The organism is Nostoc sp. C057, assembly GCF_013393925.1.
In the GTDB taxonomy this organism is placed as follows: domain Bacteria; phylum Cyanobacteriota; class Cyanobacteriia; order Cyanobacteriales; family Nostocaceae; genus Nostoc; species Nostoc muscorum_A.
Map to the genome: position 1 here is coordinate 7,309,631 of NZ_CP040281.1, position 57,671 is coordinate 7,367,301.

The 57,671-nt window shown below is 39.6% G+C and carries 36 protein-coding genes and 1 pseudogene (2 of these 37 running past the window's edge); 29 read left to right on the forward strand and 8 right to left on the reverse strand.

Going from position 1 to position 57,671, the window contains the following annotated elements:
- Positions 1-322 carry the 3' portion of a TrkA family potassium uptake protein gene (locus FD724_RS30875; protein WP_179075253.1) on the forward strand. Its footprint begins 1,742 nt before the window's first position, so 322 of the gene's 2,064 nt are visible here — the last part of the coding sequence; the start codon falls outside the window, past its left edge; it ends in the stop codon at positions 320-322.
- Positions 323-433: 111 nt separating this feature from the next.
- On the opposite strand, the gene FD724_RS42180 is transcribed toward FD724_RS30875, so the two are convergent.
- From FD724_RS42180 to FD724_RS30900, 5 genes are all read right to left on the reverse strand, one after another.
- Positions 434-1,162, reverse strand: a complete 729-nt coding sequence (locus tag FD724_RS42180; RefSeq protein WP_256874406.1) for a WGxxGxxG-CTERM domain-containing protein — start codon at positions 1,160-1,162, stop codon at positions 434-436.
- A gap of 1,019 nt (positions 1,163-2,181) precedes the next feature.
- On the reverse strand, positions 2,182-2,886 hold the full coding sequence (locus FD724_RS30885; protein WP_179075255.1) for a DevA family ABC transporter ATP-binding protein: 705 nt from the start codon (positions 2,884-2,886) through the stop codon (positions 2,182-2,184).
- A gap of 134 nt (positions 2,887-3,020) precedes the next feature.
- Positions 3,021-4,193, reverse strand: coding sequence for an ABC transporter permease DevC (gene devC / locus FD724_RS30890; protein ID WP_179075256.1), 1,173 nt, complete (start codon positions 4,191-4,193; stop codon positions 3,021-3,023).
- Positions 4,194-4,343: 150 nt separating this feature from the next.
- Positions 4,344-5,549 (reverse strand): ABC exporter membrane fusion protein, encoded by a 1,206-nt coding sequence (locus tag FD724_RS30895; protein ID WP_179075257.1) that lies wholly within the window; start codon positions 5,547-5,549, stop codon positions 4,344-4,346.
- A 293-nt stretch (positions 5,550-5,842) separates the two neighbouring features.
- A complete protein-coding gene (locus tag FD724_RS30900) occupies positions 5,843-6,166 on the reverse strand; it encodes a hypothetical protein (RefSeq protein WP_114080674.1) in 324 nt (107 codons plus the stop codon).
- An 841-nt stretch (positions 6,167-7,007) separates the two neighbouring features.
- On the opposite strand from FD724_RS30900, the gene FD724_RS30905 reads away from it, so the two are divergent.
- The 9 genes from FD724_RS30905 (at position 7,008) to FD724_RS30945 (ending at position 26,033) form a co-directional block, all read left to right on the forward strand.
- Positions 7,008-7,274: a hypothetical protein gene (locus FD724_RS30905; RefSeq protein ID WP_163929791.1), complete on the forward strand. Its 267-nt coding sequence runs from the start codon at positions 7,008-7,010 to the stop codon at positions 7,272-7,274.
- A 658-nt stretch (positions 7,275-7,932) separates the two neighbouring features.
- Positions 7,933-15,126 carry a type I polyketide synthase gene (locus FD724_RS30910; RefSeq protein WP_179075258.1) on the forward strand — a complete coding sequence of 2,398 codons (7,194 nt, stop codon included), beginning with the start codon at positions 7,933-7,935 and terminating at the stop codon, positions 15,124-15,126.
- Between the two features lie 163 nt (positions 15,127-15,289).
- Positions 15,290-18,592, forward strand: coding sequence for a type I polyketide synthase (locus tag FD724_RS30915; RefSeq protein ID WP_179075259.1), 3,303 nt, complete (start codon positions 15,290-15,292; stop codon positions 18,590-18,592).
- 188 nt (positions 18,593-18,780) lie between these two features.
- Positions 18,781-20,442, forward strand: coding sequence for a PfaD family polyunsaturated fatty acid/polyketide biosynthesis protein (locus FD724_RS30920; RefSeq protein WP_114080671.1), 1,662 nt, complete (start codon positions 18,781-18,783; stop codon positions 20,440-20,442).
- A 14-nt stretch (positions 20,443-20,456) separates the two neighbouring features.
- Positions 20,457-21,755 (forward strand): hypothetical protein, encoded by a 1,299-nt coding sequence (locus FD724_RS30925; protein ID WP_114080670.1) that lies wholly within the window; start codon positions 20,457-20,459, stop codon positions 21,753-21,755.
- A gap of 49 nt (positions 21,756-21,804) precedes the next feature.
- Entirely contained in the window at positions 21,805-22,092 is a 288-nt protein-coding gene (locus FD724_RS30930) for a 2Fe-2S iron-sulfur cluster-binding protein (protein WP_114080669.1), read from the forward strand.
- Between the two features lie 171 nt (positions 22,093-22,263).
- A complete protein-coding gene (locus FD724_RS30935; protein ID WP_114080668.1) occupies positions 22,264-22,569 on the forward strand; it encodes a phosphopantetheine-binding protein in 306 nt (101 codons plus the stop codon).
- 183 nt (positions 22,570-22,752) lie between these two features.
- Positions 22,753-24,087 carry a condensation domain-containing protein gene (locus FD724_RS30940; protein ID WP_179075260.1) on the forward strand — a complete coding sequence of 445 codons (1,335 nt, stop codon included), beginning with the start codon at positions 22,753-22,755 and terminating at the stop codon, positions 24,085-24,087.
- Between the two features lie 68 nt (positions 24,088-24,155).
- Positions 24,156-26,033, forward strand: coding sequence for a hypothetical protein (locus tag FD724_RS30945; RefSeq protein WP_179075261.1), 1,878 nt, complete (start codon positions 24,156-24,158; stop codon positions 26,031-26,033).
- Positions 26,034-26,099: 66 nt separating this feature from the next.
- Here the strand turns inward: FD724_RS30945 and FD724_RS41205 are convergent.
- Positions 26,100-26,863, reverse strand: a pseudogene (locus FD724_RS41205) (transposase); the annotation flags it as partial.
- A 676-nt stretch (positions 26,864-27,539) separates the two neighbouring features.
- On the opposite strand from FD724_RS41205, the gene FD724_RS30960 reads away from it, so the two are divergent.
- The 4 genes from FD724_RS30960 (at position 27,540) to FD724_RS30975 (ending at position 34,282) form a co-directional block, all read left to right on the forward strand.
- Positions 27,540-29,495 (forward strand): PAS domain S-box protein, encoded by a 1,956-nt coding sequence (locus FD724_RS30960; protein ID WP_179075263.1) that lies wholly within the window; start codon positions 27,540-27,542, stop codon positions 29,493-29,495.
- Between the two features lie 11 nt (positions 29,496-29,506).
- The gene (locus FD724_RS30965; protein ID WP_179075264.1) at positions 29,507-31,024 is read left to right on the forward strand and encodes a response regulator; all 1,518 of its coding nucleotides are present in this window, start codon (positions 29,507-29,509) and stop codon (positions 31,022-31,024) included.
- Between the two features lie 150 nt (positions 31,025-31,174).
- Complete coding sequence (gene argJ / locus FD724_RS30970) at positions 31,175-32,338, forward strand: bifunctional glutamate N-acetyltransferase/amino-acid acetyltransferase ArgJ (RefSeq protein WP_179075265.1); 1,164 nt, start codon at positions 31,175-31,177, stop codon at positions 32,336-32,338.
- A 741-nt stretch (positions 32,339-33,079) separates the two neighbouring features.
- Entirely contained in the window at positions 33,080-34,282 is a 1,203-nt protein-coding gene (locus tag FD724_RS30975; protein WP_114080661.1) for an AAA family ATPase, read from the forward strand.
- Between the two features lie 278 nt (positions 34,283-34,560).
- On the opposite strand, the gene FD724_RS30980 is transcribed toward FD724_RS30975, so the two are convergent.
- Complete coding sequence (locus FD724_RS30980) at positions 34,561-35,412, reverse strand: response regulator (RefSeq protein ID WP_179075266.1); 852 nt, start codon at positions 35,410-35,412, stop codon at positions 34,561-34,563.
- A 196-nt stretch (positions 35,413-35,608) separates the two neighbouring features.
- Positions 35,609-37,588 carry a scytonemin biosynthesis sensor histidine kinase gene (locus FD724_RS30985; RefSeq protein ID WP_179075267.1) on the reverse strand — a complete coding sequence of 660 codons (1,980 nt, stop codon included), beginning with the start codon at positions 37,586-37,588 and terminating at the stop codon, positions 35,609-35,611.
- Positions 37,589-39,485: 1,897 nt separating this feature from the next.
- Between FD724_RS30985 and FD724_RS40435 the strand changes: the two genes are divergently transcribed.
- The 15 genes from FD724_RS40435 to trpA form a co-directional block, all read left to right on the forward strand.
- Entirely contained in the window at positions 39,486-39,638 is a 153-nt protein-coding gene (locus tag FD724_RS40435; RefSeq protein ID WP_159402607.1) for a hypothetical protein, read from the forward strand.
- Between the two features lie 97 nt (positions 39,639-39,735).
- Positions 39,736-41,607, forward strand: coding sequence for a scytonemin biosynthesis protein ScyA (gene scyA, locus FD724_RS30990; RefSeq protein ID WP_179075268.1), 1,872 nt, complete (start codon positions 39,736-39,738; stop codon positions 41,605-41,607).
- Between the two features lie 349 nt (positions 41,608-41,956).
- On the forward strand, positions 41,957-43,018 hold the full coding sequence (gene scyB / locus FD724_RS30995; protein ID WP_179075269.1) for a tryptophan dehydrogenase ScyB: 1,062 nt from the start codon (positions 41,957-41,959) through the stop codon (positions 43,016-43,018).
- A 22-nt stretch (positions 43,019-43,040) separates the two neighbouring features.
- Positions 43,041-44,009, forward strand: a complete 969-nt coding sequence (gene scyC, locus FD724_RS31000; RefSeq protein ID WP_179075270.1) for a scytonemin biosynthesis cyclase/decarboxylase ScyC — start codon at positions 43,041-43,043, stop codon at positions 44,007-44,009.
- A gap of 101 nt (positions 44,010-44,110) precedes the next feature.
- Complete coding sequence (locus tag FD724_RS31005; RefSeq protein ID WP_179075271.1) at positions 44,111-45,397, forward strand: ScyD/ScyE family protein; 1,287 nt, start codon at positions 44,111-44,113, stop codon at positions 45,395-45,397.
- A 231-nt stretch (positions 45,398-45,628) separates the two neighbouring features.
- The gene (locus tag FD724_RS31010) at positions 45,629-46,927 is read left to right on the forward strand and encodes a ScyD/ScyE family protein (protein WP_179075272.1); all 1,299 of its coding nucleotides are present in this window, start codon (positions 45,629-45,631) and stop codon (positions 46,925-46,927) included.
- 156 nt (positions 46,928-47,083) lie between these two features.
- The gene (gene scyF, locus FD724_RS31015) at positions 47,084-48,280 is read left to right on the forward strand and encodes a scytonemin biosynthesis PEP-CTERM protein ScyF (protein WP_179075273.1); all 1,197 of its coding nucleotides are present in this window, start codon (positions 47,084-47,086) and stop codon (positions 48,278-48,280) included.
- Positions 48,281-48,533: 253 nt separating this feature from the next.
- On the forward strand, positions 48,534-49,823 hold the full coding sequence (locus tag FD724_RS31020; RefSeq protein WP_179075274.1) for a glycosyltransferase family 4 protein: 1,290 nt from the start codon (positions 48,534-48,536) through the stop codon (positions 49,821-49,823).
- 18 nt (positions 49,824-49,841) lie between these two features.
- Positions 49,842-50,930: a bifunctional chorismate mutase/prephenate dehydrogenase gene (tyrA, locus tag FD724_RS31025; RefSeq protein WP_179075275.1), complete on the forward strand. Its 1,089-nt coding sequence runs from the start codon at positions 49,842-49,844 to the stop codon at positions 50,928-50,930.
- 11 nt (positions 50,931-50,941) lie between these two features.
- Complete coding sequence (locus FD724_RS31030; protein WP_114080650.1) at positions 50,942-51,586, forward strand: DsbA family oxidoreductase; 645 nt, start codon at positions 50,942-50,944, stop codon at positions 51,584-51,586.
- Positions 51,583-52,767, forward strand: a complete 1,185-nt coding sequence (locus tag FD724_RS31035) for a 3-dehydroquinate synthase (protein ID WP_179075276.1) — start codon at positions 51,583-51,585, stop codon at positions 52,765-52,767. The genes FD724_RS31030 and FD724_RS31035 overlap by 4 nt, the downstream gene beginning before the upstream one ends.
- Before the next feature lie 477 nt (positions 52,768-53,244).
- Positions 53,245-55,455 carry an anthranilate synthase gene (locus tag FD724_RS31040; RefSeq protein ID WP_179075277.1) on the forward strand — a complete coding sequence of 737 codons (2,211 nt, stop codon included), beginning with the start codon at positions 53,245-53,247 and terminating at the stop codon, positions 55,453-55,455.
- Positions 55,456-55,574: 119 nt separating this feature from the next.
- Entirely contained in the window at positions 55,575-56,402 is an 828-nt protein-coding gene (trpC, locus tag FD724_RS31045) for an indole-3-glycerol phosphate synthase TrpC (protein ID WP_179075278.1), read from the forward strand.
- Between the two features lie 149 nt (positions 56,403-56,551).
- Positions 56,552-56,806, forward strand: coding sequence for a hypothetical protein (locus tag FD724_RS42185; RefSeq protein WP_372726536.1), 255 nt, complete (start codon positions 56,552-56,554; stop codon positions 56,804-56,806).
- Between the two features lie 48 nt (positions 56,807-56,854).
- Positions 56,855-57,671 carry the 5' portion of a tryptophan synthase subunit alpha gene (trpA, locus tag FD724_RS31055; protein WP_179075279.1) on the forward strand. It continues 11 nt past the right edge of the window, so 817 of the gene's 828 nt are visible here — the first part of the coding sequence; the start codon lies at positions 56,855-56,857; its stop codon lies beyond the right edge, outside the window.

The following is a 57,671-nucleotide window of genomic DNA, read 5'->3' on the forward strand; positions in this document are numbered from 1 at the left end:
GCTCTATGCTGGCGATCGCTTGATTGTTTTAGCCACAAGCAGTAGTTTGCAGCGAATCGAATGGGGTGAAATGCTGCCTCGCCTTTGGCAGGTGGAGATCGAGAAAGCTCTGACTACAAATGCTCTTATCTATGGTGCTGAAGAAATAGTTTTGATTACAGGATGTAGTTTGGCTACTGCTAGGCAATGGATGAATAATTTGCCTGGAGTATTGCCAATACCACTTTATAAACATCAAGCTCAACGTCTGGTGCGGGCGCTAACAAAAATACAAGTTTTGGCAAATGTAATCTTCATTGGGCAAGGCAGTAGTTCGACTTGAGTAAACTGGGATGTAATAAAAAGGGCGCAATATCAATATATTGTGCCCCTACTGACCTAACCTGAACTTGACAAAAATAACGGCTGTACGCTTCCTACAGTGTGGTGAATATTATCTAGAACGAGTACCCGTTACTTCATTAGGATCGCTATAAGCCCGGACTTTATCACGATTACGAGCCAGACCTGCTAAACCGACTAGACCAAGTAAACCTAGCCAACCCCAATCGAAACCGCGATCGCTAGTTCTTTCAGAAGTTGTAATACCTGCATTCCTATTAGTACCTGTAGTGTCAGTACCTGAGCTAGTACCCGTAGTTCCAGTACCTGTGGTATCAGTACCTGAGCTAGTACCCGTAGTTCCAGTACCTGTGGTATCAGTACCTGAGCCAGTACCCGTAGTTCCAGAACCTAAGCCATTACCCGTAGTTCCAGTACCTGAGCCAGTGCCTGTAGTTCCAGTATCTGAGCCAGTGCCTGTAGTTCCAGAACCTAAGCCAGTACCTGTAGTTCCAGTACCTGAGCCAGTGCCTGTAGTTCCAGTACCTGAGCCAGTGCCTGTAGTTCCAGTACCTAAACCAGTACCTGTAGTTCCAGTACCTGAGCCAGTGCCTGTAGTTCCAGTACCTAAACCAGTACCTGTAGTTCCAGTACCTGAGCCAGTGCCTGTAGTTCCAGTACCTGTAGTTCCAGTACCTGAACTACTGCCACTACTAGAACCTCCACTACCTGAGCCTCCGCTTTGGGCAAAAACAGAAGGAGGTAAGGATACAGAAGCGAAACTGATGGCAAAGACAGTAGCCAGAACAGTTTTAGATAAATCAAAAGGCTTCATGGTCATAGTTCCGTTTATATTTTAGATTTCTGTGGTTGGTTGATGTTCAAAACTGATATTTTCTACTTAATCCAGTGCTAAGTTAGATAACTTTTGACAAGCAAGATAGATTCAGAATTTTTTCACTTAGTTTGTGTTGGAAAAATTGAAAGCATTTGAAGCTCCCATAACACATAAATATTCGTCAGATTCAAACTAATTCATAATCAGTAATTACTTATTTATGATTAAGAAGCTATGGGCAAAGTCGCTTGCTCACAAAAAAGCAAGGAATAAAAATTAATCTTACTGATGTAAAAATATTTATATTCACTTGCGTTCTACTTTTTAATTACTTATTATGAATTGTTTTTTCATTCCTAATTAACATAACAGCTAGTTTTTTGTCGCACTTCTACCATAGGACTAAACCTACTTCTATCGCAGGCATTACTTTTACATTAATTAAATTTAGTCTGTGAACATGAAAATAACGAAACGTTTTGCAGCTTACAATCCGATAAGCACGACTCAAGATAATCACAATCTTCACACTGGATATATTGCCCTGGATTAGCACATCCACAGGCAGGGTTCACAAAACATTCAGAAGGATCTTGAGGTGTTCGAGATTTTTTGAATAGAAGGTATAAAGCTGCTTCTTTTAGACAAAAAATCAAATCTTTAAGCATAAACTTCCATACCAATCCTAATAAGTACAACGATTTTTGGATTTTTCGATGAGTTTATCTTTTTATTTGTTCTTTAGTTATTTTTAGATACATATTATAAACTTAAGCAGCTAAATAAATGCTCGTAAAAAAAGTCAATAGACTATATTTAAAAATACTCTACAATATTATTTCACCTGATAACTTATAACTTCATACTCTAGATGTGTCTTATTCTAGACTTAAGGAATATTGTTTCACTATAATAACTAATACAAATTCTTTACCCTGTACTTCTATGCTGGATAATTGTACCAAAATTAAACTAAATTAGTATTCCTAAAGGCATATTCAGATTTTACAGGTATTTAGTTATCATCCATTTGGTAGATGACAAACCTCTTTGACCAGATAACCATCTTCCATCTGAATTATGCGATCGGCAATATCTAAAATTCTGTTGTCGTGAGTGACCATTAAGATAGCACAATTCTGTTCTTTAGCTAATTTCTGCATTAGGGTGACAACATCTCTGCCTGTCTTACTGTCTAAAGCAGCTGTGGGCTCATCAGCTAAAACTAATTTTGGATGGCTTACTAAAGCACGAGCAATTGCTACCCGTTGTTTTTGTCCCCCTGAGAGATCAGATGGGTAATAATTAACTCTATTCTCTAATTTAACCGCATTTAGTATAGCTTCTGATTTACTGCGAGCTTCCCATTCAGAAATATTTTTGTGTAATTCTAGCGACATTTGAACATTTTGTCTGGCTGTTAAGAAATCTAATAAGTTATGAGCTTGGAAAATATATCCAATGTGGCGGCGTACTTTAACTAATTGCTCGTTACTAGCTCCAGAAAGCTCTTGACCTAAAAATTTAAGGCTTCCCTCTTGGACAGACCGTAACCCACCAATTAAAGTTAGTAAAGTTGTTTTTCCTGAACCTGATGGCCCAGTCATAATCACAATTTCTCCAAATTTGATATTAAAATTAATATCGAATAATATTTGACTTCGTACTTTTTTCTCGCCGAAGTAGTGATTCAGATCGCTAATATTCACAATAAACTTTGTTTTCATGATTTTCTCAGATATATATGACTCATATTTGATTTTTGCGAAGCTAGGTACAACTCAAAGAGCTTTATTGTCTATTAACTATCTATCGCACTTGCGCTGCACGAACAGAAATTAAAGCGGACTGCTATGTAAAATTAAAAAATATCGGCTGGATCTACATTTCGGAGTTTGTTTGTAGATAAGAATCCAGAAGTTAAGCACATTAATGTTGCTGAGATTAATACTAGAATGGCTTTATCTGTACTCATTATAACTGGTAATTTGGTAGCATTTTTTGAGACATCATATAAGGCTATAGATATAGCCAAACCTGGAATATAACCTAGAGATGCTAAGATTAAAGCTTGTTGAAAAACTACACTTAATAAGTATTTGTTTTTGAATCCCATTGCTTTTAAGGTTGCATATTCAGTTAAATGACTAGAAATATTACTATAAAGAATTTGATAAACAACGATCACACCAACAACAAACCCCATTAATACCATCAGATTAAACACGAATCCAATGGGTGTTCTAAGGGACCAATAAGTTTTTTCCAAAGCAATAAAATCTTTGCGAGTAATTACTTTTACGTCTTTGGGTAACTTGGCTGATAAATCTGCAAAAACTTTTTGTTGGTCGGTATTAGGTTTGAGTTTAATTAATCCTATATCTATCTTTTGTGCCGGACGGTCTTGAAATATTCTGAGGAAAGTTGAAGAACTAACGATTAAATTCCCATCAACACCAAAAGAAGGTCCGAGGCGAAATAAACCACCAATCTTAACTTTGTAACCAACTAATCCAGTGTAGCTGAATATTTCAACTTTTATAACTTTACCTTGTTCAAAATCTTTAGCGATCGCTCCAAATTCGGGACGAGAATCGCGGTCAAACAAAACGACATTAGGAATTCTAATTAAATCAAGTTTTTCTTCAATATTTGGAAATTTAAAAACTGATTTAACTGGGTCAAATCCCAGCACATATAATGGAAATTTTAAACCATTGTTGGGATTTTTAAATTTGGCAAATTGTACATATAAAGGGCTAACTGATTCTACACTATCGAAACCTAATACTTGATATAAATTCGAACGAAAAAAGCTCTGATTTGATGTTAAAGATTTATATTGGGCACTAATTAAAAATAAGTCTCCTTCTAGATTCTTATGCAACTGCGTAGCACTGTCATAAAGAGCAGCTTGGAAACCAATTTGCATAAACATGAGAACTGCAACAAAAGCAATCCCAGCTAAAGCTACAAGAAAGCGAATTTTTTGTCTGGCTAATTGTAACCAAGCTAAGGGGATATTGAGAATCATTTAGTAAACCTCAAAGATGAAAATTAGACTAAATTAAGAAAGAATGCTTTGTTTAAATCAAGGATTTTCTGTTAAAGCGTAGCCAATTACGAATTAGTATTAGGTAGGGTAGGGATGTTCAATGAGTTAACAAAGCTTTCTTGAGAAGTTCTAAATATCAATAATTACCTCTACCTGTAAATCAGTCAGACCAGCAACTTGCTGGTTATCTTGAAGATTATCAATACGAATTTTTACATCAACTATTTTGTTATCTGTGTCTGCTTGAGGGTTGTTATTAAAGATATTTTGTTTGCCAACTTGTAAACCAATATCTGTAACTTTTCCTCGTAATTTCCCTGGTAAAGCATCGCTAGTAATAATCGCCGACTGACCGATACGGACTTTTTTAATATCAGTTTCATAGACTTCTGCTACCACATACATCTGTTGTGTGCGACCTAAATCAGCTATTCCTGTAGTGCCGATAATTTCTCCAGGCCAAGTATTAATTTTCATGATTTGCCCGGTTATGGGCGATCGCACAATACTTAAATCCCACTCTGCCTTAGCCTGGTTAACTGAGGCTAATGCACTTTCAACATCAGCCTGTGCTGTTGCTATATCGGTAGGACGAACCTCAGCAATACTCTTGAGTCTGGCTTTGGCCTCGATTAACTGCTTTTGAAGAGTTTCTATAGTGCGCTTGAGAGAAGCTTTAGCTTCATTGAGTTGCTGTTGAACTGTATCGACTCGCAAACGTTTAGTATCTGCGTCGGAGGCTGAAATCGCACCATCTTTATATAACTGCTGATATCGCTGATTTTCGCTTTCAGCATTCCGCCAATCAGCCTGTAAGCGAGCGATCGTTGCTTCTTGAGCAGAAGTTTCTCCGCGCAACTCAGCTTCTAAACGAGCAATGGTTGCTTTTTGTGCAGATATATCTCCAGCTTTTGCGCCAGCTTTTACCTGGTTAAGACTAGCTTGAGCAACTAAGACTTGTTGTTGGGCTTTTTCTAAAGCTGCAAGACGAGGAAAGTAACTGTCAAGCATTGCAACTACTTGCCCCTGTCGTACTCTGTCTCCTTTGTTTACCATAAGTTTTGTTACCCTAACACCCCCTTGGGACTCTGGAGCCGATAGACGAATAACCTCTCCTTGAGGTTCTAAACGTCCTAATGCTGCAATAGTAGTCCTTTTAGGAGAACTACGTGGGGTAGCTATAGGCTGTACTTTCGAGGACAACTGAAATCGTGAAAAGGTATAGAAAGAGGCTGTACCAGTAGCTACAGTCATAGTAGTTGCTAATATAACTGGCCACCAAACTACAGGTTTAATGAATGGTTTGATGAATGAATGTTTGTGTTTTTGTACCATAATTACCTATTCCAAATTAGCGATGTCTGAGAACAAGGTCTTTCCAAATTATTCAGAAATAGCAGAGATGAAATTAGACCTTAATCATGCCAAGATGAACACTCTAATTCAGCTTGAAGCGGGTAAAAGTGACTATTTTGAATTAGTGAATTAAGCCCCCCTCTCGTGAAGGGGGGTTAGGAGCTTCCCAAGCTAGATATTACTAACATCAATCATATTGATCCATCAATCCGTTAGTAAATCAACTCTGGATGAAGCCGTTTGGTACTTTATGTATCTAGCCAGAGGTAGCTTTATTTGTTAAGAACTGCCTCTTTTTTACTTTTAACGATCGCCAGATATTCGTTGCGAGTTCCATCTATGCGATAGTGGTCGCAAATTTGGCAGAGTTTCAAGATATCCAATCGACTAAATACTTTTTGATGTTCAATGCCGTTGTCATTTCTCCACCGCCAGAAAGTTGTCCGATCAATGCGGCGATTACTTTCAGGCCATCTTCGTCGAGATAAAAAATCTACCAGTTCATCTTCATAAAATGAGTAGCCTTTTGGTAGCTTCAGGAGTTCTTCTCTTAACTCAATTAGCGGGATGAGTGGATCTAGCTCAGATAGTCTCATGCCAGCAAACCCTTATATTTTCGTGACAGTCTAATTATGCAGAAGGCTTCATACAATACGGATCATTGCATTAAATCACATTTCATACTGCGCGTTTATGAATGTATAGAGTGACCAGCAATCAGGTGAATTTATATTTAATTCTCCCTATTCATGTATCTCTCCATCTTCTTAAACAAACAGTATTGAATTACATTATTTAATCACTCACGATAAACTGATTGATACTCAATTGCAATCTATATGCAACATTTGTGAATAGAAACAGCTAGCAATATCATCGACAAAATTCATGAGAAATAATTGCGATCTTTGATCACTTTTTAACACTGTTATGTCCTCGCTCTTACTCAGCATATCAAAATAACTCTTTGCTTAATGATGGGTCTGTTGTCCGCTAGTGTTTTTCATTCTTTAGATATAGTTACTAGTGGTTATTGTTACATTGAAGACAGAATTACTTCTTTAAGAATAAAAATCCTTAAAAAATATCTTATTGATTAATACATAATCTTTAAAAAAAATAAATCGACTTTGGGATAGATGTAAAAACTATAGCATTGCCTCACGGTTACTTAGCTTATTTAATTGGGTATCATCTCTATTTTTCAATAAGTAAATAAATTAATAAGAGGCTAACGTTGTTGATATTTTAATACTTTTTCTCAGTATTTTTTCGAGTAAACTGTGATTGCTAAATTGAATATATATGCAATTTGTATGCAATTCGAGTAATGTATTTTTGTTATGTGACATACTAATTGAAAAGAGTTCTAATAGTTATGTGAGTAACAGCGATCGCCCCCCAAAGACCCTATACAAAATGAAACTACAGCGATTCATGCTCTCATTGCCAAGCTTTGATAACCAGCGACTGATTTTTCATGCAGCTCGCCAGACTCTTCGCAAAGCTGAGATGGCCCGCGTTGCCGTGCGTGAATGGCTCAATCAACATGATTGTGAGCTAGAAGAGTGGAAAACAAAAAAAGCTTCTGAGCTGGGAATTAGTATTAGTAGGCTTGAGCAAAAGATATTAGCTGCTGCTCAAAACCAGGCGATAAGTAATAAGACAGATGACAATTTTAATTCCGAGAATGATTCTGTATAAGTTTATATGTAGGTTCTGATCTATTTATCCAATTGCAATCAGAAAATGCACTTTTCTAAGCTATTTTTTAGGGTTTGCACTAATCGTTAAAGTGCTTAGAAAAGCCTAACTAGAAACTTATTTACCCAGCAAATGTAATGAGATTAACCACAGAGACGCAGAGAACACAGAGTCAGAGACAAAAAGAGTTCGGGTTGACAGATTACTAGTACCGTTATTGACATGGACTAATAAATTATGCCCAATAACATTTTACCTCTCAAGAGCGATACCGTTGTATATAAGTTGTATATCAATTGTAATGGAGAATTAAACAGCCTAATATTAACTACAATTGATAAGTTAAGATGTTAGCTGGATGAAAACATCCAATTTATATCTGATTAACAACTTATGTTGTAATGTTGAAGCCATTTCCAATTTAGAGCAATTCTTTAGCCCAAAAGAAATCTGAATTCTACATTTAGACTTCAGGATATCCTCACTAAAATCTCTTGAAGTTTTGTTTATGGCTTCTGAACCTCAAGTAAAGGCATATCGCTTACCATCAATAGCCCCTAGCCTTACCTAAAAAATAATTGCGTCTTTCTCTATTTGTAGAGATGGTAATTTTATTATCATCTTTACATCTCAAAAATCTAATAGTGAAGAAAAAGTCATGACTGCTTCTAGAATTGAAGCTGTTTTAGCGCAGTTGCAAGAAGAAGTTAGCAATTGTGAACAGGCTCTACTCAAGCTCATACAGGTGAAAAAAGTTATGGTTGAGAATGCACCGTTAACCAGCGAAATAAATAGACCTCAGCAAAAAACAGATATTGCAATTATTGGGATGGCTTCTATCTTTCCCCAATCAAAAAATTTACAGGAATATTGGGAAAAAATAATTCATAAAGTTGATTGTATTACTGATGTTCCCCCTTCGCGTTGGAGTGTAGAGGATTATTATGATCCTAACCCCAGAACACCAGATAAAACATATTGTAAAAGAGGCGGATTTATCCCGGATGTCAATTTCAATCCGATGGAATTTGGACTGCCACCCAACAGCCTAGAAGTTACAGATATATCGCAATTGCTAGGTTTGATTGTTGCGAAAGCAGCGATGGAAGATGCAGGTTACGGCGAATCTCGACAGTTTAGTTGCGATATCTACGATCGCCTTCGCCAACGTACTGGTGTAATCTTAGGTGTGGCACTAGGTAGGCAGTTGGCGGTTCCTCTGACTGCGAGAATGCAGTACCCAATCTGGGAAAAAGTTCTCAAAGGCAGTGGCTTATCTGATGAAGATGCACAAAAAATCATTGAGAAAATCAAAAGTGCTTATGTGCAGTGGGATGAGAACGCCTTCCCCGGTATGCTCGCAAACGTAGTTACAGGAAGAATTGCTAACCGCCTAGATTTGGGCGGGACTAACTGTGTAGTCGATGCCGCCTGTGCGAGTTCATTGGGTGCCCTCAAAATGGCAATTAGTGAGCTAACTGAGCATCGAGCCGATATGATGATCACTGGCGGAGTTGACACCGACAACTCAATTATGGCCTACATGTGCTTCAGCAAAACTCCTGCTGTTTCCCAAGGTGAGAATGTCAAACCTTTCGATGCAGAGTCTGATGGGATGATGCTAGGCGAAGGTGTGGGAATGTTAGTCCTGAAACGCCTTGAAGATGCCCAGCGAGATAATGACCGAATCTATGCAGTCATCAAAGGTATTGGCACTTCTAGCGATGGGCGCTATAAAAGCATCTATGCACCGCGTCCAGAAGGTCAAATGAGAGCCTTACATCGTGCTTACGAAGATGCCGGATTTTCGCCTACAAGTGTTGGTTTGATTGAAGCACATGGCACTGGTACTATGGCTGGAGACCCCGCCGAATTCTCATCTATAAAAGAAGTTTTTGGCGAGAACAATCCCAAAAAACAGCATATTGCTCTTGGAACTGTCAAATCGCAGATTGGACATACAAAAGCTGCTGCGGGTGCGGCAAGTTTGATCAAAACGGCTTTGGCTTTACACCACAAAGTATTACCAGCCACGATTAATGTCACCAAACCGCATCCTAAATTAGATATTGATAGTTCTCCATTTTATTTAAATACCGAAACCAGACCTTGGATTAGCGGCGATGACCAACCAAGACGTGCAGGGGTAAGTTCTTTTGGCTTTGGTGGCACAAATTATCATGTCGTTTTGGAAGAATACACCAGTCAACATCAGCAACCCTATCGTTTACACAAACCTTCTCAGTCGGTGTTGCTATTTGCGTCAACACCTGAAGAATTGTTATCGCGCATTCAAGAAATTAGACAGCAATTGCAATCTGATACGGGAGAACAGCTTTATACAGAATTGATTGCGGCTTCTCAATCTTTAGAAATTCCGGTTACAAATGCCAGACTTGGGTTTGTTGCTGATTCTCTCACTCAAGCTTGTAACTTGCTGCAAACAAGTATTGACTTGCTCACAAGCAAACTGCAAGCAGAATCATGGGAATATCCCCAAGGAATTTACTATCGCAAAACTGGCATAGAAACAGAGGGGAAGGTGGTTGCCCTATTTTCTGGGCAAGGTTCGCAATACTTAGAAATGGGTCGGGAACTCGCGATCAACTTCCCTGACTTGGGGCAGACTTATGCTCAAATTGATAACCTTTTACGCGAAGACGGTTTGCAGCCCCTTTCGGAGGTTGTTTTCCCGAACCCTGTGTTTGATCTAGATCAAAAGACTGCCCAGATGAAGGCGTTGCAGCAAACAGAATATGCACAGCCAGCCATTGGAGCTTTTAGCGCTGGTTTGTACAAGATATTGCAACAAGCTGGGTTTAAGCCAGATTTCGTGGCTGGACATAGTTTTGGAGAACTGACTGCTTTGTGGGCTGCGGGAGTTTTGAGTGAGAAAGATTACCTGTTCTTGGTCAAAGCTAGAGGTCAAGCGATGGCTGCACCAAAAGATCCTCTATTGGATGCGGGAGTGATGTTGGCGGTGAAAGGGGATGTAAATCAGGTTACAGAACTAATTCAGAATTTCCCGCAAGTCACCATTGCTAACTTGAATTCTCCAAATCAGATGGTGTTAGCAGGGACGAAAGCTGAAATTGCTAATGTACAGGAGGCTCTGAAAACTCAAGGGTTCTCTAGCATTTTGTTGGGAGTTTCCGCAGCTTTTCACACTCCATTAGTGGCTTATGCACAGCAACCCTTTGCCAAAGCAATTGAGAAAGTTACTTTTAATGAGCCACAAATCCCGGTTTATACAAATGTTACCGGGAAGCGTTACCCAAATGAGCCGCCAGTCATTCAAAAAATCCTCAAAGATCACCTAAAGAATCAGGTGCTGTTTAAGCAAGAAATTGAAAATATTTATGCTGAAGGCGGTTACTGCTTTATTGAATTTGGGCCGCGAAGTGTTCTCACCAATTTGGTAAAAGATATCCTGGGCGATCGCCCTCATTTAGCTGTAGCTTTAAATGCTAGTCATCTCAAAGATAGCGATCGCACTTTGCGCCAAGCTGTTCTACAGTTGCGCGTTGCTGGATTACCTTTGCAAAACTTAGACCCCTATCAACTGGAGTATAAAATCCCAGAAGCTTCTCCAAATCAGCTCTTGAATGTCCGTTTAAATAGCACCAACTTTGTATCAGATAAAACCAAGCAGTCCTTTGAAAAAGCTATGCAAAATGGGCATGAAGTGAAACCCAACGTTGCGAACGGTAATAAACCCAACTTTTCTCAATCCACAGAGAAGGTATCAGTTAACAGTCAATCCACCGTTGGCAATGGCAATAAAATTAACCCCTCTCATTCCGTAGAGAAGGTAGCTGTCAACGGTCAATCTACCTTTGGAAATGGCAATAAACCTCACTCAGTAACAGCTACCCCCTCTCATTCAGCAGAGAAAGTAACAGTCAACGGTGGAGTGAAATCTGTGCAGAACGGGCAATCAGATCAACTCGATATCAAGTCTTTGCAACCTAGTTCAGAACTTCCTCTAAGTTATTTAAGAGCTATAGATAACTTAGAATACTCCCTGATTGATTTCAGTCGCAATCAACATGAAATCTTGCAGGTTCATGAACAATCTTTAAACAATCAGACAGAATATACTAAAACCTTCTTCCAACTCATGGAGCAACAACATGCGTTGTGGGGAAATAGTAAATTCAGCGAACCACATACAGAAACACAGCAACTAGTAGTCTCCAGTTCAGAGCGCAGTATCATGCGGTTTCACGAGCATCAAACTGATAGTCTCCGTATCCATGAGCAATATCTCAACTATCAGCAAGAATACACTAACAACTTTTTCCAATTGCTTCAGCGAAATTATCAACCGTCGCCCAGCAATACTAATCAACAGAGTCTGATACCGCCAGTCAATTATCAACCAAGTCCAGTAGCTCCACCAGTCGAAGAGGATAACCCTGTTCGGGAGACTGCACCAGTTGCTTTGCCGAGTAACGGATTTGCCACTAAATCTGAGCCAGTTTCAACTAATGGTAACGGCACAAATGGTAATGGTAATGGCGCACATCATCAAGCAACAGCATTTCTGGATATTACTCCATTAAAGGAGAATACTGCACCTGTAGAGATCGCACCCCCACCCCCACCAGTAATCATCGATCAAGCCGCTCTGAGCCAAACTCTGATTAACGTCGTTAGTGATAAAACAGGCTACCCAACGGAGATGTTAGAGCTAACGATGGATATAGAGGCAGATTTGGGGATTGATTCGATCAAACGTGTAGAAATTCTCGGAGCGTTGTTAGAACTATATCCCGATTTGCCCAAGCCGAATCCCGAAGAAGTAGGACAACTACGCACGCTGGCTCAAATAGCTGAATATATGGGGAAAATTGCATCTGAGATTTCTGGTGCGATACCTGCGGTGGGCTTTGTCAACGCCCCAAATGAGTCAGGGAGCAGGGAGCAGGGAGCAGAGGGAGATGGGGAAGATAAGGGAGATGAGGGAGATGAGGGAAATGGAGGAGTAACAGCAATACCTTCCTCATCCCCGCCATCCCCCTCATCTCCAGAGCTTACTAACATTGTGTTCAATGTCGTTAGTGAAAAGACAGGCTATTCGACGACAATGTTAGATTTGTCGATGGATATTGAGACAGATTTGGGAATTGATGCTGTCAAGCTTGTGGAAATTATCGAAGCGTTGCTAGAACTATACCCGGATTTACCCAAGCTGACTTCAGAAGCATTGGCTCAATTACGTACCCTTGGAGAAATTGTTGCACATATAGAAAAGGGACTAGGGACTGGGGAAGAAGTAGGGGAGCCGGGAGCCGGGAGCAGGGGAGAAGAGTTTTCCCCAATTTCCAATCCCCAATCCTCAATTTTTCGTAGTCCTGTCAGACTCAAATATCTTCCCGAACCTGATGTTTTAGATTTCACATTACCCGATAACCATATCGCCTTGCTTACCGATGATGGTTCTCTGACTACGGCGAAACTAGCTGAGACTCTGTTCAAACGCGGCTGGAAAACCGTTGTCTTAACTTTCCCTCCAACCGTCATTGCTAAACAATCTCCGTTACCTGAAGGCATTAGCCGTGTGGTGCTTACAGATTTGAGTGAGGAGCATTTGCAAGAACAGTTAGGAGCGATCGCTACTAACTATGGACAAATAGCTACATTTATCCATCTGAATCCTTCCACTCACGACGATATCAGCAACCATGTTCGCTATCTGGAATCAGAAAAAGCCATCCTTCGCCATGTCTTTCTCATCGCCAAATATCTCAAAGAACCACTCAATCAAGCAGCACTTCAAGGACGTAGTAGTTTTGTAACTGTGGCTCGTCTGGATGGTGAATTTGGACTAGGGCAAAAAACTAACTTTGGTGCAATTGGCGCTGGACTATTTGGACTCACCAAAAGTTTGAACCAGGAATGGGAATCTGTATTTTGCCGAGCGATCGACCTCAGTCCTGATTTAGATGCCGAAACATCAGCACAGCATATCTTCGCCGAACTTCACGACCCAAATCTATTAGTCGTGGAAGTGGGATATAACTCACAAGAGCGAGTAACCCTAGTATGTGAACAGGAAGAACAAAAAAATAGAGAGCAGGAAATCGGTGGAATCTCCTTTGCACCCAGCACCTTTTCCTCAAACGTTTTCCCCATCCCTAATGCCAAATCCCAAGTATTTCTCGTAAGTGGCGGTGCGAAAGGGATAACGGCTCAGTGTGTGATTAAACTAGCGCAGCGTTATCAATGCAAATTTATCTTGGTGGGTCGTTCCGCCGCCGATCCAGAACCCGTATGGACTGAAGGTTACTTAAGCGAAGCAGATTTGAAAAAGCGGATTATGGAGGATTTCTTCGCCAAAGGCGAAAAACCCACACCTGCAATGGTGCAGAAAAAGTTTAACGCTATTTCATCTAGTCGCGAAATTGCTACAACCTTACAAGCTATCAACCAGGCGGGTGGAAAGGCTGAATATTTGAATGTTGATGTGACTGATGCGATCGCACTTCAGGAGCAAGTTGCTAATGCTGTCAAGCGTTTTGGCCCGGTAACAGGAATTATTCACGGGGCTGGAAATCTAGCTGATAAGCGGATTGAGAAAAAATCAGTCCAAGATTTTGAAACAGTTTACACAGCCAAAGTTAAAGGTCTAGAAAACCTGTTGCGCTGTGTAACACCTAGCCAACTGAATTATTTAGTCCTGTTTTCTTCTGTAGTTGGTTTCTACGGAAACGTGGGACAGTCAGATTATGCGATCGCTAATGAAATTCTCAACAAATCAGCCCACCTTGTCAAACGCAACCATCCCCATTCTCATGTAGTAGCGATTAATTGGGGCCCTTGGGATAGTGGTATGGTTTCTCCTGAATTAAAGCAAGCTTTTGCTGAACGGAATATCGAGACTATTCCTGTTGATATTGGTACAGAAATGTTAGTTGATGAATTAGCTAACACCAATCAAGAAACTGTGCAAGTTGTAATTGGTAGCCCTTTAGTTTATATCCCAGAAAAGCTACCAAGCGAGTTGAGAACTTTTCGGATTCAGAGGCAACTAACATTAGCAGCTAATCCATTTTTACAAGATCATGTAATTGCTGGTTATCCAGTTCTCCCCGCGACTTGTGGACTCTTGTGGATTGCTAACGCTTGCGAACAAATCTATCCTGGTTATAAAGCCTTCAGTTGTACAAACTATAAAGTTTTGAAGGGACTAATATTTGATGAAAATTTAGCAACTAAATACACTTTAGAATTGCAAGAAATTGCTAAATATGATATCAATGAGATAGATTTTGATGCCAAAATCTGGAGTAAAACTCCAGAAGGTAAAATCCGTTATCATTTTAGTAGTCAGATGAAATTGAAGCGGGAAGTTCTTATTGCCCCAACACACGAATTTATGAACTTAAGCCAGGATCATAAAATCACCGCGACGACTTCATCACTTTATCAAAATGGGGCAGCTAGCTTATTTCACGGATTTACCTTTCAAGGTGTAAAATCTGTTTTAAATACCACTCTGGACAAGATCACCATAGAATGCTACTTGCCAGAGCCTGGAGAAAGACAACAAGGACAATTCCCAGTCCAAACATTCAATCCCTACATTGCAGATGTGCAGATTCATGCATTTTGGATTTGGGCACAGCATTTTTATCAGGTAGCTTGTTTGCCTTCAGAAATCAAGACTTTTGAACAGTTTGCTGCCGTTCCATTTGATGAAATATTTTACGTTTCTTGTGAAATAAAATCAAAGACAGAATCGAGTTTAGTTGTTGATGTCATCGCCCATAATCAGCAAGGGAAAATATATACCCGAATGCTTGGTGCTAAGGGAACTATTTTACCCAAGCAACTAGATGAAATTTAAATAGGCAACTGAAAAATGTCATAAGAATTCAGCACTAAGGAGTCAGAAGTCAGACTTAGAAAGAATCTGATATGATTGATTCACCAAATTTTATCCTGACTCTTTAACTATTCTGACTCCTGAATTCTTACAAAATATATACATCAGCTTGAGGAGGTAGGTGATGGAAGAATTTGCACAAAATAAAATTCATAAAATAGCGATTGTAGGGATGGATTGCTATTTAGGTGGCGGCTGCAAGGGATTAGATACCTTTGAACGCAGTATTTATGAGGGAACTCAGCATTTTATTTCCAGACCTCCTCAGCGATGGCAAGCAATAGAAGCACAACAACAGTTGTTGAAAAACTACAGTTTTCCCGATGGTGTAGCACCATTAGGTGCATACATTAAAGATTTTGAAATTGATGCTTTCAGTTTAGAACTACCACCAGAAGAAGTAGACAATTTTAACCCTCAAGAACTGTTGATGCTTCAGGTTGCCGATAATGCTCTAAAAGATGCGGCACTTCGTAAAAGTACGAGAATAGCAATAATAATTGCTAGTACTAAAGACCTAACTCTGCATCAACAAAAAGAGCAACTTGAAGATAATGAATATACCAACTACATCGAAAACAGCCTAGCTAATTATATTTCCAAACTGTGGAATTTTGCTGGACCGACATTCACATTAATTGCCGAACAAAATTCTGTTTTTAAAGCCTTGGAGCTTGCCCAAAAGCTACTCGCAATCAGAGAAGTAGACGCTGTTTTAGTCGGTGCGATTGACCTTGCTGGGGATGGCGCTAGTGTTTTACAACGAAATGAAATAACAAAAGTTAACACAGGTGTGAATACTCTCAGTTACGACCAGAAAGCCAATGGTTGGATAGTTGGTGAGGGTGCGGCGGCTGTAGTATTGAAGCTCCACGAAACAGCAAAACGAGAGAACAATCGCATATATGCAACGATTGACGCTCTTAGTCTTGTGGAAAATTCAAAATCTAAAATTCACCCTCTCACGGTTCCAAATTCTGAAATGATAGCCCAGGCTTGTCAACAGGCTTTTCATCTTGCAGATATCAAACCAAGAGATATCAACTATTTGGAAGTTGTTGGTAGTGGAATTTCCCAGCAAGATGAGTCAGAAATTCAAGGGTTGCTCGCAGCTTATCGCACATTTGAGCCAAATTTAACTTGTGCGATCGGGAGTATTAAAGCAAATATAGGTCATACCTATGCTGCATCGGGGATAGTTAGCCTGATTAAAACAGCACTTTGCCTGTATCATCGTTACATTCCCGCAGTTCCCCAATGGTCTGGTCCTAAAATGCCAGAGATTTGGCGAGATAGTCCCTTTTATGTCGCTTGTGAATCAAAACCCTGGTTTTTAGAAAAAGGAGCTACTAGAAGAATAGCTGCGATTAACGGGATGGAGATAGATGGAAGTTATGCACATTTAATTTTGTCAGAGGAAGTATATCAGCAACATCACAACAGCAGGTATTTAGAGCAAATGCCTTACTATGTGTTTGCGATCGCATCTGACGAGCAATCAACTCTATTAGAAGAAATCCGCAATCTTCAACAAACCATTAAAGATTGTTCTTCCCTAGCTGCTGCTGCTAGGCTGACTTTTAAGGCTTTTCAACAGCATCAACAGGCAACTTATGCAGTAGCAATTCTCGGACACAATCAAGATGAATTGCAGCGCGAAATTCAGCACTCCCTCAAAGGTATTCCCGATGCCTTCAAGACAGGTAAAGACTGGCAAACTCCTCTAGGCAGCTATTTTACAGCAAAACCACTTGGGCAAAAAGGTAAAATCGCTTTCGTTTATCCAGCAGCCTTTAGTGCTTATCTCGGAATAGGTCGGAATCTATTTCGTTTATTTCCTCAACTTTACGATCAGCTGCTCATCAAAAGTGGTTACAACCGTCTCGCGAATATAGAAAAACTTGTCTACCCTCGAAGTTTAGAAAAATTTTCAAATAGGCAACTGGAAGCCCTTGAAAAGGAATTGATTAACGATTCAGTAGCAATACTAGAATTAGAAATGCTCTTTGCCACACTTTTGACGGCAACTCTGAGCAATTATTTTCAGATCAAGCCCCAATGTGCTTTTGGTTATAGCTTGGGCGAGATTAGCATGATGTTGGCTCAAGGTGTCTGGACTGAGTTTCTAGATAATAGTAAGAGCTTTAACTCATCTCCTCTGTTTAAGACAAGGCTATCTGGTTCCAAAAATGCTGTGCGCGAGTATTGGGGATTACCTCAAGGAGAGGATGATAAAAGCGGAGATTTTTGGCGCAACTATATTCTTATGTGTCCAGTATCTCGTGTTCAGGAAGCCATCCAAGATGAAGATCGCGTCTATTTACTTTTAATTAATACTCCAGAAGAAGTCGTGATTGCTGGTGAGATAGAAGCTTGTAAGCGGGTAATTGCCAATCTAAATTGTGATGCTTTTCTTGCTCCCTTCACCCATGTCATCCATTGCGAGGCAATGCGCTCTGAATACCATGAACTTGTGAGATTAAATACATTCCCTAGCCAAAATAAATCAGAAACTATTTTTTATTCCACAGCCGAGTATAAACCAATTGACCTCGACAGTCATTCAATAGCTCGCAATATTGCTCAAAACATCTGTCAACAGCTTAATTTTCCTCAGCTAATTAACCGTGTCTATGAAGATGGCTTCAAAATATTTCTCGAAGTAGGTGCTGGTAGTAACTGTTCCAGATGGATTGATAAAACCCTCAAGGCAAAAGAACAGATCACAGTATCTCTTAATAAAAGAGGTGTAGACGATCATGCTTCTATTATCAAAGCCTTAGCAAAACTCCTTAGCCATAGAGTTGAACTAGATTTATCACCATTATATTCTCAAGAACCAGAAGTTTCCAATGAAAGCCAGTCTAACGTGAGAACTATAACCTTGCAAAATAGCAAGATTAGTTACACATCTTTGAATAAAAAAAATCACGAAATCCTTGAAGATATCTCTTTTAGATATCCCATCAAAACTGTTAATCAGCAGCAATATCAACTATCAGAATTAAAGGAATTTGCACAAATGAATTCTTCTTTGCTCCCCAATCCTACCAAAAGTCTTGAAAACACCTCTAGAAATCTAGAAACTCTCCAAGAGCAAGTTAACTTTCAAAATGGCAGCGAACCTACTCAGTTATTGCTACAAGAACGCAATGAAACTGTAGAAAAATTACAAATTAACGAAAATTGGGTAACAGAACAGGAAAAGAATCAATTCGCTCTGACCCCTAGTTTGAAAACTTCCAGCGTTGTTGACGAACCCCATTTGCTCAATTCACACAGTCCTTACTATCAAAAACTGAGTGAGAATGCTTCCAGGATGACCAAAGCTCATGCTGTCTTTTTACAAGCGCGACAGGAGTCACTAAAGCAAATTAGCACCATCATTCAGTTGCAAATAGCTTGTTATCAAAAGTTGTTTGAATGATAATCATCTAAAGCAGCAAAGTACCCAGATTATTTGAATAAATAATTGGTGCAAAATCAAGCTTAGTAAGACAAGGGGCTGAAGCCCCTTGCTCTAGAGCAAACTCACAGGTAATCAGTATAAAATCTGCTGTAAATTTTTCAAACATTATCTGGTAAACAATTTTCTGGAACTGGAGGTTAAAAAAGATGATTGGTGCAGATAATATACTAAATAACAATGGTAACTACCTAAAAATTTCAGACTATATATTCCACCAAAATCAAGTTTGGCAAGGTATTTTAGATTTTGTATCTTTTAACGAAAAAGGTATAAAATCTAAGCTTCTAAATTTAGAAAAACCTTGTTATATTATTAGAGTTGAAGGAAAAGTTGGCGCAACTAACGAAGGTTATCCATATCCTTGCAACCAAGAAAAAACTGGACAGGCAGAAATATTAGTATCTACTCCACCTCTGTCAACTCGACAATTAGGCGATCCAACTTTTCTCAACTTTCATGGTGTAAAATACGCTTATGCCACGGGCGCAATGGCTCAAGGGATTGCTTCTGAAGAACTGGTAATTGCCCTTGGTAAAGAGAAAATCTTAAGTTCATTTGGTGCTGGTGGCTTATCTCCTGCTCGCGTCGAAGCAGCCATTAAGCTTATTCAGCAAGCTTTACCCGAAGGACCTTACGCATTTAACTTACTCCACAGTCCCAGTGAACCTGCTATTGAACGCGGTGTTGTTGATTTGTATCTTAAATATCAGGTGAGAACAATAGAAGCTTCCGCCTTCCTCGATTTGACTGACAACATTGTTTACTATCGCGCTGCTGGACTTGGTTTGAATGCGGACAATAAAATCGAAATCAAAAATAAAATTATAGCCAAAGTTTCTCGGAGAGAAGTTGCAATCAAATTTCTACAACCTGCTCCAACAAAAATTTTGAAGCAATTAGTTGAGCAAGGCCTTATCAGTGAATTACAAGCAACCCTAGCTGAAAAAATTCCTGTAGCTGACGATATTACTGCCGAAGCAGATTCTGGTGGTCATACAGATAATCGTCCTCTGGTTTGTCTCTTACCTTCCATCTTAGAATTGAGAGATGAAATTCAAAGAAAATTTTCTTATGAAAAACCTGTCCGAGTTGGAGTAGCAGGAGGAATTGCTACGCCACAATCAGCATTAGCTGCCTTTATGATGGGTGCTGCTTATGTTGTAACAGGCTCGATTAACCAATCTTGCATTGAAGCCGGAACTTCTCAACATACTAAACAATTATTGGCTCAAGCCGAGATGGCTGATGTGATGATGGCTCCGGCGGCAGATATGTTCGAAATGGGGGTAAAACTCCAAGTGCTCAAAAGAGGAACTCTCTTTCCTTTACGAGCCCAAAAAATGTTTGAACTATACAAAAACTATGACTCAATTGAAGATATTCCCTTGGTGGAAAGAGATAAATTAGAAAAACAAGTTTTGAAAAAGAGCTTGGATGCAGTGTGGCAAGAGACAGTTACTTATTTATCTCAACGCAATCCTGATAAATTGGCCAAGGCTGTTAATAATCCAAAACTGAAGATGGCTTTAATTTTTCGCTGGTATCTTGGATTATCATCCCGTTGGTCTAACTTTGGAGAAAAAGGGAGAGAAATGGATTATCAAATCTGGTGTGGCCCTGCTATGGGCAGTTTCAATGACTGGGTTAGAGGTTCTTATTTATCTGAATCAAATAATCGTCAGGTAGTTGATGTTGCTAACCATATTATGACCGGAGCGGCATTTTTATACCGGATACAAAGTTTAAAAGTTCAGGGCTTACAAATGCCCGCTTATTACAGCGAATATCGTCCAGCTACTTTTAATTAAAGGAGGAAAATCAGATGAATACTGTTAAAATTGATAACCGAATTCCCAAGATTCAAAATAAGCTTTTCGAGCAGGCACATACTCAGCCTTTAGAATTAAAAACTGTTGCTATAGCTATGAGCAAGCAGGGAATTAAAGGAGAAAAACTTTACTCTCATCCGGGAATGCTCCCCTTACCCGTACCTATTTGTGAGTATTTATTTTCTTTTAATTCTCGTCAAAGGTCAATTTTATCTGCGACATTTTTTGCTAATTTCTATAAGTTTGTTGCTAATAGCGAATATCAGTCTCTCATATCCAACATGAGTGTTGCTGAAAAAGTTTTTGCTTCCTACTCGGATGAATTTATGATTCTTCATCAGGAAACTAATGAAGAGATGGATCATATTTGGTCTTTTAGAACTGTATATAGTATGGTCTGTCGAGAAATAGGAATTGAAAGTTCATTTGATGAGCCTAGCTTTTTCTATGGAACTGTTGGTGCAATACCTCAATCAGATTTCGACAACTTCGATACCCGTTTTACTTTTGATGAAGATTTAAATGAAACTCTATTGAATCTTCAAAAGGGGAAAAACTTTCTTAAAAAGATTGTAGAACAGACTCAGCAGCAAGGCAAAAATTTTACATATCGAACTTTACGCTTCATGATTGGGGATGCTATAAGGATGTTACCGGCCCAAATAGTTCAAGAAATTGGCTTGGGTAGTTTGACTCTACTTTATCGGTATATGGCTAATATCGAGTTAAAAAAAAGCGAAGCTTTTTTATTTGATTCCCCTGAAAACTTTGATTATGAACCATTAGCTGTTGAATTGAATCAGGGTCACTTAACAGATGAAGCACGTCATTACACAACATCCTTTGATTTAGGAGTAGAACTATATAGGGCAGCTTCTCCTGAGGGTCAAGATTTCATTCGATATTTCATGCAGCTAATTTTGGAAGACTACATTAGCGCTAGTTTCACAACTTATTTGGAGAAGTTAGACTTCACTGCCCAAGGAATCATGTTAACTGATATTAGAATTGGGCTAAACTCACTAAGTATGTCTCTGCACCATCCTGAATTAGTTGATAAGCGAGTAGATATAAATCAATTAGTTCATTCTTGGAGACAAGTGAGTTCAAAATGGCGCAATATAATTGGTTACATGGAACAAAAGAGTTGGCAATACAAATCTCAGCAGCTAGAGCGTCTTATTAAAGAATTGGGACTAGAGTTAAATACCAGTAAGCTAGGTAATCTCTATGATCGTTACAAGGATGCTTTGGCAATGAAGGAAATTCAAAAAGTTATTGAAGTAGCTTAACAATTGTTAAATCTGTTAACCCTCTTTCGTGAAACCAGCGAGTTTAGAGATGATAGTGTCTATTCATTTTGAAGACGACCAGAAAACAGTTCAAGTTGAAGCAAACCAACGCTTAACTAAGGTTTGTGATGAGCATCCTAGTTCAATTTTATTTGGTTGTCGTTGTGTTGCTTGCGGAACTTGCCTCATAGAAGTTGTGAGTGGGATAGAAAATCTAACTCCTGTGATGGATGAAGAGCGGATTTTGCTTGATGTGTTGGCTCCCGATACTACCAATGTTCGCCTAGCTTGTCAATGCGTAGTGCAGGGTGATATTCGTATTCGGGTAGCGGATTAACTGGCAAATTTTATATAGCTCGATATGCTCTTAGGAGATATGCAGCAGCAGCGAAAGTTAAAACCTTTTTCTAATATCTCCTACCTTAGACTTTTCAAAAGTTTTAGCCAGTACAGCAATCCTATTTAGGAATGCTATATATCCAATTCTTTTTACTTCAGAGGTGTGTAAATGAGTCAGTCTACTCCTGAGGCAACTAAAAAGCAGTCTTATACCGCAGAAGAAATTCAAGCTTGGCTAGTATCTCATATTGCAGAGCAGCTAGGAGTTGAACCCAAGGATATAGATGTCAGTCAGCCTTTAGACAGCTATGGTTTAGAGTCAGCCCAAGCAATGTTTCTTGTTAGCAAAGCTGAGAAGTTGTTTGGTTTTGAACTATCTCCAATCTTATTGTGGCATTACCCCACTATTGAAACGCTATCCCAGCGTTTAGCCGAAGAATCCAAAGCTTCGCAGTCAGAGATTTTTGAGATTTGAACATCAAAGCTGTTCAAGAACAGCTTACAGAAAAAGATTTTGATAGTTTGAAACTATGAATATATCCAGGTTTTTAGCACAGCTTAACCAAAAGGTTGTTCAGATTATCGAACAATAATTACAACCTAAATCGAGAACTAAGCTTGCAAATAATTTAGTAGTTAAAGGGAACCAAAAGTAAATATGATTTACAACAGAAAGCTGGGGCACCTTGAGCAAGCTATGGAAATCTTAAATAGCCGTGCTAAAACCTGGAACATAGTAACTATTAGTCGCATCAAGGGCTATATCTGCGAAGAAACTCTGACACAGGCTTTAGACATGATTCAATGTCGCCACCCTCGTCTAAATTCTAAAATTGTTGGAGATAAAAATAGTCTTATCTTTCAAAGTCAAGAAACAGCAAATATTGCTTTACGCGTTGTAAAAAAGTTAGACAATGAGCAGTGGCAACAAGTGGTTGATGAAGAGATGAACAACGGAATTGATAGTAGCAAAGGTTTGCTGCGAGTTGTTCTTATTCATCTTTTAGGTAATGAGCATATAAGTTACCTAATTACAACAATACACCATGCGATCGCAGATGGTTTATCATCCATCCAACTTCACTCAGAAATCTTGACTTATTGTCAAAAAATTGTGTCCGGCGAACCAATTAATCCAGTTATTAGCTTAACTCCACTTCCACCTATCGAAGAACTAATGCCCAAATGGACTAAGGGATTCAGAGGTAGAATAAATAGCATTATCTTCTTGTTGCAGCTTGGGTTACAAAAAATCTGGAATCGACCACAAACATTAGGTTTTGAAAAGTATGTATCTATTGCAAAGCGTAGTTGCAATATTATCCACAGACAACTTGACCAAGACTTAACCCAAAAATTTGTAAATCATTGTCGGCAAGAGAATACAACAGTACATAGTGCTTTGTGTGCTGTAATGTTGTTTACAATAGGGAGAAAAATAATTAAAATAAATAGCAAAAATACACGAGTAAACTGCCTATCATATTTTGATTTGAGGAGACATCTCGAACCAGCTATCAGTGATGATCAGATGGCTGTATTAGCCTCCTCTATTATGGGATTTCATACTATAGGGAGAAACACATCCTTTTGGGAATTAGCCCGTGAGGTGAAACAAAAACTTGAAGTTAGTAAAAAATCCGGTGATCTCTTGAAAATGATTTTGATTGCCAAGCATCTCATAGATTTTTGTTTTATCTATCCCAAGCAAGTAGCTGCCACAGTGTCTGTTTCTAATGTTGGCAAAGTAAATATACCCAAATATTACGGTGAATTTGAACTAGAAGAAATCAGTTTCGCTGGTTCCCACGCTTTGTATGCAGGTGTTTTTGTTATCCACGCCTCAACTTTTCAAGGAAAAATGCTGTTGAATTTTGTTTTTTCTCAACCTTCAATTAGCCAAAGCACTATGGAACTTCTTGTGAACAATGTTATGTCTTATATTCATGAAATTTGCAATTTGGATTTAGACTCTTCTTTAACGTACAAATAGGCATATTTATTGCTCATTTGATATTCAGAAAAATCAATACTTTGAAACAATTAGGAGATTCTGAAACTATGAACGCATCAGAGATTATAGCAAACCTTACTCAACAGGGTGTTCATTTGTGGGTTGATAATGACAAATTAAAGATTCGCTCACCCAAGGGCATAATCACATTAGAAATGCAAGCAGAAATAGTTGCTTGCAAAGCGGAGATTGTGGCATTTATACACGAGATGGATGTCGCTACTGATTTAGATTCTGTCCCTTTAAGTCAAGGACTCAATTTACAGACTATTGGTCGTCTAATTGGGGGATTTTCAGAGCAATCATCTGTAGAGTATAAGCCACCAATTATCGATCCTAAAGTTATGGCTCAAAAGCTGATAGTTACATTTAAACCTTTGCCTAATAGCTACAAAAATCAAGAGATTCGGAAATTTCGCCAAGAATTGGAAGTGAAGTTGAGAGATTATGGAGTCAAAGTTTTATCTTGGGAGGAAGCGATCGCAGAATTTAACTATGACCTAACAATTCCGATAATTAACAAAAATAAAAAATTCAAGTTTAAGGGAGTTAAATCAGAAGTTAATGCAATTATTGATGTAGAAATACCTCCTTCTATTCTAAGAAAACTTGGTATTTTTACAGCAGAGCTTCTCTATCAATTCTATTCTAAATTTGTTTTAAATGGTCGAAAAATACCTGTTATAAAAATGGCTCGATTGAGCAGTTGGGCTGAGGATCATGCAGCTAAGTACGTTGACAATCCTAGTAAAACCCAAGTGATTGTGCTTACTGAAATAGACCATGATTTTATCAACCCTCTGATTCCGTATAAACAAAAAATCAATATTGGTTTAAACACTTTAATCAGAACGTTTTCAGAAATTGTTATTGGAGTATCATCTGATAAAATTTCTATATTAAACATGAATCTTTCAGACTCTATTTTCTCCAAAAATGAGATAGAACGGTTTGTTTTGAAATCACTAATTCCTAAAGTTTTTGTGCCCATCGCTCCACTTTTACTGAGCCGCTTTGAGCTAGGAAAGTATAATCCTCAAGAATCTATCTATGCTGCAAAATTAGTGAAATTAGGTCAGGAATTAGCATCAACAGGTTTATTCCCTCCTGGTTTTAAATTGAATGAAGTGATTAAAAGAAAATCCCATAGAGATATTGTCAGCGTCATCATAAATGGTAGAACAGGTGTCTCTTATGGCTTTGTTGCTTATGCTGAACCTCCACAATATTTTGGAGATATAGAGGTAAGTAAAAATGAGTGGGAAAGTCTATTACCTGTTAGAGGATTTAGTAGTAACGAAATTCGTCAAAATGAAAAAGGTAGACGCTATGCCAAAATCAAACTCCTAGACAAATATGTATTTAGGCAAATACCTGATATTTGGCTTGTCAGTTCTCGTTCAGGGTCAAATAAAACAGACTTGAATCTCGCTGATGATATTATCAGAATTGGTTTGAAAGAAAAGCTATATCTCCAACTCCCTAAAGTGATTCATTCGGAGTTAGCAGATATGAAACCTTCTTATGATATTTATGTCATGCTTGCAATTAGTCTTTCTGCGGCTTTGTATACGCCAGAATTAATTAAAGATGGTGCGCCAATTGTTCATTTCCACGGCTACCCAGCATTTGATTGGTTTAAACCAAATGAATACTGTGTTGGGGTAAATAATCCTTCAGTACCTTGTGGAACCTATGAATCTGGTGTATTCAACTTTCTAGGTATTTCTAGCTTGGTCGAACAACAAGCTCGAAATATATCTTTAGTTAGTTTAGTAGAACCAGATCATGGCACAAATTTTATAGCTCATGATTTGGATTATCTAGTCGAAAGATTGAAAACCGGTTGTACAGATGGGCAAATTGAACTAGGTGGAAAACATTTTGCTTCTCTCAAATCGAAGATAGAAGAATGCAGAATCTAAATTTGTGAAATAGGCAATAGTAAATTCAACTAAACTTCGTCTAGAACACCGATTCAGTAATCAGAATTAAGTAGCAGCCTTCTCAGTAGTGCAGGTAAAATTTTTGGCAAGAATATGAAGATTATAGACGACGGCGGTACGGCGAAGATCAAATAGATTTTTGCGAGAACCAACATAACGAGCTTGGTCTGTTTACCATCGACCAATATGAGATAGGGAATGCTCAACAGCAACACGTTCTTGGAGCTTGGCACGACCAGCAGGAGTTAATTGACGTTGTTGTAATTCCCTAAATAAAGGTTCATCAGGATGAATAGAAACACTACGCCCAGTTTTGGAAGTAGTACAATGCTCCCTTAACGGACAAGTTGCACAAATATTTTTTGGGAACTGAACTTGCCACCGACGTTAAAAGGTAAAGTCACCTCATTAGGGCAGCAAATAGTCTGATTGTCCCAATCAAGGGTAAAAGCAGTTTTGGTAAACCTCAAGCCGTTTTTAACTTGCCAAGCTTTACAGTAAACAGTCAGTTCGTCACTTCTGTTTTGAACCAAGGAACTACTCAGATAAGCACGGTCAATATGTAACACAACCAGATTCACTTGCTGGCATTTTAAGTCAATGGCAATCGCATCTGTTACTGATGCTTCAGGAATATTTGCTCTGGTGACTCTAACAGCGCGAACCAGCCCATTGTCTAAATCTCGTAAAACATGACGTTTATCACCATCAAATGGCTGGCTTTGACTTTTACGTCCATGTCTCATCTCTTCATCTTCGATTGAGATACATCGTTCTGGTACAACACCTGTTTTGAGTTTCAGTTCACCGTTATGGAATATATCACAAGAAGAGTTAAATCTTCTTAATAATTTAATTCTAGGTAGATGAAGAAATTGACGGCAGTATTTAAATCCGTTTATAACTTTTAGGCTACCTCGATGATAATAGCGATCGCTTTTGTGATATGTGGACTCATATTAAAGCTACTTATATGAAATAAATGATCGCTATTCATTATTGATAAGCCATCAAAACTTTCACATGGCAAAATTCACTACTTTGATTACAGAAAATTACTAAACAGCATAGGATTTAAATAGATTCGACAATGGCAACAAAATTATTATGAAATGACTAGCTTTAACGACTATTCTATCTTTCAACATTTTGTTGCAGGTAAATGTTATCCTGTTAGTCTTAATTTTGAAGCAGTCAAATGGGATATAAAATCTTATTTTCATTGTGATAATTATTGTAAGTGTGTAGCATTGAGATATTTTATAGCGCAATTAATTTAAAAAAATAAAAAAGCGAGAATTTGAACGTTTATTTTCTAAAAGAATATTTAAAATAAAGGTTTGTGATAAAATTATCATGCTGTAAATATCCTATATTATTCTCTCACAAAAGTAATAGAAGAAGGATGTATTTAGTTCGGTGAATCACCATTATTTAGCTAAAATCTTAGGAGTGTCATCAATTTCGATAGCACTCCTATAAATTATGATAGAACTTTTACATAATTTTTTCTCTACTAGCCAGTTTATTCCCCACGGACATTGCTACCTCTGGAAACCAGAATTGGTGTGGTTACATTTGGTTTCAGATGTGTTAACTGGACTTGCTTATTATTCAATCCCAGTGATGTTGGTTTATTTTGTCCGTAAACGGCGAGATGTGCCTTTCGGCTGGATATTCCTGATGTTTGGTACATTCATTGTTGCTTGTGGCACAACCCATTTGATGGATGTGTGGACGCTTTGGTATCCTACCTATTGGCTATCAGGGTTACTCAAAGCTATTACCGCTTTTGTCTCTGTATTGACGGCTATAGAGCTTGTGCCATTAATACCCAAGGCACTGGCTCTACCAAGTCCTGCTCAACTAGAGAAGGAAATTGCTGAACGCATACTAACTGAGGAGGTGTTGAGGGAAAGTAAACAACGCTGGCAATTAGCTTTGCGCGGCAATAATGATGGAATTTGGGACTGGAATGTTAAAACTAATGAAATATTCTTCTCGGCCCGTTGGAAGGAAATGCTTGGTTATGAAGACCACGAAATTTCTAACCATTTAGATGAAAGGATGAAACGAGTACATCCAGATGATCTGGATTGGGTAACACAAGCAGTCCAAGATCACTTTTCTCAGAAAACACCGTTTTACACTACTGAGCATCGAGTTTTATGTAAAGACGGCACTTACAAATGGATTTTGGATCGAGGTCAAGCACTGTGGGATGAAGATGGTAATGTAGTGCGGATGGCTGGGTCACATACCGATATTACTGAGCGTAAGCAAGCAGAGGAAGCAGTAAGTAGTCTACTTAATCAACTAGAAAATATGGTGGAGGAACGAACAGCACAGTTAACAAGAATTAATCAATCACTACAGACAGAAATTACTGAGCGCCAGCGAATAGAAGAAGCATTACGAGAAAGTGAAGAACGATTCCGTGCTACATTTCATCAAGCTGCTGTTGGCATCGCCCATGTAGCAATAGATGGAAGGTGGTTGTTAGTTAATCAGAAGCTTTGCAATATTCTTGGTTACACACTGGAAGAACTACAGTTGCTAACTTTTCAAGATATTACTCACCCAGATGATATTAATGCCGACCTAAAATATTTTTACCAGATTTTAGCAGATGATATTCAAACTTACTCAATAGAAAAGCGCTATTTTTGTAAAGATCGCTCCATACTTTGGGTTAATCTCACCGTCTCTTTAATGCGCGAACCTAGTGGGGAGCCAAGATATTTGATTTCTGTAGTGGAAGATATTAGCGAACGGCAAGCTGCGCTACGCGATCGCAAGCAGTGGGAGGAGCAAATGCAAGCATCACTCTTAGAAAAAGAGGTGTTATTAAAAGAAATTTATCATCGGGTAAAAAACAATTTACAAGTTATTTCCAGTCTGCTAAGTTTGCAATCTGCTTATATTAAAGACAAGCACGATTTGGTAATATTCCAACAAAGCCAACAACGGATTGCATCAATGGCTCTAGTTCACGAAAAATTGTATGAGTCTCAAGACTTAGCAAAGATTAATTTTGGTGAATATATTCGAGATTTAGTAGCAAGTTTATTTACTGCATACGAAGTCAATGAAGATGCGATCGCTCTGGTACTAAATATAGACAAACACGTTTTTCTCGGATTAGATACGGCAATTCCTTGTAGCTTAATTATCCATGAGCTTGTATCTAATTCCTTGAAATATGCATTTTCCGTAGGTAGGAATGGTACGATTTATATAGAAATTAACCAAAATCAAGATCGGCAAGTTACACTTGTAGTCAGTGATGACGGAATTGGTTTACCACCAAATTTTAATTTCCAAAAAATAGCTTCTTTAGGCTGGCAGTTAGTGGATGCTTTAACCAATCAACTTTCAGGAAATATCAATATCCAAGGTGATATGGGTGTGAAGTGTCAGGTGACATTTACATTAATATAACAAACTAAAATATGACATCTGCAAAAATCTTAGTTGTAGAAGATGAAGCTATTGTTGCAAAAGATTTACAATATCGACTTATAAAATTTGGTTATACAGTTCCTGTAATTGCTTCTTCAGGACAAGAAGCAATTAACAAAGCAGTAGAAATATCCCCAGATTTAGTGTTAATGGATATTAAATTAAAAGGGTCAATGGATGGGATAGAAGCTGCCCAAGAAATCCATAAGCATTTGGATATTCCAGTAATTTACTTAACGGCTTATGCAGATGATAAAACATTAGCAAGAGCCAAGATAACTGAACCGTTTGGCTACCTACTCAAACCTTTTAAAGAAAGAGAACTACAAACAAATATTGAAATAGCTCTCACTAAACATGGTTTAGAAAGGCAATTAAAAGTAAGTAAAAAATGGCTGGATGCACTTTTAAAAAGTATAGGCGATGGTGTGATTGCTAGCGATTTGCAAGAATTGGTAACTTTCATGAATCCGGTTGCTGAAAATCTGACTGGATGGAAACAGGAAGAAGCTTATGGTAGAAATTCATCAGAAGTATTCAATATTGCTAATGCAGATACTCATAACTCTATTGAAAGTCCGATCGTAAAAGTCCTTCAAGATGGCATTATCGTCAGCCTCCCAGCAGAAACTATTCTGATTACTAGAGAGGGTGGAGAAATACCAATTGATGACAGCGTTGCACCAATTAAAGATGATAAAGATAATATAATGGGTGCTGTGTTAGTGTTTCGAGATATTACTGAGCGCAAACGAGCGATTGAGGCGCGTCAAAGGCAAATTGAGCAAGAGAAACTTGTGTTGCAATGGGAAGAGATAAATCAACTCAAAAATGACTTTTTAAATTTAGTTTCTCACGAACTGCGATCGCCTCTGAGTAATATGAAGCTAATGATTCAAATGATACAATTGTCTACTGATACCGAGGAAGCTCAACGTTATCTAGAACTGATGGAAGGCGAGTGCGATCGCGAGTTAGGATTAATTAACGATCTACTTGACTTACAACGGCTAGAAAGCTCATCTTATCCAGTTATAACACCAGATGCGTTGCTCTTACAGCAGTTCTTAACTTGGATAATTGAGCCATTTCAAATCCGTGTTCAACAACATCAGCAAACTCTAAAGTTGAATCTGCCTTCAAATCTCCCGTCCCTGCTCTCAGATGGCATAAGCTTAGAACGAATCTTAATAGAATTGCTTAATAATGCCTGTAAATACACACCTGCGGGTGGTGAAATTATCCTAAGTGTAAGTCACAATTCCTTGGAAACGCCTGCAAAAACTATTATTACTACCAGTAATTCCGCAGAAATTTCAGCAATAGAGTTACCACGAATCTTTGAAAAATTTTATCGCATCCCCAATGCAGATATCTGGAATCAAGGTGGTTCTGGATTAGGTTTAGCTATAGTAAAAAAATTAGTCGAACAATTGCAAGGAAACATTCAAGTAGAAAGCGGTAACGGATGGACAACATTTACCCTTACATTAACTGATTTCTTATAGGTATTTAGGTTCTCTTAAAATTTCCTAATTTTTATCCTACACATAAATTATTAGAGGTGTCTAGATAGATATACATCTCTAATAACTGATGTTATAAATATTTTTGCAAATGGTATGAGATAATTAAAGTAAATTATTAAATCTAGAAAAATGGTATCAACTATATCTTCCGCACCCCAAGGTTTTAGTGCATTTATTACTAATTTAGGAATACGCGATACAACTGATGATTTTGTATTTATTAAATCATCAGTTCCTTGTGTTGCTGATGGAGTCTTCACTCAAAGTCTTTTCGCCGGGCCAAGCGTTACTATTAGCCGCGACAACTTAAAAGATTCACAAGTACAAGGAATTGTCGTTATATCTAAAAATGCAAATGTCGCTAATGGTGCTGTTGGCATTGCTGATGCCCAAGAAGTTTTAGAATTGATTGCAACGGAAACTGGAATTGCTGCACATAATATGGTGATAGCTTCTACAGGCGTAATTGGCAGGTGTTACCCAATTGAAAAAATTCGAGCAGGTTTATTAGGATTGGGGAAAAAATTGACTCCTGCTGATTTTAATGCCGCAGCCCGTGGTATTATGACCACCGATACAGTATCAAAACTAGCTACACGACAAATAGGAAATGCCAAGCTGGTAGGAATTGCCAAAGGTGTTGGCATGATTGAGCCTAATATGGCAACTCTCTTAACTTTCTTTTTTACTGATGCGGCAATTTCTGCAAATAGCCTTCGTTCTATTTTTCGCTCTACTATAGATAAAACCTTTAACTGCTTGAGTGTAGACACTGACACTTCTACTAGTGACTCCGCCGTGATTCTAGCTAATGGAATAGCCGGTGAAGTTTCAGAAGCAGATTTTGCCAGCGCATTGCAAGAAGTTGCACAAGAATTGGTGCTGAAAATTGCCAGAGATGCAGAAGGTGCCACCAAAATTATTGAGGTGACTGTAGATTCAGCTATTAATTATGTACAAGCGAAAAAAGTAGCTAAAGCAATTGTCAATTCACCATTAGTCAAAACCGCCGTCTATGGGGCAGATCCGAATTGGGGACGAGTTGCGATGGCTATAGGTAAATGTGAAAATGAACAGCAGATAAATCCAGAACGAGTTGTTATTAGTTTTGATGACGTGAAAGTTTATCCTAATAGTTTAACTAATGAAAATCTGGAACAATTGCGGCAAATTATGTCCAGAGACAAAGTAGATATTCATGTTAGCCTCAATATTGGTGAAGCTTCTGCAACTGTATGGGGTTGCGATCTTTCAGAGGGTTATATAGAAATTAATGGCAAATACTCAACTTGATTAACAAGAAGAGACGCGAAATTGCACTGGGCTTCAAACCGCTACGCTAATGTCTTGTTGCGTTAACGCGTCTCTACATATAGGAATTCGATTTGATTTTTGTTCGCGTGGACAAGAAAGAGGTAAGAGGCAATAGGAAAGAATGGTTTTTGAGTTGTACGGAGTTTTTTCAAAAATCAAATATGAGTCCTATAGCTCAATACGGTTCAGTTAAGGCTAAAACTCTTTGTCAAAGTCAATTTTTTTTACGAACCACAGAGACACAGAGGGCACTGAGAGAATAAAGAAATGCTTAACTGAACTGCATTGTCCTATAGCTTGGATAGATACCTACACAAATTTGCAATAGCTGGCGTTGAAGCCTCAGCAACACAGCATACCTGCCTTCTTCATCGGTAATATTCGGAACCTCACCTTGCTATCAGGGAGAGAAACTTTGGCATCAGCCAAAAGTGGGATTATGTGCTTTCGGACATGATATTAGTCAAAAGTGTAGAGATGGATAAATGGCAGAGGGACATTAAGAGGTAATTGCTTTGTCAAAAAAGTTGACGCAGGTAGTTATTGTGTAATACAGTATGTTACATAAGTAATGAGTTAGATTAAAAAAACTTCCTAGCCAGTACAGCACGGTGAAAATAAAATTACCATTTGTATGCAAGTAGTCGATATTACAAGAAAATTTTAAAATCTCATATTTAACACAGAATAACTCTATTAACGCTGCATAACTAAACAAATATGGATTTTGACTATTTTAGAAGCAATGAAGGCACTCCTACAAATAATACCCGCCAAAGCTTGCTTGCTAGTGGGTGGCGACCCTTTAACCGAGAGTTAGATTGGGGTTTTTTATGGCAACTGTTGTATAGTGACTCCCGCGAATTAACTCAAAAAAGTTTGAATTTAGCGAGTAATGTTGCTGATATTTTGGGGCGAAATAATTATGCTTGGTGGGCTAATTTATTAAATATTGTATCTGACAATACCCGCTACGAAGTTGAAAAATTTTGGAATTACATCACACCAGATCCCCAATCACCAGATCATCGCTACAAAGATGTTTTGAGTACGGAAACGCCTATCGTTCAATTTGTCAGTCGTAGTAGCATTCCCATTGATTATGTTCTTAATCGGCTGCAAGAAATTACTGTTCTGCGAGTTTTGGGTGTGTTGGGTAATCCTGACATTATTACTCAGTATTATTCAGAAAGAGATTTTTATTTTCCTATAGATAGATTTATTAGCTGGGAACGCTTAGATGTGATTAATACTGTTTATGCTTATTGGGCAAAGCATGACGTTTGGTTGCAAATTGATCCCTACGATCGCGGGCGGCGACAATATAGTTTAATGGCGAGAAATCTTGCCCCACTAATTAACAAGGCGACTTACGACTTGGCAGTTATGCTGAGTGGATATCAAAGTCGTGTAGGTAAAGTTCACAGCCAATTTCCCATTCGCACATTTCCGGCAGATATCCAACAGTTTACTGATGCTGTACAGCAAGCGATTCTGAATCAAAACCAGTTAGCGGTTGTTGTACATGGGAAACCAGGTACTGGTAAAACAGTCTGGACACAAGCTGTAGCAAAAGAAATTCTTGTACCTTTAGGGTATGTAATTTTTATTTTAGATCATGATGCGATCGCTAATTTTGTTCCCCCAACTTACATAGAGCGTATTTGTATCGTTATTAACGAAGCTGATAATCTAGCGCAAAACCGCGCTTCTGAGGTAGCGCAATACAATAACAAAACCGAACACATTCTCAGTTTGCTGGATGGTACTTTGTATCAAAGTGTCATTGATGAGTCTGGTATCCAGATGCAGCAACGATTAGTTGTCTTGATGACTTGTAACACTACTGAAAGATTAGATCCAGCTATGTTACGTAAGGGCAGGGTGGATTTAATATATGAGTTTACACAATTATTTGTTTGACATCCTCACCGCCGTGTTCGTTCTTGGCGTTCCCCTTCGCGCAGCGTCTCCGTCAGGAGAAGGGTACGCACTCTTTAAGAAGGAGTAATGAGTAATAAGTAATAAGTAATGAGTAAATACCCATTGTTCATCCACTCATTACTCATTACTCATTACTCCTTACTCCTTACTCATTACTCCTTACTCATTACTCATTACTCCTTACTCATTACTCCTTACTTTAAAAGCCGTGCTGGAAACACGGGGTTTTAAACCCATTTTTCTGATAAAATCTACTGTCACCATAGTTTCACCTGTTTTTGGGATACAAGCTGATGCTGTTTGCGCCAAGCTTGGGGAGGTAAACCGTGATGTTGGCGAAACTGACGAGAAAAATGAGACACATCTTGATAACCTAATGCTTTGGCAATCTTCTCGATAGTCTGATTATTATTTTGGAGTAAAAAACGAGCGCCTGCCATTCGGCGTTTGACAATCCAGCAGTTTACAGTCTCTCCTGTTTGCCTTGAGACTCGGTTAGTTAAGTAAGCAGGTGAGTAACCAACAGCAACAGCCACATCACACAAAGTAATTCCTTGATGATAATGGGCTTCGATAAAGTCGAAAACTTCTTTTAATTGAGGAATACAGGGAAATATTGACTTAGAAGGGATCGTGGGTTCTTCAGGTGCGATCGCACTTGGAGTATTATCTACAAATACTGATTTTGGAGCTTTCTCAAATTTCATAGCGCACCAGTATTGCAGAGTAGCTTGCTTTTCTAGTCGGATAGCGATCGCTCTAAGCAATTCGTCTAGTGTCGAGGGTTTGGTAAGATAATCATCTGCTCCCAATTCCATAGCTTTGCGAACATCTGCTTTGTTACTACTCCCAGTCAGAAAAATAAAAGGAATAATTGCAGTAACAGGATCTAGGCGTAGCCTACTTAAAACGCTATAACCATCCATATCGGGCATCGTGATATCGCAAATAACTAAGTCGGGTATATACTCTTTTGCTTGTTGAATACCAGCAAGGCCGTTGTCAGCACTGATTGTATCAAAACCTTTAGCCTTAAGACCTTTTAAATAAAGATCGCGGGTAACATTATCATCTTCAATGACGAGAATTTTATTTGACGATTCGTACATAATTTTTTATTACCATAACTTTTGCAGAAGCTGGTTAATATTAAACTGTGGCGGAATTTTGCCTAGTTTAGTTAGGTTTACACCGTACTATACTCAACTTTTTTGTGAGTATGAAAATAGGCATAAGCTTAATTAGTTCGTTCCGAGAGTTGTGATTGTTAAGTTGTTAATTAATAACTAATCTTTATTTCAACATTCATAACTCGGAACTACTAAACTCTGACTTGATTAATGCCAACGTCACAGTAAACGTAGTGCCCACACCTAGTTGACTTTCCACAGATACTTGACCATGATGTAAGTCTACCAAGGTTTTAAGAATTGACAGTCCTAGTCCAGTGCCAGGTATGTGATCGATGTTAGTTCCACGGTAAAATGGTTCAAATATTCGTTGTTGATCTAGTGCTGAAATACCAATACCTCTATCTTCAACCTGGAAAATTAATTGCTCATTTTCGCAAGAAAGTCTCAAATCAATTGTCATACCGGAGGGAGAATATTTTATTGCATTATCGAGCAAATTTTTCAAAATCGGCTCTAACAGTTTTTTGTCTATGCAGGCTGTTAGAGAATTTTCTTGAGTGACAAAATTAATGGGAACTTTACTAATGCTCATCTGCATTTCTGCAACTAAGTCCTTACAGAAATCAACTAACTCAAGTGGCTTTGGCTCATAGTTTATTTTTGCTGCTTCTGCCTTTGAGAAAAATAAAATATCATCCAACATCTGACCAAGTTGTTCTGTAGCTTTTTGAATGTGATCCAGCAGTGGTTGGATTTTCTTCTGTGTACGTTTGTCTACTTCTTCCTTTAATAAACTATTAGAAAATGAAACAATATTCAACGGTGTACGGAATTGATGGCAAACCATAGAAAGAAAACGCGCTCTAAGTTCGCTAAGTTGTTTTGCTTGTTCTAAAGCTTGGTTAAGACCTAATTCTGCATATTTGTAATCGGTAATATCAATGCCTGCAATCATTTCTACTGGTTTTCCACCAAAATCTAGCACTCCATCTAGCATTACAACTGCACAAGCTAGCCATCGCTCTGTACCGCTTTTGGTCAGAATATTCATCTCCTGGTATTCAAAGTTAGTTGCTTCACTCTGCTTACGTACCTGCCTGCGTCTTTTGCTTTTAATCAGTCGGCGAATATCAAAACCCGTTAACAGTTCCTCTTTTGTGTAACCAGTCAGTTGCTCTACTGCTGGATTTATGTAGCAAAGCCGCGTACCTTGAATTAGAAAAGTGCTGGTATCTGTTGTTTCGGCTAAAGTCCGAAATCTAACTGCGTTTAGCCGCAATGCCTCTTCAGTCTGTTTCGATTCAGTAATGTCCCAAATACTCCAGACTCTACCAATAATTTTGCCATCCAACAAGTGAGGTTTTGAGTAGTGTGCAAAAACTCTCCCATCTTTCAATTCCAGAATATCGTAGCTCTCAAAATCAGAGTGGCTAGACACTTCCCAAATTAGTCGATTAAAGGCTTGTGGATCTTTAAGTTGATTCTCAAAAAAGGCTTTGCATCGAGGACATTTCTTAGATAATATTAGGGACTCCGGGATCTGCCACATATCCACAAATTTCTGATTCAAGCTCAGAATATCTCCCTCAGAGTTAACTGCAACAATACCAATGGCAGTAGATTCGAGAGTAGAACGAAGCAAAGAAAGAGATGCTTGTAGTTCTATTTCTTTTGATTTTAGTTGAGAAAATTCCTGCTGTAAATTGTCTTTGGCATCCCTTAATTCATCAGTCCACTTTTGCACGCTCAGTTCTACTATTTCATCACTTATTTCTCGAACAAAAGCACAGCCAAATTCTATATCTTGTTGTTTTACATAGTTAATGGATATTTCTACCAGAAAGATCCGCCCTCCTTTTGTGCGGTAGCGAGATTTAAAGGTAAGAGAACCTTCTGAGTTAATATTTGACCAGTTATGTAGAGAAAAATCTACGTCTATATCTTGCAACCTCATGGAAAGTAATTCCTCACGGGAATATTCAGTCATCTGGCAAGTGGCATCGTTGACGTAGAGAAACTGTGCATTTTCTCCTAAACAAAAGGCAGCATCTACAGCTTGATTTATTAGAAAGTGAGCAAACTTCATTTCTATTTCTGGCTGTAGTGGCCATTGAGTGTTTGATTTAGCTAATCTATAATCGCCAGAATTCATATCCCTACTTGCTCCTGGTAATTAATAAGCACCATAGCCATTAATGAGTTTGATAGTCATAACTAACTAAAAACTCTGGTGCAGTGTTAGGCAGTTAAAAAATAAAATTAGTTAGTAAATTAAAAAATATTACTAACGGACTTAACAAAACTTATCATACCAATAAAAAGGGAATAATTTAACCAATTTTTCCTGAAAAAATTCAATATTTAATTTAAAATTTATTATTGACTTAAACAAATTTTGAGGAATGCAAAAAATAGACAAATCAAATCTAGATTAGTCAATATACCTTATTAGCTAAGAGTTGAAAATTCTCAATCTATAAGTAGAAAAAATGTTTTAAATGATATACTAATACTACTTTTCGTAATTCGCAATTCCCGTTAAGTAAGGATTTTATACATTTAAAATGGGTGGCTTATTTCAGCCAAACTGTCCTAGTACAGGACTGCGGAAATTTGTGTACCTTTAACAAGTAAAGAGATGTAGCCTGCACCATAGCTAAGGAATGGTTCACCAACCCAAAGTTACTGGGTTTCGACTGGTAAACGGTTAAATGAGAAAAATTTTTGTTCCTTACCCTTTCCGAGGGAAAGGACTTTGACCAAATACTACTGTAGAGTCGTTTGATTATCAACATAAATGAATTTACCGGGCTTGGCTAGGCTTTAATCAAAAAATTTTAACTCATTAGTTCATTTTCTTAACTTATCTTAACTTACTCTATCAGGGATTTAACTATAGAAGAATATGCTTAGTCATCCGTCGCAAGAAATACATTTACATAACACAAACACGTATAAATTAGCGTATAATTTTATATCTAAATTTTTTTTTAAGAAAAAACGTCATCCGTCAAAAGAAATACAAATGGACTAAAAAAACACGTATAAGTTTGTGTTTATTTTGTCATAAAGCAACATTTTAGTCGAAATCTACGTAACTGTTGATAAATCGCCAGAGGCTAGAAAGGGAGTTTTAAAAGGCTTTAGAGGTTGTTTGAAAAGTATTTCGCTGTGACTTTAGACACTTTTAGATCCCCCCTAACCCCCCTTGAAAAAGGGGGAACCGGAGTCAAAGTCCCCCTTTTTAAGGGGAGCCAGTGCGGTCTTCTCCCAAAGGGAGAGGCTAGCGCCTTCGCGGAGCGTCTCGTAGAGAAGGGGGTTTCCCCCATGAGCAACTGGCGTGGATTTAGGGGGATCTAGAATGTTTTGCTACCAAGAAGAGGACTTTTCAAACATCCTCTTAGACTTAAATACCTAATCTCTTTTCTCAAGGAATACCTACTCAACGCTTAGTCATCTCTCACAGGATATATAAAAAGTGAAGTAACTATGTCTTTATCGTTACAAATAATTGACTCGATGAGTTTTTGGTGGCAATATAAAGACCGCTAAACTGTTGTAGCTCGGCTTATGCTACAAAGCAAATTCAAGAGTTTATACGGAAGACAAGCAGTTGCTAATTTGTAAGCACCTGGGCAAAAAAGTAAAAGAATTGTCATTTTTATCAAAAGATTTTCTATTGTAAATTTGGTCATGTAGCTCAGTAGCGATGCCTAGGTTGGGCTACGCCTACGCAGAATATAAATTTTTCAGAATCGCTAAGTTTAAAATGTTGCAATAGTTATACAAGCGAAAGAATTGCCACTTTTATCGAAAGATTTATCATTGCAGATATACTTTTATTGTAGTATTCATCAGAAATTAATAACCTCTCCAGACAGTTTAATGAATAGGTTGGTGTGATTAAAGACAACTGTGTAAAAACTCTGAGATATGCTTGAGTTAAGCTTAATAGCTTGTTTACATACCTTTACATTATTTAGTTTTTCCCTGCCAACCTACTTAAGTATTGTAGAAACGAAAAATTTGACACCTCCATCAAAAGATTTTTGATTGCATATCAGTTATCATCCCCTCTATTGTGGTTCTTAGAAGCACAGCCTTACTTGCTGTATGCTTTGCAAAAATTTTTTGGTAGTGCTATCACAACCATCAATCAGCAGCAATCAACCGTTTCTACTATCGATCAAACTCGGTCATAGCTGTGATAAACAACAGAGTTGTTCGTATTAAATATTGCTAGCGCTGTGATTGTAAAGTAAAAAGCCTTTGTGTAACTTTATGTAATTAAGTGAAACCATGAGTCAAAACTATACTGGTTCCAACTCTCCTCTCATCACTACTGAGCCATACAAAGAATTTCCAGCAAATAGATATGTAGAATCTTCTCGTCAGCTTGATGAATCGGAGAATAACGGGGGAACTCAGCCTTTTTTAAATGATGAAACACCAGCAACGCTCTCAGTTGCCGATGCGATCGCTCAGATGTTGGTAAATTTGGGAGTAAGCTACGCTTTTGGTGTCGCTGGTGGCGCGATGGCCAGCCTTTGGGGTGCGCTATCAAATAGCAGTATCGAGGTGTTGAACTTCCGCCATGAAGCGGGAGCAGCCTTTGCAGCCACCGAAGCTTACTTTGCCAATAATCGCCCCACTGTAGTTTTTACCACAGCCGGGCCGGGGATCACTAACGCGCTGACCGGATTATTTGCGGCTCGTGGTGAAGGTGCAAAGGTAATTTTGCTATCAGCTTGCACCTCTGCACCGCAGCGTGGACGTTGGGCAATTCAAGAAACCAGCACTTATACATTGCCCAGTGGGGGAATTTTTACGCCAGGAGCGCTATTCAACTATGCAATCACTATTGAATCTGCGGGTCAACTACCGCAGATTTTCCGCAAACTTGCTTTAGCTATGGCGCAACCAGGTGGATTTGTTGCCCATTTGAGTATTCCCACCGCAGTGCAGACAAGTTTAGTTGAGGATGTAGCATTACCCCAACTAGATGTTACTCCGTTTCCGATGACTGCTTCCAAAGAAGCGATCGCTAAATCGGTAGAGTTATTATCATCTGGCCCCTTTGCTATCTGGGTTGGTTTCGGTGCGCGTGAAGCAGCAGAGGAAATCCTTGAACTCGCTGAAAAAACGGGAGCAGCCGTTATGTGTTCACCCCGTGGTAAAGGTATCTTCCCTGAAGATCATCCCCAGTTTGTCGGTGTCACAGGTTTAGGCGGTCATGCTTCCGTCTTAACTTATATGGAACAGCAACCTCCACAACGCACACTCGTATTAGGAACCCGCCTTGGCGAACCGACTTCCTTTTGGAGTTCTGCACTAGTTCCAAAAGAAGGTTTCATCCATGTAGATATTGACCCAGAAGTGCCAGGTGTAGCCTATCCCCACGTTGAAACTTTCGCAGTTCGCTCTGATATCAAAGCTTTTGTGGAAGAGTTATTGGAGCAATTTCCAGATGCTCCTCGTTCCACAACTTTGTCGCTACCTCATCCAGAACGCAAAGCAATTGAACCTGCACCAGACGTAGATTATCCAGTGCGGCCAGAAGTATTGATGGCAGCAATTCAAAAGATAATTGTTGAAGGTAGCGATGCAGTAGTAATGGCGGAGTGTGGTAACTCGTTTACTTGGTCAACCCATCTACTCCAATTTACCGAAACCAATCGTTATCGAGTCAGCACCGGAGTCGGCGCAATGGGTCACGCCGTTACTGGAGTGTTGGGTGCAGCACTGGCAAACAATAGCAAAGCTGTAGGCATTGTCGGCGATGGAGCAATGCTGATGAATAACGAAATCAGCACCGCCGTGAAATACAAAATTCCAGCGATTTGGATTGTTCTCAACGATGCGCGTTATAACATGTGCCATCAAGGGATGAAAATCTTGGGATTAAAGGGCGCAGATGCCACACTTCCACCGACAAACTTCGCCATGATTGCTCGTGGGATGGGAGCAGAAGCGATCGTAGTTGTTAGAGAGTCGGATATTGAAGCGGCATTAGAACAAGCGATCGCATCATCTGTTCCCTTTCTCATTGATGTCGTAATTGACGCTGATCGCCCAGCACCTTCTGGTGGACGTAATAAGAGTTTGGCAGCACAAGGAATTAAATCAACAGCTAAAAATGGAGCCAAGCAAGTTTCATTTCCAATGGTTTGATTTTGCTGGCAACGCTCGATTTTTTTCTAACGAACCGCAAAGGAATAGATAAGTAATCTTATGACGGCAAGAGACTAAAACACGAGAGCATCACAATCTTTCAAAAATTCACGATACTGATGCAAAAACCATTTACAACTCTCTTACCTTCGCGCTCTTTGCGCCCTTTGCGGTTCGTTTTCTCATTCTCTTATTCCAGCAACTACATTTACCAAACTGGAACTTCAAATATTTGCTTTCTAACTTCACTCAATCTTAATATTCCAACCTGATTTTGTGTCTATATCTTTACATTTTGTAATGCTAATTACTTTCTCTAACCAATCCCAAACAATATCGAGAGGTCAAGATGCTGCTATTTGAAACTGTTAGAGAAATGGGTCACGAGCAAGTTCTCTTTTGTCATGGTAAAAATCCCGAAATTAAGGCAATTATTGCCATCCATGACACGACCTTGGGCCCAGCAATGGGAGCTACAAGACTCATGCCTTATGTCAACGAAGAAGCTGCTTTAAAAGATGCACTTCGTCTCAGTCGGGGGATGACTTATAAAGCTGCTTGTGCAAACATTCCGGCTGGTGGAGGCAAAGCAGTTATTATTGCTAATCCTGAAAATAAAACAGATGATTTGTTGAGAGCCTACGGACGTTTTGTTAACAGCCTCAATGGGCGTTTTATTACTGGGCAAGATGTCAATATTACCCCTGATGATGTCCGAACAATCAGCCAAGAAACTAACCATGTTGTTGGAGTCTCAGAAAAATCTGGTGGGCCTGCTCCCATCACATCATTAGGAGTTTTTCTAGGAATTAAAGCTGCTGTAGAGTCTCGTTGGCAGAGCAAAAGACTTGATGGCATGAAAGTTGCAGTTCAAGGCTTAGGTAATGTCGGCAAAAATCTTTGTCGCCACTTACATGAGCATGATGTCAAGCTTTTTGTTAGCGATGTAGACCCAGCCAAAACAGAAGAAGCACAACGGCTTTTTGGCGCAACCGTTGTAGAACCAACCGAAATTTACTCTCTTGATGTAGATATCTTTTCTCCTTGCGCTCTGGGAGGAATTCTTAACAGTCATACAATTCCTTTTCTCCAAGCTCAGATTATTGCTGGTGCGGCTAATAATCAATTGGAAAATGAGCAATTACATAGTCAAATGCTCACTAAAAAAGGGATTCTGTACAGCCCTGATTATGTAATTAATGCTGGAGGACTAATCAACGTTTATAACGAGATGATTGGTTATGACGAAGAAAAAGCCTTCAAGCAAGTGCATAACATTTATGACACCCTGTCAGCAATTTTTGAGATTGCGAAAGAGCAGGGAGTTACTACCAACGATGCTGCTAAACGGTTAGCAGAAGACCGCATCAACAATATTAAGCGCAGCAAATCTAAAGCGATCGCAGCTTAATTATTATCTTAAGGAGTGAGAAGTGGAAAAAAATACTTTTGCAACATCAGCTTACATTGCTACTTCACCAGAGAGTGCATTTGAATATCTCTGTAGTTTAAAGAACTTGGATGAATGGACTCTTTATAGCCGGATGAAAGAGCAAATTGATGAAGATACCTGGCTCGGAACTGCATCGGGTTATCACAAAAATCTCTATTATCACGTTAAAAAACTCCAAAATCCGCTTTTTTACGGCATTGAATGGCACTGTGGATTAGAGTACCAAAAATATTTTCAAGTTTATCCTGTTTTGCTGTTTCCCACTGACTACATTGAGCCAGGGACAGATGAAAAAGGCGTGTATTTTCACTGGTTGAGCTTTGTCGATCCCAAACGGCAGACTCAGATGATTATGCAAGGAATTCACACAGTCCATACTTCTGAATGTCGTTCTCTCAAAGGTAATTTGGAACGCAAAGCTGGTCTGACCTCAGCAGCCAAAGGAAGCCACTTTATCGATACTGACACCATTTATGTTGATGCCCCAATTGAAATCGGTATTGAATACTTAAAAGACTTACAAAATATAGATGAGTGGGCACATCTGTTACGCCTAAATGGTGATATTACTTCTGAATCAGGTGAATTCAAAGATGAATATGACCAGAATGTAAAAGTTTCCGTGAGAGTTCATTCTTTGAGTAAATACTACTTACTTGAACAAGAATACTTTTATCCAGAATACGAATATTATCAGCGTTCTGTAGCGTTACTTATCCCAACCGCTTATGCTTTCGCTGACCCCGAAGCTTCTGGTTTCATCCTGCATCGAATCACATTTTGGAAAACAGATGGAACTGTTAGCCACGGCAAACTTCAAATTGAAGACTTTGGCGCTGAGAGCATGAACATAAAACGCTTACTCGAAGCCAAAGCTGGCAACCTCAAATCATTTGATCGAGGAATGAGCTATCTGCCAAAAATCCAAGAATCACTAGTTACTAACTAAAACCTCAGCGACCCTCTGCGCTTCCCAGCCTGCGGCAAGCCGCAAAAGCGTCTACAGCGTTCCTCTGCGTTTAAAATTCCTACCTCAATTCCCTGCAACACATGAAACTGAAGCCATTCACTATTACTATCCTCACCTTTTGTGTTGCCGCTTTTTCTGGAATGAAAGCTGCGTCAGCCGCATCCTTTTCAGTAATCGCCGACGGTCTATATAATGCCGGTGGTCTGAGCTTTAGTCCTGATGGTAATCTCTATGTTACAGAGGCGGGAATAGGGGGAAGTGGCGCTTGCGTTCCACCAGCAAGCGGTCAAGGCGATTCTCTATGCTATGGCACAAGTGGAGCAGTTACCAAAATTGAGAATGGTAAGACCGAACGCATACTTACAGGACTTCCTTCCTTAGCATTACCAGATGGCACTGGAGGCGCAGGCCCTCGTGATATTAAATTTGATGCTACAGGTAAACCTTATGTTCTGATTGGATATGGGGCTAATCCGGTTTTTCGCGATCGCAATTTAGGTTACACTGACCTCGGTAAAATCATCGCTCCCGATTTTAAAACCAATTCCTGGACGAGTGTTGCCGATTTAGCTAACTATGAACTCGCCAACAATCCCGATGGTGGTGAAGTCGGTAGCAATCCTTTGGGTTTTGTCATAGATGGCAATAAGTTAGTTGCAGTTGATGCAGGTGCAAACAACTTACTCAGCGTTAATACTGACGGTAGAAATTTGCAAGCTATTACCACATTCCCTGAAGACATATTAGCTAATCCCGTCTTCCCACCCTCCGGTTCCCCGTCCAATGAACCGTCGCAAGTGCCATCTCAAAGTGAAGAGGTACAAGCGCAGTTTACAACCCAAGCAGTACCTTCAAATGTGGCAAAAGGCCCCGATGGTGCTTATTACGTCAGCCAATTTACTGGTTTTCCCTTCCCTGAAGGTGGGGCAAAAATCTATCGAGTTGGTGCTGATGGTTTAGCAACAGTCTTCGCCGATGGTTTTACCCAACTCACCGACTTGGAATTTGATACTGAAGGCAATTTATATGCTTTGCAGTACGCCAATCAGTCGGCTTGGAAGGGGAATTTTGATGGTTCTGTCATCAAAATAGCTGCCGATGGCACTCGCACAACTCTGCTGAGTGGCAATGGATTAGAGTCACCTAGCGCCTTGACTATTGGTGCTGATGGTGCAGTATACGTCACAAACCGAGGCGATCGCCCTGGATTTGGACAAGTTCTCAAAATTGAGAATACCAAATCTATCCCTGAACCTGATTCTACTTTAGGCGTATTAGCGATCGCAGCCTTGGGCGTTGGTTGGTTGCACAAGAAGAGAATCCCCACACCTCCCTTGAAGAAGAATTCAGAAGTCAGAATGGGCTAAACGCCCCGCTACCGCTAACAGGAGTCAGAATCAAGACGCTCTCTACGAGATGCTGCGCTATCCACCAGTCGTACAGAATTCATTCTGAATTCTGGCTCCTGACTCCTGAATTCTGTTTCGATAAATCTCAACTAAAGAGTTTCAAACCAATTGCGCGTTCCTCAAAGACTGGGATTCGTTGTCTTTAAACCCATAAAGTTTCCACTTACTTAACTCTCAATCTCCAAAGGTATGAAACTCAAATCACTTACTCTTACACTTTTAACTGTTTGCATTGCTGCTGTTTCTGCACCAAAATCAGCCGAAGCTGCAAGCCTAACAGTAGTTGCCGATGGTCTTAGTAATCCACGCGGAATCGGCTTTGATTCTACTGGCAATCTTTATGTTACAGAAAGTGGTTCTGGTGGTGATGGAAAAGATGGAAGATGTATTCCATCTCCTAGCGCCGGGTATATTCCTTTATGTGCTGGTCAAAATGGCTCCCTGCTTAAAATTGCTCAGGATGGTACAAAAACAAATATAATTTCTGACCTCACTTCTTTAGCATTATCGCCTTCTGGAGAACAAGCAGCCGGCCCTGCGGATATTAAATTTGATTCTCTCGGTAACGCTTATCTGTTGACCGGTCTTGCAGGCGATCCAACCAATCGTGATACCGTTTTAAAATCGCCTGACCTTGGTAAATTATACAAAGTAGACTTAAGTACTGGTGGATTGACAACTCTTGCGGATTTTGGAAAATACGAAACTGCATTTAATCCTGATGGTACAGATATAATCTCTAACCCTTATGCTCTTGCAATTAAAGGTGAGACTGCTTACGTAGTTGATGGGGGCGGAAACAGTATATATACTGTAGGACTCGATGGCAGTGGAATTAAGAACGTAGCCGCAGTTCCAGAGAAAGTGATAGATCGAAATAAACTGGAATTCCCCGATCTTGGGCCTGGTGTAGATCCATCTACGCTTCCAATCACACAGCAATCAGTACCGACAGGAATTGCGATCGCTCCAGATGGCAGTTTAACAGTTAGTGAATACACTTATTTTCCTTATCCAGAAGGTGAAGCGCGGATCTTTAGCGTTGACCCCAACACCTTGCAATCAAATGTTATCGCCGATGGCTTTACACAGCTGACTGGCGTAGCTTATGACCCTGACGGCAATTTGTACGCCTTGCAACACATCAATAGTTCCGAATGGAAAGAAATTCAACAGGGCGGTATTATCACTGGTGATATTAGTGGTTCTTTGATCAAAATAGCCACCGATGGAACTCGTGAAACAATCTGGAGTGGTGATGGACTAGAAGCCGCTTCTGGTATCACCTATGGACCTGATGGTAATTTGTATATTGCAAACCGAGCCAGACTTGCAGGCACAGGACAAGTTATCAAGATTGATCCGAGAGTAACCAAAGTCCCCGAACCTACCTCTGCAATGGGTCTGATAGTAGCTGGTGCTTTAGGTGCAACTTCAATGCTGAAGCGCAAACGCAGCAAAGAATTAGTGAAAGCAGAGACTGTCTAATTCCTGGTAAAGCTTACAGAATAGGCTGCCGCCTCACAGAGAAAGTTGCATTTCAAACAAGAGGCAGCAGCCCAAATTTTAGATTTCCCAAACCGGGACTGGGAACGAAATTAGTCTAGGAAAGAGTATACCTCATAGAACCAAGGCTTAAAACTGATGGGATTAGTCAAAAATTTGTCAATCGGCATTCTCAGTACCGGATTCATAGTGTTGGCAACAGTAGCCCAAGCCAAGGCTGTAACATTAACTTACGACAGAAGTATTGGTAGCCCCGGCTTTGGCCCTGAAGAACTCTTTGTCCCTCAAGGGATAGCGGTGGATAGCCAAGGGAATACCCTCATAGCTAACGGACGCGGTGTTAACCCGGATGGTACTCCTAACTACAACCTCGGTAACAAAATTGAGAAATTTAGTCCAAGCGGTCAGTATATTGGAGCAATTGGCTCCGGCGGCACAGGGCCAGGACAGTTTGATGAGCCAACAACTGTAGACTTTAATCCCGTAACAGGGGATTTGTATGCAGGTGATGTTTACAACAACCGCATCAATCAATTCGATTCTCAGGGTAACTTTATTAGATCCTTTGCAAATGGGGAATTTACCCCTCTCGTAGAGGGTAGGCTTTTCTTTGGGCCATCTGGTGTAACGTTTGACAAAACTGGCAACGTGTACATCGGTGATTTTAATGGCGAAAGAATCCTTAAATTCACATCAGACGGACAGCAAATTGGTGTCATTGGTGGCACTGTGGGCACTGCACCTGGACAATTTCAAGGTGTAGCAGGTTTAAGAATTTCCCCAGTTAGTGGAAATATCTTTGTAGCTGACCAGTATAACAACCGCGTTCAAGTACTTGATCCCAATGGTAATCCTCTGTTGGCATTTGGTTCAGCAGGTAGCGGTCCTGGACAGCTTCTTCAGCCAATAGGCATCGAAGTGGACGACCAAGAGAATGTTTATGTAGCTGATTCTATCAATAGCCGCGTACAGGTGTTTGATAAAAACGGTAACTTCTTGACTTCCTTCGGTGAAAATGCACGCGATGCATCAGGTAATCCAGTACCGCCTCCAGCATTAACTGGCCCTCCTTTTGGCAACCCCCTCGACCTCACTCCCGGCAGATTTAACTGGACGGGTGGCACAAGCTACAAAGATGGCAAGCTTTATGTGGGCGATTTCTTCCAAGGTCGTGTCCAAGTGCTAAACGTAGAAGACAGAAAGCAAGTACCTGAACCTGGTTCAGCATTAGGTTTAGCATTGCTTGGACTTGGGGCTGCTACCGTCACATTGCGGAAACGTGGACAACAAAAGCCAGTCTTCAGTTTACATAAAGAACTGCAAAAACAATACTGAGTTTCGATACTTGCTTGAATAGCATTGATGCGTAAGCTAGTTCGTAGCAATAACTTTAGTCTTTATTATCTAAGGACTAAAGTACTTACTACAAAGATCGCTTGATAAAGTACTAGTTAATGAATAGAAATTTACAGTCTAATCCAAACTAACTTTGACAGCACTAGGTGGGCAGCACTCACCTTATCAACAAGGAAAAAACAAACACAACAAAGCCAACATTATCAAGGTGCTTCCAAGAAATTAATAGTTTATGCAAATTCTGATTTATTCATACAACTATCATCCAGAACCAATTGGTATTGCACCTTTGATGACTGAACTAGCGGAAGGGCTGGTGAAGCGAGGGCATCAAGTGCGGGTAATTACAGGTATGCCTAACTATCCTCAGCGCCAGATTTACGACGGTTATCGAGGTAAGTTATATGTTACTGAACAGAAAAATGGTGTCAAAATTCAGCGTAGTTACCTGCGGATTAAATCTAAACCCAACCTCGTAGACCGCCTACTGCTAGAGTTGAGCTTTGTTTTTACAAGTTTGCCACAAGCGCTCAAGGGGGAGCGACCTGATGTAATTCTCTTAACAGTACCACCGCTACTAGTTTGTTTACCTGCAACTTTGATAGGTTGGCTATACAACTGCCCGGTAGTACTGAATGTGCAAGATATCCTTCCAGAAGCTGGTGTGCGTGTTGGGCTAATTAAGAATAAGTTGATGATTAAAGCTTTGGAAGCTTTAGAAAAATTCGCTTACCGAACTGCACATACCATTAGCGTAATTGCCGATGGCTTTGTAGATAATTTAAAAAATAAAGGTGTACCTGCTAATAAAATTGCCTGCATTCCCAATTGGGTAAATCTAAATTTTATCCGCCCTTTACCAAAGGAAAATAACTCTTGGAGAGCTACCCATCAACTCGATGGTAAATTTGTAGTACTTTATTCAGGTAATATTGCTCTCACGCAAGGTTTGGAAACAGTAATAGAAGCAGCAGCGCGTTTACGTCATCTAAAAGAAATTGTCTTTGTCGTAGCAGGCGAATCTCAAGCCCTCGAAAAGTTGCAGAAACATTGTCTTGCTTGTGGTGCAGATAACGTTTTACTTTTACCATTGGAAGTCCGAGAAAAACTACCACAAATGTTAGCAGCCGCAGATGTGGGGTTGATTGTCCAAAAGCGGAATGTGATTTCCTTCAATATGCCTTCTAAAATACCACTGTTGTTAGCTAGTGGTCGCCCAATTGTGGGTTCGGTTCCCGCCGCCGGCACTGCTGCCAAAGCTATCAAACAAAGTGGTGGTGGTGTTATCGTTGAGCCTGAGTCAGCAGATGCTTTGGCTGCGGCGGTGCTAGATTTATATCATCAGCCGGAATTAGCAGCGCAATTAGGACGTAAAGGAAGAAAGTTTGCGGTAGAAAACTATTCCTTTGAGCAAGCGCTAGACCGATATGAAGAGCTATTTGCTGATGCGATCGCTAAAAAAGCAACAAACTTGGATATTTTACCAGAAATAAGTTCTAAAGAATCACTTGTTGATATTTGAAAATTGGGGACGCGAAAAATGCCTCTGAAATCCTCTTATTCAGATCAGCTTAAGAAAACTGACCAGAGCTTGATCGCCTTACTTAGCGATCGCATATCATTATTAGCATCAGAACAGCCTTCTTTAGATGAACAACTGGCTGATGTCGCTCCCCTACTCGCTCAAGCTGGTATTCCTGAGTCTGTTTGGGCGGATGTAGTAAAGAGTTGTCATGCCAGTCTTACCCCTAAATCTGCCACAAATCATGTCAGTCCCCGACAAATTACCATCATCGGTGGACACGGCAGGATGGGAAGATTATTTAAAGAGCAACTTTCAGTAGTAGGTCACAATGTTAGCGTTCTTGAACATGATGGTTGGGAATACGCAGATAAACTGTTAAGTCAGGCAGAATTAGTATTAGTAAGTGTTCCTATTGAACATACAGTTGATGTTATCAAACGAGCAGCAAAATATCTTGCTCCAACTACAGCCTTGTGTGACATCACAAGTATTAAAATACAGCCTAATCAAGCAATGCTCGAATACCATTGCGGCCCCGTTATGGGCTTACATCCAATGTTTGGGCCAAATATCAAATCGTTTTTGGGGCAAAAAGTGGTAGTTTGTCCAGGCCGAAATGATGATTCATTTCAATGGCTATTAGATTTCCTGAAAGCTAAAGGTGGTGAATTAATTGTTTGCACACCTGAAGAACACGATCAAATGATGGTGATTATTCAAGCCACGCAGCATTTCTGTAGATTTAGTCTTGGTGTTTTCTTAGCACAATCAAGAGTAGAGATAGAGCAGAGTTTAACAATGTCAACTCCTAACTATCGTCAAGAGATTGATATTGTGAAACGTTTATTTTCGCAAAATCCTAATTTATGCGTTGATATTATGCTAGCGACTGAAGAAAGGTGTAATGCTATTAGCTTTTTAGCTAAAACTTACAGCCGATTGGCTAGACTGGTGGCTAGAAAGGATAGAGAGGCATTAATTAAAGAGTTTGAAAATACTCAAAGTTTTTTTGAAGAAAAAATAAACACTTTTTTACAGCCTTTACACACAACGTCTCTCCAACGAGATTTTAAACCACAGATGTACACAAATATTAGCATTTAAGTAACAAAACTATGCTGATAGACATCTTTCATGATACCGTTTGCCCTTGGTGCAGAATTGGGAAAAAACATCTGTTTGATGCACTGGCACAATGGCAAGAACAAGAAGTAAATATCCGATGGCATCCCTTTCTTCTGGATGATACTGTTCCTGCTGAGGGGTACGAATTTAGTAGCTTTATGCAAAATAGAAAAGGCATTAAAGCGCCAGAAATGCAACAGATGTTTGATTATACGCAACGCGCAGGGGAGGCGGCTGGGGTTAAGCTAGATTTTGAAAAAATCCGTTTGGCTGTCAATACTAAGCTTGCTCACCAACTGATTGCATTAGCACCGACAAACATAAAAAATGATGTCGTTGAAGCTATTTATAGAGCTTACTTTGAAGAGGGTTTGAATATTGGAGATATTAACGTTATTGTTGCCATCGGTACAGCATACCAGATGGATGCTACCGAATTAAAGTTGCAATTAAACGATCGCGATGTCGTTGATACAGTTGTTGCTGAATCGGCATTTGCTCGCTTAAATGGCATCAACAGCGTGCCGTTTTTCATCATGAATAATCAAGTCAAGGTAAATGGTTCTCACTCGGTTGAGGTTTTCCTTGAAGCTTTGAATAGTACTGCACTTTTAGATATACCTGCAAAAATATGATAGTTGACATCAAGCAAAAAAATAGATTAATTCATCAACGTGTTTCGGTTACTTTTAACTATGAGATTTACTTCACCCAAAATTTATTTGAGTTGAAAAACCCGACGCTAGCGCAAGTAATTTCGGCAGATGAGGAGACAAAGCCGAAGAAAATAGTTGCGGTGGTAGACGCAGGAATATTAAAGTATCAACCGGAATTGGTGAAGCAATTAGTTGCGTATACCAAGTTTTATGGAGAAGTACTAGCGATCGCAGCCGAACCGATGATAATTTCGGGAGGAGAAGCTGCCAAAAACGATCGCACTCTAGTAGAGCAAATCCAGCAACTCATTGAAACAGCCGGATTATGTCGTCATTCTTATGTGTTAGCGATCGGGGGCGGGGCAATATTGGATTTGGTAGGATATGCTGCTGCAACTGCTCACCGGGGCATTCGTCTGATTCGGGTTCCGACAACGGTATTAGCGCAAAATGATTCTGGGGTTGGAGTAAAAAACGGCATCAACGCCTTTGGTAAAAAGAACTTTCTCGGCACATTTGCGCCACCTTATGCAGTTATAAATGACTCTGCGTTCTTGACAACCCTAGACGATCGCGATTGGCGTTCTGGGATTGCAGAAGCCGTCAAAGTGGCGCTAATTAAGGATGGTAAGTTTTTCGATTTTATCCACTCTCACAGCAAAGCCCTGGGGCGGCGAGACATGGATGCTATGCAACAGGTTATCTATCGTTGTGCCCAGTTGCACCTAGAACATATTGCCAATAGCGGCGATCCTTTTGAAATGGGTTCATCTCGTCCCCTAGATTTTGGACATTGGGCGGCTCATAAACTGGAGCATTTGACAAATTATCGCTTGCGTCATGGCGAAGCTGTTGCGATCGGTATTGCTTTGGATAGCACTTATTCTTATTTAGCAGGATTGCTTGATTGTTCAGAATGGCAACGGATATTAGATACTTTATCAGCGTTAGGTTTCACGTTGTATGTGCCAGAACTAGCTCATAAGTTATCACAACTAGAACATCCTGATTGTTTGTTTCATGGTTTAACTGAGTTCCGCGAACACTTGGGTGGAGAATTGACTTTAACCTTGCTAAAAAGTATTGGCAAAGCAATTGAAGTTCATGAGGTAAATTTGTTGTTATATAGGCAAGCAATATCACTATTGCGGGAATTTTAGGATTGTAGGACTAATATTTCTCTTTACTCTGTGCCCTCTGCGCCTCTGTGGTTCAATAAATTTTTAAACCGCAGAGGCACAGAGAACGCTGAGAAATAATAAGAGATTTTATAAGTTACATTTAAGGACTAGATTGAATTTTAAAAGCATAGATTTAATCCTAAAGTTCCAGAGAATATATTACTTTTGAGATAGGCGGATAATCTCAAGTAAAATGATCAGCAATGACAAGAAAGGATTAGTATAAAAATCGAATAAATTGACACCCAATCGAAAAATTATTCAATGTATTATCTGCTTGATATCTAGTAGTCTTAAATAAGAAGCAAAAAGTTTTTAATTACATTTTCCACCAATAATCCGCAGATTGAAATAGCTTGATTGAAATTGAATCATCTAAATTATTTATCTGCCTATAAATAACTACTAATAATCATTAATAGCTTTTGACTAATCACTCTTGCAAAGAAATTACCCATGATTTTTAATTCCCGTTCCTACAAAACCCTTGGCGGCGTAATTGTTTCTCGCTCCATCACCGAAGTGAAGATGGACACTGCCCTCGAAGATATTCTATTTCACTTAAATTCTCAGCGTGGCGGTTTGTTAAGAAGCAGCTACGAATATCCAGGCAGATATAAAAGATGGGCAATCGGATTTGTCAATCCACCATTAGAATTAACTACACAGGAAAATGTTTTCAATTTGATAGCGTTGAATGAACGCGGTCAGGTACTTCTACCATTGCTATTAGAGTGTTTATCCAACTCACTCCAACTGGAGAAAGTTACCCTAGACAATAATAATATTGTCGGCTTTGTTAAAGCTACCAAAAAATTATTCACTGAAGAAGAGCGCAGTAAGCAACCTTCAGCATTTACCGTTGTTCGGGAAATTTTACACACTTTCTCTAGCCAAGAAGATGAGCATTTAGGATTGTATGGGGCTTTTGGTTATGACTTAGTTTTTCAGTTTGAACCAATTACCCAACGTCTAGAACGTCCTACAGACCAACGCGATTTGGTACTTTATCTCCCTGATGAATTGATAGTGGTTGATTACTATCAGCAACGCGCATTTCGTCTGCAATATGATTTCCAAACAGCGCACGGCAACACGATGAACCTTCCTCGAACAGGTGAGTCTGTTGATTATCGCGGAAAACATCTTACCCCTAATCAAACTGCTGACCATAAAGTAGGCGAGTATGCGAAAAAAGTTGAGTCTGCACTCGATTATTTTCGCCGAGGCGATTTATTTGAAGTTGTTCCTAGCCAAAACTTTTTTGAAGGCTATGAAGATGAACCTAGCAAACTATTTGAAACTTTAAAGGATATAAATCCTAGTCCTTATGGGTTTATTTTTAACTTAGGTGGAGAATATCTGATTGGTGCATCTCCAGAAATGTTTGTGCGAGTTGAAGGGAAGCGGGTAGAAACTTGTCCTATTAGTGGCACTATTAGCCGGGGACTAGATGCTCTTGACGATGCAGTGCAAATTCGTCATTTACTCAACTCGCACAAAGATGAGGCTGAGTTGACCATGTGTACTGATGTCGATCGCAATGATAAATCCCGAATCTGCGAACCTGGTTCAGTTCAAGTCATTGGTCGTCGCCAAATTGAATTATACAGCCATTTAATTCATACAGTAGATCATGTTGAAGGGATACTGCGATCGCAATTTGATGCTTTAGATGCCTTTCTTTCCCACACTTGGGCGGTTACAGTCACCGGCGCACCCAAAAAAGCTGCAATAGATTTTATTGAACAGCACGAACGTAGCGCCCGACGTTGGTATGGTGGAGCTGTCGGTTATTTAAATTTCAACGGGAATTTAAATACTGGATTAATTCTGCGGACAATTCGATTAAAAGACTGCATCGCCGAAGTGCGAGTTGGGGCGACTGTCCTTTATGACTCCATACCCCAAGCAGAAGAACAAGAAACAATTACTAAAGCTGCTGCTTTATTTGAAACGATTCGCCGTGTTAAGCAAAGCAGTCACAAAATTGATGAATCCAGTTCTAAAAAATCAGCTAAAATTCTACCTTGTGCGGCAACTGGCAAACGCATCTTACTAATAGATTATGAAGACTCCTTTGTTCATACCCTAGCTAATTACATTCGCCAAACCGGTGCAAGTGTCACCACATTACGTCATGGTTTCTCAGAATCGCTATTCGATACAGAACGCCCTGACTTAGTTGTTTTATCTCCTGGCCCTGGTAGACCAAGTGATTTTCGGGTTCCCCAGACTGTCGGTGCGCTTCTTCATCGCAAAATTCCCATTTTTGGAGTTTGTCTAGGGCTGCAAGGCATCGTTGAAGCTTTTGATGGACAATTGGGAGTTCTTAACTATCCTCAACATGGGAAATCTTCACGGATTTTCGTTACTGATTCCGATTCCGTTACCTTCAAGAATTTACCAGAATCCTTTAACGTGGGTAGATATCACTCATTGTTTGCTCTCCCGCAACATTTACCCCAAGAACTGAAGGTGACAGCGATTTCTGATGACAACGTAATTATGGGTATTGAACATCAGACACTTCCCATCGCCGCCGTTCAGTTTCATCCAGAATCAATCATGACTTTAGCGGGAGAAGTCGGCCTGGAAATCATTAAAAATGTGGTGCGTGCATATACACAAATTAAAGAGCCATTGGGAATAGGGAATAGGGAATAGGGAAGAGGACAAGGAGAATGGGGGACAAGGGGAAAGACTTGTTTCAAATTCTCACCCCTTGCCCTTGCCCCCTGCTCCCTGCTCCCTGCTCCCTGCTCCCTGCTCCCTGCTAACAGATTATGACTAACCAAGTTACCGCTTCTCGCCATATTCTTGAAGAGATTGTGTTGCATAAAAGGCAAGAAGTTGCACAGATGCAGCAAGAATTTCCTTTAGCTTCTTTGCAACAGCAGTTAATTACGGCTCCAAGTGTCCGAAATTTCTTAGCTGCTTTACAACAAAATCCTAACCAACCTAGCTTAATTGCCGAGGTAAAAAAGGCATCACCCAGCCGTGGGATTATTCGAGCAGATTTTGATCCAGTTGCGATCGCTCAAGCTTATGAACGAGGTGGTGCAGCTTGTCTATCAGTCCTCACCGATCATAAGTTTTTTCAGGGCAGTTTTGACAATCTGCGTAATGTGCGATCGCACGTTGCATTACCCCTACTGTGCAAAGAATTCATCATTGACCCCTATCAAATCTATCTAGCACGGACAGCAGGCGCAGATGCAGTTTTGTTGATTGCCGCTATCTTATCAGACCAAGAACTGCAAAACTTTCTGCGAGTGATTCATGATTTAGGCATGACTGCACTGGTGGAAGTCCATACTTTGGCTGAACTGGATAGAGTTCTTAAGCTTGACGATTTACATTTAGTAGGAATCAACAATCGCAATCTAGAAGATTTTACGGTTGATTTAGGAATAACCCAGCAACTTTTAGCGCAACGTCAGCAATATTTGCAAAGTTTGGATATCACTGTCGTCAGTGAATCTGGACTGTATACACCTGCTGATTTATCTCTTGTCGCTGAAGCTGGTGTTCGTGCCGTTTTGGTTGGAGAATCTTTAGTTAAACAAAGCGATGTAGAACAAGCTGTGCAGAGTCTTTTAAGGCTTTCTTAGGATACAGACCTAACCCCCAGCCCCTTCCCTGCAAGGGAAGGGGAGTAAGATTCAAAGCCTCTCTCCTTTTAGGAGAGAGGTTTGGAGAGAGGTCAAAGTGTATTACATCCAAGCGAGAAGCGCTATATTACTTCAAAAATGAAGCTCTAATACTCGACGACGGAGCTAAAAGACTCGTTAACGGAGCTAAAAGACTCGTTAACGGAGCTAAAAGACTCGTTAACGGAGCTAAAAGACTCATTAACGGAGATAAAAGCCTCATTAATGGAGATAAAAGCCTCATTAATGGAGCTAAAAGACTCGTTAACGGAGATAAAAGACTCGTTAACGGAGCTAAAAGACTCGTTAACGGAGCTAAAAGACTCAACAACAAAAAATATAGCGTGGGTATCGCTAATTCCTAAATGTTGATTTTTCCAGAATTATTAACTAATCATTAACTATTTTTCAAAATGACTTCTATTTCCGACTCCTTTCAAACTTTACGCCTACGCCAACAGTGTGCTTTAATCCCCTTTATCACAGCAGGCGATCCTAACTTAGAAACCACTGCCGAGGCTTTACGTATCTTAGATCGTAATGGTGCAAACTTCATTGAGTTGGGCATTCCCTACTCCGATCCTCTCGCAGATGGGCCTGTAATTCAAGCAGCAGCAACTCGCGCTTTGCAAAAAGGCACGAAATTAGAGCAAGTATTAGAAATGTTGGAAGGTTTAACTCCTACCCTGAAAGCACCGATAATTCTATTTACTTACTACAATCCCATTTTGCACCGGGGTATTAAGACGTTTTTGGCCCAAATTGCTGCTGTTGGGGTGCAAGGCTTAGTAGTGCCAGATTTACCCTTAGAAGAAGCAGGAGAATTAATCCAAACTGCTGCATCTTTTGGGATTGAGGTAATTTTACTTGTAGCTCCTACCAGTTCTAAAGATAGGATTTTAGCGATCGCTCGTCAATCTCAAGGTTTTATCTACCTGGTAAGCGTCACAGGCGTTACAGGTATCCGCGCTCAAATCCAAGACCGCGTAAAAGATTTAATTACCGACTTGCGAAGCGTCACCGATAAACCCATCGGCGTTGGTTTTGGTATTTCCGGGCCAGAACAAGCGCATCAAGTAATGGAATGGGGAGCAGATGCGGTGATTGTTGGTAGTGCCTTCGTCAAACGTCTAGCTGAAGGTAGCCCAACAGAAAGATTACAAGCTGTAGAAAAGCTTTGTCAAGAACTTAAAACAGCAATTACCCCAGTATCCCTGCAACAAGTTGTTT

Excerpts from the sequence above, each read along its gene's own strand:
- FD724_RS42180 (WP_256874406.1), bottom strand. The coding sequence starts at position 1,162 with ATGACCATGAAGCCTTTTGATTTATCTAAAACTGTTCTGGCTACTGTC.
- FD724_RS30885 (WP_179075255.1), bottom strand. The coding sequence starts at position 2,886 with ATGAAAACAAAGTTTATTGTGAATATTAGCGATCTGAATCACTACTTC.
- devC (WP_179075256.1), bottom strand. The coding sequence starts at position 4,193 with ATGATTCTCAATATCCCCTTAGCTTGGTTACAATTAGCCAGACAAAAA.
- FD724_RS30895 (WP_179075257.1), bottom strand. The coding sequence starts at position 5,549 with ATGGTACAAAAACACAAACATTCATTCATCAAACCATTCATTAAACCT.
- FD724_RS30900 (WP_114080674.1), bottom strand. The coding sequence starts at position 6,166 with ATGAGACTATCTGAGCTAGATCCACTCATCCCGCTAATTGAGTTAAGA.
- FD724_RS30905 (WP_163929791.1), top strand. The coding sequence starts at position 7,008 with ATGCTCTCATTGCCAAGCTTTGATAACCAGCGACTGATTTTTCATGCA.
- FD724_RS30910 (WP_179075258.1), top strand. The coding sequence starts at position 7,933 with ATGACTGCTTCTAGAATTGAAGCTGTTTTAGCGCAGTTGCAAGAAGAA.
- FD724_RS30915 (WP_179075259.1), top strand. The coding sequence starts at position 15,290 with ATGGAAGAATTTGCACAAAATAAAATTCATAAAATAGCGATTGTAGGG.
- FD724_RS30920 (WP_114080671.1), top strand. The coding sequence starts at position 18,781 with ATGATTGGTGCAGATAATATACTAAATAACAATGGTAACTACCTAAAA.
- FD724_RS30925 (WP_114080670.1), top strand. The coding sequence starts at position 20,457 with ATGAATACTGTTAAAATTGATAACCGAATTCCCAAGATTCAAAATAAG.
- FD724_RS30930 (WP_114080669.1), top strand. The coding sequence starts at position 21,805 with ATGATAGTGTCTATTCATTTTGAAGACGACCAGAAAACAGTTCAAGTT.
- FD724_RS30935 (WP_114080668.1), top strand. The coding sequence starts at position 22,264 with ATGAGTCAGTCTACTCCTGAGGCAACTAAAAAGCAGTCTTATACCGCA.
- FD724_RS30940 (WP_179075260.1), top strand. The coding sequence starts at position 22,753 with ATGATTTACAACAGAAAGCTGGGGCACCTTGAGCAAGCTATGGAAATC.
- FD724_RS30945 (WP_179075261.1), top strand. The coding sequence starts at position 24,156 with ATGAACGCATCAGAGATTATAGCAAACCTTACTCAACAGGGTGTTCAT.
- FD724_RS30960 (WP_179075263.1), top strand. The coding sequence starts at position 27,540 with ATGATAGAACTTTTACATAATTTTTTCTCTACTAGCCAGTTTATTCCC.
- FD724_RS30965 (WP_179075264.1), top strand. The coding sequence starts at position 29,507 with ATGACATCTGCAAAAATCTTAGTTGTAGAAGATGAAGCTATTGTTGCA.
- argJ (WP_179075265.1), top strand. The coding sequence starts at position 31,175 with ATGGTATCAACTATATCTTCCGCACCCCAAGGTTTTAGTGCATTTATT.
- FD724_RS30975 (WP_114080661.1), top strand. The coding sequence starts at position 33,080 with ATGGATTTTGACTATTTTAGAAGCAATGAAGGCACTCCTACAAATAAT.
- FD724_RS30980 (WP_179075266.1), bottom strand. The coding sequence starts at position 35,412 with ATGTACGAATCGTCAAATAAAATTCTCGTCATTGAAGATGATAATGTT.
- FD724_RS30985 (WP_179075267.1), bottom strand. The coding sequence starts at position 37,588 with ATGAATTCTGGCGATTATAGATTAGCTAAATCAAACACTCAATGGCCA.
- scyA (WP_179075268.1), top strand. The coding sequence starts at position 39,736 with ATGAGTCAAAACTATACTGGTTCCAACTCTCCTCTCATCACTACTGAG.
- scyB (WP_179075269.1), top strand. The coding sequence starts at position 41,957 with ATGCTGCTATTTGAAACTGTTAGAGAAATGGGTCACGAGCAAGTTCTC.
- FD724_RS31005 (WP_179075271.1), top strand. The coding sequence starts at position 44,111 with ATGAAACTGAAGCCATTCACTATTACTATCCTCACCTTTTGTGTTGCC.
- FD724_RS31010 (WP_179075272.1), top strand. The coding sequence starts at position 45,629 with ATGAAACTCAAATCACTTACTCTTACACTTTTAACTGTTTGCATTGCT.
- scyF (WP_179075273.1), top strand. The coding sequence starts at position 47,084 with ATGGGATTAGTCAAAAATTTGTCAATCGGCATTCTCAGTACCGGATTC.
- FD724_RS31020 (WP_179075274.1), top strand. The coding sequence starts at position 48,534 with ATGCAAATTCTGATTTATTCATACAACTATCATCCAGAACCAATTGGT.
- tyrA (WP_179075275.1), top strand. The coding sequence starts at position 49,842 with ATGCCTCTGAAATCCTCTTATTCAGATCAGCTTAAGAAAACTGACCAG.
- FD724_RS31030 (WP_114080650.1), top strand. The coding sequence starts at position 50,942 with ATGCTGATAGACATCTTTCATGATACCGTTTGCCCTTGGTGCAGAATT.
- FD724_RS31035 (WP_179075276.1), top strand. The coding sequence starts at position 51,583 with ATGATAGTTGACATCAAGCAAAAAAATAGATTAATTCATCAACGTGTT.
- FD724_RS31040 (WP_179075277.1), top strand. The coding sequence starts at position 53,245 with ATGATTTTTAATTCCCGTTCCTACAAAACCCTTGGCGGCGTAATTGTT.
- trpC (WP_179075278.1), top strand. The coding sequence starts at position 55,575 with ATGACTAACCAAGTTACCGCTTCTCGCCATATTCTTGAAGAGATTGTG.